The sequence below is a fragment of the Streptomyces iranensis genome, assembly GCF_017874715.1.
Lineage (GTDB): Bacteria > Actinomycetota > Actinomycetes > Streptomycetales > Streptomycetaceae > Streptomyces > Streptomyces iranensis.
Genome location: NZ_JAGGLR010000012.1, coordinates 1 through 57,671, shown reverse-complemented (window position 1 = coordinate 57,671; position 57,671 = coordinate 1). Strand labels below are relative to the sequence as shown.

At 69.5% G+C, this 57,671-nt stretch carries 46 protein-coding genes (1 of these 46 running past the window's edge); 28 read left to right on the top strand and 18 right to left on the bottom strand.

Features of this window, described 5'->3' with window-relative positions:
- A protein-coding gene (locus J2Z30_RS22475) for a zinc-dependent alcohol dehydrogenase (RefSeq protein ID WP_044580509.1) crosses the window boundary here: on the bottom strand, window positions 1-36 show its beginning. Its footprint begins 981 nt before the window's first position; 36 of the gene's 1,017 nt are visible here — the first part of the coding sequence; the start codon lies at window positions 34-36; its stop codon lies beyond the left edge, outside the window.
- Between the two features lie 89 nt (window positions 37-125).
- Window positions 126-842 carry an SDR family NAD(P)-dependent oxidoreductase gene (locus tag J2Z30_RS22470; protein ID WP_044580510.1) on the bottom strand — a complete coding sequence of 239 codons (717 nt, stop codon included), beginning with the start codon at window positions 840-842 and terminating at the stop codon, window positions 126-128.
- A 158-nt stretch (window positions 843-1,000) separates the two neighbouring features.
- On the opposite strand from J2Z30_RS22470, the gene J2Z30_RS22465 reads away from it, so the two are divergent.
- The 3 genes from J2Z30_RS22465 to xylB all read left to right on the top strand — a co-directional run bounded on the left by J2Z30_RS22465 (window position 1,001) and on the right by xylB (window position 4,135).
- A complete protein-coding gene (locus tag J2Z30_RS22465; protein WP_308280015.1) occupies window positions 1,001-1,792 on the top strand; it encodes a GntR family transcriptional regulator in 792 nt (263 codons plus the stop codon).
- A gap of 224 nt (window positions 1,793-2,016) precedes the next feature.
- Window positions 2,017-2,631 carry a glucose-6-phosphate isomerase family protein gene (locus J2Z30_RS22460; RefSeq protein ID WP_308280014.1) on the top strand — a complete coding sequence of 205 codons (615 nt, stop codon included), beginning with the start codon at window positions 2,017-2,019 and terminating at the stop codon, window positions 2,629-2,631.
- A 13-nt stretch (window positions 2,632-2,644) separates the two neighbouring features.
- On the top strand, window positions 2,645-4,135 hold the full coding sequence (gene xylB, locus J2Z30_RS22455) for a xylulokinase (RefSeq protein ID WP_044580513.1): 1,491 nt from the start codon (window positions 2,645-2,647) through the stop codon (window positions 4,133-4,135).
- Window positions 4,136-4,217: 82 nt separating this feature from the next.
- Here xylB and J2Z30_RS22450 read toward each other — a convergent pair whose 3' ends face one another.
- From J2Z30_RS22450 to J2Z30_RS22430, 5 genes are read right to left on the bottom strand one after another with little or no spacing between them, the layout of a single operon-like run.
- Window positions 4,218-6,440 (bottom strand): molybdopterin-containing oxidoreductase family protein, encoded by a 2,223-nt coding sequence (locus J2Z30_RS22450; RefSeq protein ID WP_044580514.1) that lies wholly within the window; start codon window positions 6,438-6,440, stop codon window positions 4,218-4,220.
- A 39-nt stretch (window positions 6,441-6,479) separates the two neighbouring features.
- Window positions 6,480-8,093 (bottom strand): FAD-dependent oxidoreductase, encoded by a 1,614-nt coding sequence (locus J2Z30_RS22445; protein WP_044580515.1) that lies wholly within the window; start codon window positions 8,091-8,093, stop codon window positions 6,480-6,482.
- The gene (locus tag J2Z30_RS22440) at window positions 8,090-9,433 is read right to left on the bottom strand and encodes an MFS transporter (protein WP_044580517.1); all 1,344 of its coding nucleotides are present in this window, start codon (window positions 9,431-9,433) and stop codon (window positions 8,090-8,092) included. The genes J2Z30_RS22445 and J2Z30_RS22440 overlap by 4 nt, the downstream gene beginning before the upstream one ends.
- A 60-nt stretch (window positions 9,434-9,493) precedes the next feature.
- Window positions 9,494-11,635, bottom strand: coding sequence for a hydantoinase B/oxoprolinase family protein (locus J2Z30_RS22435; RefSeq protein ID WP_044580519.1), 2,142 nt, complete (start codon window positions 11,633-11,635; stop codon window positions 9,494-9,496).
- Between the two features lie 22 nt (window positions 11,636-11,657).
- Window positions 11,658-13,721, bottom strand: coding sequence for a hydantoinase/oxoprolinase family protein (locus J2Z30_RS22430; RefSeq protein ID WP_052701950.1), 2,064 nt, complete (start codon window positions 13,719-13,721; stop codon window positions 11,658-11,660).
- Between the two features lie 670 nt (window positions 13,722-14,391).
- Between J2Z30_RS22430 and J2Z30_RS22425 the strand changes: the two genes are divergently transcribed.
- From J2Z30_RS22425 to J2Z30_RS22400, 6 genes are all read left to right on the top strand, one after another.
- Window positions 14,392-15,300 carry an LLM class F420-dependent oxidoreductase gene (locus tag J2Z30_RS22425; RefSeq protein ID WP_044580520.1) on the top strand — a complete coding sequence of 303 codons (909 nt, stop codon included), beginning with the start codon at window positions 14,392-14,394 and terminating at the stop codon, window positions 15,298-15,300.
- A gap of 103 nt (window positions 15,301-15,403) precedes the next feature.
- Window positions 15,404-16,459 (top strand): LLM class flavin-dependent oxidoreductase, encoded by a 1,056-nt coding sequence (locus J2Z30_RS22420; protein WP_044580522.1) that lies wholly within the window; start codon window positions 15,404-15,406, stop codon window positions 16,457-16,459.
- 154 nt (window positions 16,460-16,613) lie between these two features.
- A complete protein-coding gene (locus J2Z30_RS22415; RefSeq protein WP_209468789.1) occupies window positions 16,614-17,462 on the top strand; it encodes a TIGR03619 family F420-dependent LLM class oxidoreductase in 849 nt (282 codons plus the stop codon).
- Window positions 17,463-17,521: 59 nt separating this feature from the next.
- Complete coding sequence (locus J2Z30_RS22410) at window positions 17,522-18,658, top strand: zinc-binding dehydrogenase (RefSeq protein WP_044580525.1); 1,137 nt, start codon at window positions 17,522-17,524, stop codon at window positions 18,656-18,658.
- A gap of 113 nt (window positions 18,659-18,771) precedes the next feature.
- On the top strand, window positions 18,772-19,581 hold the full coding sequence (locus J2Z30_RS22405; RefSeq protein WP_044580527.1) for a FadR/GntR family transcriptional regulator: 810 nt from the start codon (window positions 18,772-18,774) through the stop codon (window positions 19,579-19,581).
- A 108-nt stretch (window positions 19,582-19,689) separates the two neighbouring features.
- On the top strand, window positions 19,690-20,493 hold the full coding sequence (locus J2Z30_RS22400; RefSeq protein ID WP_078957216.1) for an SDR family NAD(P)-dependent oxidoreductase: 804 nt from the start codon (window positions 19,690-19,692) through the stop codon (window positions 20,491-20,493).
- 21 nt (window positions 20,494-20,514) lie between these two features.
- Here the strand turns inward: J2Z30_RS22400 and J2Z30_RS22395 are convergent, their stop codons facing one another.
- Window positions 20,515-21,441 (bottom strand): acyl-CoA thioesterase, encoded by a 927-nt coding sequence (locus J2Z30_RS22395; protein ID WP_078957217.1) that lies wholly within the window; start codon window positions 21,439-21,441, stop codon window positions 20,515-20,517.
- 48 nt (window positions 21,442-21,489) lie between these two features.
- On the bottom strand, window positions 21,490-23,940 hold the full coding sequence (locus J2Z30_RS22390) for a CaiB/BaiF CoA transferase family protein (RefSeq protein WP_044582584.1): 2,451 nt from the start codon (window positions 23,938-23,940) through the stop codon (window positions 21,490-21,492).
- Between the two features lie 411 nt (window positions 23,941-24,351).
- Between J2Z30_RS22390 and J2Z30_RS22385 the strand changes: the two genes are divergently transcribed.
- The 5 genes from J2Z30_RS22385 to J2Z30_RS22365 all read left to right on the top strand — a co-directional run bounded on the left by J2Z30_RS22385 (window position 24,352) and on the right by J2Z30_RS22365 (window position 29,776).
- The gene (locus tag J2Z30_RS22385) at window positions 24,352-24,849 is read left to right on the top strand and encodes a DoxX family protein (RefSeq protein WP_209468788.1); all 498 of its coding nucleotides are present in this window, start codon (window positions 24,352-24,354) and stop codon (window positions 24,847-24,849) included.
- A gap of 706 nt (window positions 24,850-25,555) precedes the next feature.
- Complete coding sequence (locus tag J2Z30_RS22380) at window positions 25,556-26,179, top strand: PaaI family thioesterase (RefSeq protein WP_078957218.1); 624 nt, start codon at window positions 25,556-25,558, stop codon at window positions 26,177-26,179.
- A gap of 129 nt (window positions 26,180-26,308) precedes the next feature.
- The gene (locus tag J2Z30_RS22375) at window positions 26,309-27,142 is read left to right on the top strand and encodes an SDR family NAD(P)-dependent oxidoreductase (protein WP_044580528.1); all 834 of its coding nucleotides are present in this window, start codon (window positions 26,309-26,311) and stop codon (window positions 27,140-27,142) included.
- Between the two features lie 264 nt (window positions 27,143-27,406).
- The gene (locus J2Z30_RS22370) at window positions 27,407-28,405 is read left to right on the top strand and encodes an LLM class flavin-dependent oxidoreductase (protein WP_044580529.1); all 999 of its coding nucleotides are present in this window, start codon (window positions 27,407-27,409) and stop codon (window positions 28,403-28,405) included.
- 111 nt (window positions 28,406-28,516) lie between these two features.
- Window positions 28,517-29,776 (top strand): FAS1-like dehydratase domain-containing protein, encoded by a 1,260-nt coding sequence (locus J2Z30_RS22365; protein ID WP_044580530.1) that lies wholly within the window; start codon window positions 28,517-28,519, stop codon window positions 29,774-29,776.
- A gap of 114 nt (window positions 29,777-29,890) precedes the next feature.
- On the opposite strand, the gene J2Z30_RS22360 is transcribed toward J2Z30_RS22365, so the two are convergent.
- Window positions 29,891-32,293, bottom strand: a complete 2,403-nt coding sequence (locus tag J2Z30_RS22360; RefSeq protein WP_044580531.1) for an ATP-binding SpoIIE family protein phosphatase — start codon at window positions 32,291-32,293, stop codon at window positions 29,891-29,893.
- Window positions 32,294-32,682: 389 nt separating this feature from the next.
- On the opposite strand from J2Z30_RS22360, the gene J2Z30_RS22355 reads away from it, so the two are divergent.
- From J2Z30_RS22355 to J2Z30_RS22330, 6 genes are all read left to right on the top strand, one after another.
- Window positions 32,683-33,840 carry an acyl-CoA dehydrogenase family protein gene (locus J2Z30_RS22355; protein WP_044580533.1) on the top strand — a complete coding sequence of 386 codons (1,158 nt, stop codon included), beginning with the start codon at window positions 32,683-32,685 and terminating at the stop codon, window positions 33,838-33,840.
- Window positions 33,837-34,631 (top strand): enoyl-CoA hydratase/isomerase family protein, encoded by a 795-nt coding sequence (locus J2Z30_RS22350; RefSeq protein WP_044580534.1) that lies wholly within the window; start codon window positions 33,837-33,839, stop codon window positions 34,629-34,631. The genes J2Z30_RS22355 and J2Z30_RS22350 overlap by 4 nt, the downstream gene beginning before the upstream one ends.
- A gap of 232 nt (window positions 34,632-34,863) precedes the next feature.
- Window positions 34,864-36,102, top strand: a complete 1,239-nt coding sequence (locus J2Z30_RS22345) for an ABC transporter substrate-binding protein (protein ID WP_044580535.1) — start codon at window positions 34,864-34,866, stop codon at window positions 36,100-36,102.
- A gap of 46 nt (window positions 36,103-36,148) precedes the next feature.
- Entirely contained in the window at window positions 36,149-38,140 is a 1,992-nt protein-coding gene (locus tag J2Z30_RS22340; RefSeq protein WP_044580536.1) for an ABC transporter permease, read from the top strand.
- A complete protein-coding gene (locus J2Z30_RS22335) occupies window positions 38,118-38,864 on the top strand; it encodes an ABC transporter ATP-binding protein (RefSeq protein WP_044580538.1) in 747 nt (248 codons plus the stop codon). Before J2Z30_RS22340 ends, J2Z30_RS22335 begins: the two co-directional genes overlap by 23 nt.
- The gene (locus J2Z30_RS22330) at window positions 38,861-39,661 is read left to right on the top strand and encodes an ABC transporter ATP-binding protein (protein WP_078957219.1); all 801 of its coding nucleotides are present in this window, start codon (window positions 38,861-38,863) and stop codon (window positions 39,659-39,661) included. Before J2Z30_RS22335 ends, J2Z30_RS22330 begins: the two co-directional genes overlap by 4 nt.
- Window positions 39,662-39,899: 238 nt before the next feature.
- Here the strand turns inward: J2Z30_RS22330 and J2Z30_RS22325 are convergent, their stop codons facing one another.
- Together J2Z30_RS22325 and J2Z30_RS22320 are read right to left on the bottom strand one after the other, a co-directional pair.
- Window positions 39,900-40,337, bottom strand: coding sequence for a Zn-ribbon domain-containing OB-fold protein (locus J2Z30_RS22325; RefSeq protein WP_044580539.1), 438 nt, complete (start codon window positions 40,335-40,337; stop codon window positions 39,900-39,902).
- On the bottom strand, window positions 40,334-41,530 hold the full coding sequence (locus J2Z30_RS22320; RefSeq protein WP_044580541.1) for a thiolase C-terminal domain-containing protein: 1,197 nt from the start codon (window positions 41,528-41,530) through the stop codon (window positions 40,334-40,336). The genes J2Z30_RS22325 and J2Z30_RS22320 overlap by 4 nt, the downstream gene beginning before the upstream one ends.
- 340 nt (window positions 41,531-41,870) lie before the next feature.
- Here J2Z30_RS22320 and J2Z30_RS22315 point away from each other — a divergent pair, with 340 nt between their 5' ends.
- Window positions 41,871-42,611, top strand: a complete 741-nt coding sequence (locus tag J2Z30_RS22315) for a FadR/GntR family transcriptional regulator (RefSeq protein WP_308280012.1) — start codon at window positions 41,871-41,873, stop codon at window positions 42,609-42,611.
- Between the two features lie 178 nt (window positions 42,612-42,789).
- Here the strand turns inward: J2Z30_RS22315 and J2Z30_RS22310 are convergent, their stop codons facing one another.
- On the bottom strand, window positions 42,790-42,996 hold the full coding sequence (locus tag J2Z30_RS22310) for a hypothetical protein (protein WP_044580542.1): 207 nt from the start codon (window positions 42,994-42,996) through the stop codon (window positions 42,790-42,792).
- A 3-nt stretch (window positions 42,997-42,999) separates the two neighbouring features.
- The gene (locus tag J2Z30_RS22305) at window positions 43,000-44,133 is read right to left on the bottom strand and encodes an amidohydrolase family protein (RefSeq protein ID WP_044580544.1); all 1,134 of its coding nucleotides are present in this window, start codon (window positions 44,131-44,133) and stop codon (window positions 43,000-43,002) included.
- Window positions 44,134-44,443: 310 nt separating this feature from the next.
- Between J2Z30_RS22305 and J2Z30_RS22300 the strand changes: the two genes are divergently transcribed.
- Together J2Z30_RS22300 and J2Z30_RS22295 are read left to right on the top strand one after the other, a co-directional pair.
- Window positions 44,444-45,340, top strand: coding sequence for a TIGR03619 family F420-dependent LLM class oxidoreductase (locus J2Z30_RS22300; protein WP_209468787.1), 897 nt, complete (start codon window positions 44,444-44,446; stop codon window positions 45,338-45,340).
- The gene (locus J2Z30_RS22295; protein WP_044582591.1) at window positions 45,337-46,206 is read left to right on the top strand and encodes an SDR family NAD(P)-dependent oxidoreductase; all 870 of its coding nucleotides are present in this window, start codon (window positions 45,337-45,339) and stop codon (window positions 46,204-46,206) included. The genes J2Z30_RS22300 and J2Z30_RS22295 overlap by 4 nt, the downstream gene beginning before the upstream one ends.
- 50 nt (window positions 46,207-46,256) lie before the next feature.
- Here the strand turns inward: J2Z30_RS22295 and J2Z30_RS22290 are convergent, their stop codons facing one another.
- Window positions 46,257-47,654 carry an amidohydrolase family protein gene (locus J2Z30_RS22290; protein ID WP_044582592.1) on the bottom strand — a complete coding sequence of 466 codons (1,398 nt, stop codon included), beginning with the start codon at window positions 47,652-47,654 and terminating at the stop codon, window positions 46,257-46,259.
- Complete coding sequence (locus J2Z30_RS22285; protein WP_078957221.1) at window positions 47,651-49,102, bottom strand: CoA transferase; 1,452 nt, start codon at window positions 49,100-49,102, stop codon at window positions 47,651-47,653. The genes J2Z30_RS22290 and J2Z30_RS22285 overlap by 4 nt, the downstream gene beginning before the upstream one ends.
- 216 nt (window positions 49,103-49,318) lie before the next feature.
- Between J2Z30_RS22285 and J2Z30_RS22280 the strand changes: the two genes are divergently transcribed.
- A complete protein-coding gene (locus J2Z30_RS22280; protein ID WP_308280011.1) occupies window positions 49,319-50,380 on the top strand; it encodes an MBL fold metallo-hydrolase in 1,062 nt (353 codons plus the stop codon).
- Between the two features lie 20 nt (window positions 50,381-50,400).
- On the opposite strand, the gene J2Z30_RS22275 is transcribed toward J2Z30_RS22280, so the two are convergent.
- Window positions 50,401-51,543, bottom strand: a complete 1,143-nt coding sequence (locus tag J2Z30_RS22275; RefSeq protein ID WP_044580547.1) for a CaiB/BaiF CoA transferase family protein — start codon at window positions 51,541-51,543, stop codon at window positions 50,401-50,403.
- Window positions 51,540-52,592, bottom strand: a complete 1,053-nt coding sequence (locus J2Z30_RS22270) for an LLM class F420-dependent oxidoreductase (protein ID WP_044580549.1) — start codon at window positions 52,590-52,592, stop codon at window positions 51,540-51,542. Before J2Z30_RS22270 ends, J2Z30_RS22275 begins: the two co-directional genes overlap by 4 nt.
- A 137-nt stretch (window positions 52,593-52,729) precedes the next feature.
- Here J2Z30_RS22270 and J2Z30_RS22265 point away from each other — a divergent pair, with 137 nt between their 5' ends.
- The 4 genes from J2Z30_RS22265 (at window position 52,730) to J2Z30_RS22250 (ending at window position 57,576) form a co-directional block, all read left to right on the top strand.
- Window positions 52,730-53,896, top strand: coding sequence for a thiolase family protein (locus J2Z30_RS22265; protein WP_044580551.1), 1,167 nt, complete (start codon window positions 52,730-52,732; stop codon window positions 53,894-53,896).
- 117 nt (window positions 53,897-54,013) lie between these two features.
- The gene (locus tag J2Z30_RS22260; protein ID WP_044580553.1) at window positions 54,014-55,510 is read left to right on the top strand and encodes a class I adenylate-forming enzyme family protein; all 1,497 of its coding nucleotides are present in this window, start codon (window positions 54,014-54,016) and stop codon (window positions 55,508-55,510) included.
- A 232-nt stretch (window positions 55,511-55,742) separates the two neighbouring features.
- The gene (locus J2Z30_RS22255; protein ID WP_044580554.1) at window positions 55,743-56,051 is read left to right on the top strand and encodes a hypothetical protein; all 309 of its coding nucleotides are present in this window, start codon (window positions 55,743-55,745) and stop codon (window positions 56,049-56,051) included.
- A 22-nt stretch (window positions 56,052-56,073) separates the two neighbouring features.
- Window positions 56,074-57,576: a class I adenylate-forming enzyme family protein gene (locus J2Z30_RS22250; RefSeq protein ID WP_044580555.1), complete on the top strand. Its 1,503-nt coding sequence runs from the start codon at window positions 56,074-56,076 to the stop codon at window positions 57,574-57,576.
- Window positions 57,577-57,671: the final 95 nt, after the last annotated feature.

Genomic DNA, 57,671 nt, shown 5'->3' with positions numbered 1-57,671 from the left:
CTCGCCGTCGGCGGTGACGGTCACCCGACGGTCCATGGCGGCGGTTTCGCCGGTAGCGGTTTCCGCCGTGGCGGTTTCCCCCGTGGCGGTTTCCGCCGTGCCGGGTGAGGGTGTCGTCGGTGTGTTCATCGGAGTGCGAAGCCCCCGTCCATCAGCAGTTCGGTGCCCATGCAGTAGGCGGCGTCGTCGCCGAGCAGCCAGGCGATGGCGGCGGCGATCTCCCCCGGGTCCGCGAACCGGCCGGCGACCGTGCCCTCCTTCCACGCCGCGTGCATGTGCTGCTTGAGGTCGTTGAGGGGAGTGGCGACATAGCCGGGCGCGATGGCGTTGATCCGCACACCGCGAGGTCCCCACTCGACGGCCAGGGACCGGGTGAGGGCACTCACGGCGGCCTTGGAAGCGTTGTACACCGACTGCTTCTGCGGATAGTTGACGATATGCGTGCCGGACATCGAGGAGACCGTCACGATCCGGCCCCCGCCCGCGTCCAGCATCTGCCGGGCGGCCGCGGTGCAGCTGAGGAAGGTGCCCTTGAGATTGACGCCGAGCACCCGGTCGAACTCGGCGACGCTCATCCGCTCCGCCGGAACGTCGTCCTCGACGACCCCGGCCGCCGTGACGAGACCGTCGATGCGGCCCCCCGCGGTGACCACGGTGTCCATCGCGGTCGCCACACTGCGCTCGTCGGTCACATCACACAGAACGGGTCTGCCGACGGGAGACTCGGTGAGATCGAGGGCGTACACCTCGGCGCCGAGATCGGCCAGCCGCGTGCAGGTGGCGCGTCCGATGCCACCGGCGGCTCCGGTGACCGCGATCCGGGCACCCTGATACCAGGACATGGTGTCTCTCCTTGGAGTGGGGCCGCGGGCGGCTCTGTTCCGGCAGGCCCATGAGGTTGTGGCGAGCGTCTGGCTCCGGCAGCGATAAGACTTCCTGTACGTACAGGATGTCAAGAGGACGGGCTGTTGTATTTACTGTCGCGCGTTACGCTTGCGCCGTGGGAACCGGACGGATTGACCGCAGCTCCGCGCTGCCTTTCTATGCTCAGCTCAAGGAACTGCTGCTGCCGCAGCTCGGACGTGTGTGGGAGGTGGGTGAGCGCCTGCCCGGCGAGGTGGCGCTGTGCGAGCGGTACGGCGTCTCCCGGACCGTCGTCCGTCAGGCCCTCGACGAACTGGAGGGCGAGGGCCGCATCGTGCGGCGCAAGGGGCAGGGCACCTTCGTGGCCGCCCGGAAGGTGGACGAATCCCTTTTCCAGTCGATGACCGGCCTGTGCGAGGACGTGGCCGCTCGCGGATCCGAGCTGGTCAGCGCGGTGCGGCGGCTGGAGTTCGCCCCCGCCACGGCGGACGCCGCCCATGAGCTCGACGTCGCGGAGGGCTCGACCCTGCTCCACCTGGAACGGCTGCGTTACGTCAACGACGAGCCATGGGCACTGTCCAGCACCTGGTTGCCCCACTATGTGGCGCCCGGACTGCTCGACGAGGACCTGACCCGGCAGTCGCTCTACGCCCTCCTGGAGGACAAGTACGGCGTCAATCTGGACCACGGCAGGCGCCTGGTGGAAGCGGTGCCGGCGGCCCCTTCGGTGGCCGAGGCGCTCGGCGTCGACGTACACGACCCGGTGCTGCTCCTGCGGAGCACCGCCTGGGACCAGGAGGGCAGGCCGGTGGAGTACTTCACCGCGTACCACCGCGCCGACCGCAGCCGCTTCCAGGTGCATGTGCGGCGCAGCCGGGCCCGGTCGGGGGCGCCTCCGGCGATGCTGGTGAGCGACGACGGTGAGTGACTCCACCGGTGTCCGCCCGGCCCTTCGCGGCTGACGACCCGGCAGCGGCCGCCCTTGCCGGGCCCCTTTCGGCAGCGGACTGACGGCTCCTCAGGTCTCGTACCTCGTGTCCTCCCGGGTGGCGCCACCGTCGGGCGGGGACCGTGTGACGAAGACCTTGACATCCTGTACGTACAGGATGACAGTTGCCCGGAGCGGCGAGACATCGCTGTGGCGTCACCTCGATGGGAGATCCACGTTCCATGCCGTCCTTCGCGACTCCGCCCGTCCTGCCGCAGGTAATCGGTTTCGACACCGCCACCGGTGCTGTGACCCCGGTGGGCCGGATGATCGCTTGCAGGGTTACCGATCTTGTGGGGCTCTGCGCGGACGAGACGGCGCGCCGGTACATGGCTGAAGCGGGCGACCCCGTCGTGTACGAGGTGGTCTCCTCCCGGGTGCCCGAGACCTCCGGCGAGTTGCCGCAGTCGGTCACCACGATCCACCCGGGCACCATCGGTGGCGAGTTCCATTTCACCAGGGGCCATATGCATACGCGTGCGCGCGGGGAGGTCTACCTCGGGCTGACCGGCACCGGCGGGCTGCTCACCTTCGACGGTCGGCGGGCCGTCTGGGTGGCCATGGCCCCCGGCACCATCGGCTACATCCCGCCGGGCTGGGCCCATCGCAGCGTGAATACCGGGGACGAGCCATACCGTTTCCTCGCGGTGTATCCCGGTGACGCGGGCCATGACCACGCCTGGGTCGCCGAGAACGGTATGGGCCACCGGGTCATGCGCGGGGCGTCGGGGGAACCGGAGCTCGCCCCGTTCCCCCGGCCCGCGGCCGGATCCCGGTAAGGAGAAGACATCTGTGATCATCGCTCATGACCTCGGTACGACGGGGGACAAGGCGTCCCTGCACACCGACGACGGCCGGCTGGTGACATCGGTGACCGCCCGCTACGCCACCGATTTCCGGGCCGGCGGCATCGCGGAACAGGACCCGGAGGCCTGGTGGCGGGCGGTCTGTCAGGCGGGCCGCGAACTGCTGACCCGTACCGGCACGCCACCGGAGCGGATCAGCGCCATCGGATTCAGCGGCCAGATGATGGGAGCCGTGCTGCTCGACAGCGCACACCGGCCCGTGCGGCCCGCCATGATCTGGGCCGACCACCGCAGCGCCGAACAGGCGCGGAAGCTCGTCACCACGCTCGGTGAGGAGCACGCCTACCGGCTCCTCGGACACCGCGCCCACCCGACGTACTCCCTGGCCAAGGTGATGTGGGTGCGCGACCACGAGCCGGACACCTTCGGCCGGGTGGCGCATGTCTGCCTGGCCAAGGACCACATCGTCCAGCGCCTCACCGGCACGCTCGTCACCGACCCCTCCGACGCCTCCAGCACCAACGCCTTCGACCAGCGGGCGGGCACCTGGTCACGGGCCGTACTCGACGCGGCGGACATCGATCCGGGCCTGCTGCCCGAGGTCGTGCCGTCCACCACCGTTGTCGGCCCAGTCCGGCCGCAGGCCGCCGAGGAGACCGGGATGCCCGCTGGAGTCCCCGTCGTCATCGGTGGCGGAGACGGGCCCTTGGCCGCTCTCGGCGCCGGTGTGCTGACACCCGAGGACGGCGCGTACGCCTACCTCGGTTCCTCCTCGTGGATTTCGATGTCGGCCCGGCAGCCGCTCTATGACGCGGCCATGCGGACCATGACGTTCAACCACGTCCTGCCCGGACACTATGTGCCGACGGCCACCATGCAGGCGGGTGGCGCCTCGCTGGAGTGGATCGCGGAGGTGCTGCGCCCCGACGACGGATCGGAGCGCATCATCCGCACCCTGGCGGACATCGAGGACGCCGACACCACGGGCCTCTACTTCCTGCCCCATCTGCTCGGCGAGCGCTCACCGTACTGGAACGCCGACGCCCGCGGCGCCTTCGTCGGGCTCTCGCGGCACCACGGCCCCGCGCATCTGGCGAGGGCCGTGCTGGAGGGTGTCGCCTTCAACCTGGCGACCTGCGTCACCGCGTTCCGCGAGGCCGGGCATCCGGTCGACCGCGTCGACGCCATCGGCGGCGGCGCGGCCAGCGACACCTGGCTCCGGATCCTCGCCGACGTCTGGGGCGCCCGGATCCACCGCCGCAGCATCGTCGAGGAGGCCAACAGCCTCGGCGCCGCGGTCACCGCCGCCGTGGGCAGCGGCCTGGTCGACGGCTTCGAGGCCGCACGCGGGCTGTCCGACGTGCGGGCGCGGTTCGACCCGTGCGCCGACCGGCACCGCGACTACACCGCGCGCCATCAGGAGTTCCTGGACGCCTACCGCAGCCTGGAGCCCTGGTTCGGGCGGGGCGGCTCATAACCGGGCCGGACACTGCTCCCACGGCGCTCGGACGACGAGCCCACCCCCGCAGGCAGGGGGTGGGCTCGTCCCTGAACCGCTGTCAGTTCCCGCGGGTGCGCCCCGCGGCGGTGTGCCGTGGCGGTCCCACCGGATGCACCGTGATCCGGATGTTCGCCATCTGAGGCTGTCCCGTGTAGGGGTCGCGCGGGAAATCGGCGGCGTTGAGCCGGCTCACCGCGGTCCCGGACACCCGTACGTCGAGGTCGGTGTCCGGGGCGTCGCCGAAGCAATGCGCCATCGAGGCGGTACCTGTCATGACGGACGCGTCGCTCTTCACCAGCGCCCGGACCTCGCCCGCCCCGGAAGCCACGTCGACCTCGTCGTCGTCGGCGAGTCCGAGGATCGCCATGTCCTCGGGGTTCATGAACAGGGGATTGTTGGTGATTCCCCGGTTGATCCGGTCGAGGTTGTAGGAGGAGTTGACCTGGATCATACGGCGGTTCAGCAGGCGGAGCCCGTCCCGTGCCTGCCCGGCATCCCCGCCCCGGCAGTCCGCGAGCGCGTGCATCATCTCCGCGTTCCCGACGCAGAGCCGGCCCTGCCAGCCCTCTTCCTTGGGCAGCACGGCGACCGGTTCCCCGGGGTCGAAGATCCCACCGTGGGGATGGCCCTTTACGGTTTCCAGGGGAACGCGCGCCCGCTGGGTCCACAACTCGATGATCTCGTCATGGGTGGGCCGGCTGCTCATGTCCAGCTTGGGCAGCGGCTGCTTGCCCTGCGGAGGCGGGCCGATCCGGAAGGGGGAGCGTGGTACCCATGAGATCTGGAGACCGAGCCGCTTCGCGATCTCGAAGAAGACCTCCCACTCTTCCAGCAGGTCCGAGCCGGGAGGCCGCTCGACCACGGCCGGTGTGTACTGCGCCCAGGACGCCGAGTGCCCGGTGTAGCCGTTGGCATAGCCCACCGTTGCCGAACTCGCGGTCTGTATTCCGGGTATCTCCAGGCACATCGTCGACGCGAAGACGTAATGGGACCGTCTGGCGGTCTGCGACATCCTCACATCGAAGCTGACCAGCAGGTCCAGCGCGTCCATCGACCGTACGGTCCGCTCCTGGCCGGGGAAGGCGACGACCGGGTTCCCGCCGAGATTGAACAGGGCTCTCACCCGCCCCTCGCCTTCGAAAAGGATCTCGTCGGCGAGGTCCGCGGTCGGCAGACCGGCGAGTGAGTCCCTGCGTCCCGTCGCGCGCAGCGTCTCGCCGAAGCCGTACGCCGGGACGGGAGGCGATGCCTGTGCGCGGAACGTCGGCCGGGGAGCCAGCGGACCCGTCGCCGCGACCACTTCGCCTTCGCGCAGATAGTGCCCGCAGATCGTGTCCAGAGCCAGGATCAGGTACTCGAGCAGGGTTCCGCGTGCCGCGGACATGTTCCCGCCGGTGCCGGCCACGGCGTAACCGCGTCGCGCCGTGCCGAACCAGCGCGCGGCCGTGACGATGTCCTCCGCCGCGATCCCCGCCCGGTGCGCCACGTAGTCGGGGGTGAATGGCCGTACGGCAGCGGTGAGGGCCGCGAGGCCGTCGACGTTCTCGGCCACGAAACCGCGGTCGTAGAGCTCCTCCGCCAGGATCACGTGGAGCAGTCCCGCGACGACGGCGACGTCCTCGCCGGGCGCCGGCTGCAAGTGCAATGAGGACAACCGGGCCGTCTCGGTCCTCCTCGGGTCGACGGTGATCGTGTACCCGCCGCGCTCCTCGACCTCACGCAGCAGGTCGCGAGGCACCCCGGCCGGGATGCCCTTGTAGGACATGAGGGGGTTGATGCCGATCCAGAGGACGACCTCGGGCCGGTCGAAGGCCTGGGCCGGCGCCATCCAGTACCCGTGCAGGCCGGCGGCGACGTGCTTGCCGGGCTGGTCGATCGTGTTCGCGCTGAAGAGCATCGGCGAGCCCAGCTCCTCCAGCAGGGAGCGTCCCATCCCATAGGCGGGTGGGCTTTGGACTGACTGGGTGCCGCAGTAGAGGGCGATACTGCGCGGCCCGTGTTCGGCGACCAACCGCTCCACGGCCGCCGTCACCTCGTCGAGCGCCTGCTCTGACGAGATCGGCGCGAAGCTCCCGTCCGGGAGCCGTTTCATGGGCCGCAGCAGCCGCGAGGGATCGTTGAGCAACTGGGGGAGGAGGCGGCCTCGGCGGCAGCTGTAGCCACGGTAGAGGGGCGCATCGGGGTCTCCGCCGACCTGGACGGCGCGGCCTTCCTCCACATCGACCAGAATGGGGCAGCGGTTCGCGCACAGCCGGCAGGTGGAATGGCGCCGATCGCGCATGGGCCTGCGAGACGTTCCCAAGGCTTTCGCCCCCTTCGGTCACTGTGTCCTGGCGATGGCGATCATGTCGCCCACGGCGGTGAACTTCTTCCGGGGCGTTCCACCGCGGAGTCCCCGCTCTTCCTCGGTCCGGCGGATCCGCGACCATCCCGCGAAGTCGACGTAGTCAATCCGGCGTGCAGCGACGAGCTCCGTGAAGGATTCGGGCCCGGTATCCCGCGACTCGGGCGAGACGACATCGAGCAACGTCGAGACCGTCTCGAGGGAACATCGCTTGTTGCTTCCGATCACGCCCGTGGGACCCCGTTTGATCCAGCCCGCGCAGAAGAACCCCGGGTCCCCCTCGTGCATGATCTGCCCCCTGGCATGGGGGATGGTTCCCGAAGCCTCGTCGAAGGGGAGGCCGGGCACGGCGCGGCCCCGATAACCCACGGCCTTGAGGACGAGGTTCGTGGCGATGGTCTCGGTCTGTCCCGTGGGGCGGAGCCTGACACCGGACGCGTCCCGGTCGAGCTCGTTCCGCATGAACGTGACCGACTCGACGCCGGCGGAGCCGTTTATCGTCAACGGCGAGAGCAGATAACGCAGATGGATCGTCCGGGGAGCCGGCGCCATGTCATTCGATGACATGTCTTTGACGAGCCGAAGCGCGAGATCGTCGGGCGCGGCATCGCAGGCCTCGCTCACCTCGTGGTGCCTGGTGCGCACGCGCACTCCGTCGAGCTGCGTGAGCGCGAGAAGTTCCGGAAGCGTGTACGCGGCGTGTTCCGGTCCGCGCCGGCCGGCGACGGTCACCTCCTCGATGCCGCTCGCCCGCAGCGCGGCCAGCGCGTGAGCCGCCATATCGGTGTGGGCGAGCTCCCCGGTGTCGCGCACCACCATGCGGGCCACGTCCAGCCCCACGTTGCCGTTGCCGATCACGAGGGCTCGCGGTCCGGTGAGGTCGAAGGCGGTCGGCACGAAGTCGGGATGTGCGTTGTACCAGCCGACGAACTCGCGGGCGGAGTGACAGCCGGGCAAGTCCTCGCCGGGGATGCCCAGTTCCCGGTCGCCGGGTGCTCCCGCCGCCCAGATGACCGCGTCGTGATGCGCCCGGAGTTCGTCGAGGCCGATGTGCTCGCCGACGGTCACGTTGAAGTAGCACGAAACGGAGGGATGTGACAGGACCGAGTCGAAGTAGGTGGCGACGTTCTTGGTGGCCTGGTGGTCCGGCGCCACGCCGGCACGCAGCAGACCGTGTGGTGTCGGCAGGCGGTCGATCATCGAGATACGGGCCGTGCTGTGCTCCAGCAGAGCGGCTGCCGCGTAGCAGCCGGCGGGTCCCGCCCCGACGATGGCGACCCGCAGCGGTGTGTCCACGAACCGGGGTGCCGGCCGGGGCGGTACCCGAAGTGCGGGCCTGCCGGAGAAATGGCGTTCGTTGATCTCCACATAGGGCGACTCGGCGGCGGTGATCTCAAGATCCGTCCGAACCGCGTCCGCCGGGCATGCGTCCAGGCACGCCCCGCAGTCGATGCACGCCCGCGGGTCGATGTAGAGCTGTTCGGCCCGGTCGAATCCCGGCTCGTCCGGGGTGGGGTGGATGCAGTCGACCGGGCACACCGGTACGCAGCTCGCGTCGTTGCAGCAACCGTGGACGATGAGATGGGTCATGACGCCGGTGCCGGCGACGGACTTTCCGCCGGCTCCCCCGTGCTCGTCCTCTTTATGGTCGCGAGGGTGATCAGCGCGATGGCCGTGGCCACGAACATGAGGAAGGCCGGGGCTGAGTCCATACCGGTGGCGGTGACGAGAAGTCCCGCCACGACGGGCGATATCCCGGCCCCGAGAACGGCCCCCAGGTTCCAGCCGAGCGCCGACCCCGAATACCGGACCGCAGGCGGGAACAGACTGACGAATGACGGGTACACCGCCGCCTGGAGCGCGTAGTTGCAGGCAGCGGCCGCGAGGTAGAGGAGTCCGACGACGGCGATGTTGTGGACCAGGCCCATGAGCAGAATCGCCGGATAGATGATCAGCGAGCAGGCGATGAACATGGTGCCCACACTTCGTCTGCTGCCGAACCTGTCCACGGCCAGGCCGCCGAGCGAGAAGGCCGGGAGTGCCAGGAGCAGGACGACCGCGGACAGCCAGAACACGCTCTGCTGCGCGATATGCAGCACCTGGGTGAGGTAGACGTTCATGTAGACCACCACGAGGACCGCCGGCACACTCGCCGCCGTGTTCAGCGCGAACACCTGGAGCAGCGGCACCTTGTGCTCCTGGACGACGCGCCGCAGCGGGAACCTTTCGAGCCGGGACTCCGCCGCCAGCTGCCGGAACTCGGCGGAGTCCTCGAGCCGCAGCCGCAGCCGTAGCGACAAGAGCAGGAGCGGAATCGCCAGCAGGAAGGGGATCCGCCAGCCCCAGGCCGACATCGCTTCGGTACCGACGACGAGCGTCGTGGTTCCCACGGTGATGGGCGCGAGCACGGCCCCGACCCCTGAGCCCAGCGTGCCGATGGAGATCAAGTGGCCACGCTTGCGGCCTTCCGACACTTCCCAGAGATAGGTCGCAGCCCCGATCAGCTCCCCGCCGGCGGCGAAACCCTGCACGATGCGCGTGACGACGAGCAGCGCGGGAGCGAGCAGACCGGCCGCCGCGTACACCGGAACGAGGCCCATCAGAGCCGTCGCGAGACCCATGATGAGCACCGTGAGCAGGAGCGCGTCCCGGCGGCCGCGGCGATCGCCGAGCCAGCCGAAGAAGACCCCTCCGAGCGGCCGCGCGACGAATCCCGTTCCGTACACCGCCAGCGCCGCCAACGTGGACGTGGCGGGATTCTGCGTCGGGAAGAACTGCGGCGCCATCGTGACGGTGAGGAACGCGTAGACGAGGAAGTCGTAGTACTCGATCATGGACCCGGTAAACCCTGCGACGCCGGCGCGACGCCGCAGCTCACGACTCGGGGTCTGTGGACGCGTGTCGCCGGATGTCGACTCTGTCGTGGTCATGGGGCTCCCAATTCGCGCGGGGGAGGAGTGGGGTCTTTCGGTTCGGCGGAGCGGAAGGCTTCAGGAGGCGGTGGTCCCGGCCCAATGCCCAGGGAGGCTTGAGATGCTGCAGCCGCTTCCTCGCGGTACGGCTTCGGTGAACAATGCCCGGCCCGTTGCCGGGTCCAGGTACGACCGCACCGTCACCTCCGGGCCGGATCCCGCCAACGTCCCCTCAAGGATCGTGCAGCCCTCGAACCACATTCTCGGAGCGGAGGTGAGAACGGTCCCGCTCTCCAGCACGACTGCTTTCCCCTCATACCCCACCACTCCGGGGTACAGGGGCACCGTCGCCGCAACCGTCAGCTCGGCCGGGTCCACCTTCTCGATATCGGCCGGCCCGCCCGTCGCGTGTGCGAGGCGCTGAGCTCGCCTGCGATCGCGCTCGCCGGCGGTCGCCTCGTGATTGACCTCGCCCGCCTGGGTCACGACCACGCCGTATGTCGCGAGCGCCTCCCCGGCCTCGTACACGAAGTCGTTCACATCCCGCACCACATCGGCCGGATCCCGGTCCAGCGGGTCGCCGACTCCGCCGCCGGACGCACACCGGAGAGTGAATTCCTCGTCCTCGGCGATCGACACGTCCGCCTGGTCCATGCCGAGCCGGTGAACGGTCCCGTCCCTGCCCGTGTGCAGGAGTTCGGTCAGGTCGCCGATGGACCCGCCGGCGATGCCCGACATGGGGATATGGCCATGCATGCCCAGCATCTGTCCTGTGGCCGACGGCACGCCGCGGGGCCTGACGTGGAATTCGATGCCCCGCCCCGAACGCCAGCGGCCCGCACCACCCGTTCCCCGTCGCAGCGACCGGGACACGACCTGGATGGGATGCAGATCCTCGAGTATTTCGACGTCCGAGATCAAAGCGGGGATACCCGAACCGTCGAGCCCCACCGTGGGTACGTGGTACGGGCTGCAGTCGACGCCGTCATGTCCCCAGCCCGCCGATGCGCCGACGAGAGCCCCTTCCATGAACGCCCAGCCGTCGAAGCCCCCGTCCGGTGTGGGAGCGGCCCATGTGCTCAAGCCGATGGCGCCATACGCCCCCGGAGCATTGACCTCCGCGCCGAGTTGCGGCTCCTTGGCGCTCCATGCCGCGAGCTGAACGCAGTGCATCATCATGGTGCCGGCACTGAACGCGACATGCATGTGTCCGCAACCCAACGGCGCGGGAGCAGCTGCGTGCGTGATGCTCGACTCGGGGCATGTGACCGTGATGGGGGGTACGACGCCCTCGTTGTAGGGGAGGTCCGGCATGAACTGGGGGCAGAAGTAGCTGAGGAAGGCGCTGAGGATGATGTAGGGCTGCGAATTGATGAAGAACGGCACCTGAGGGTGGCTGCCGTCGAAGTCGAAGTGCAGTTCCCCCGCTGAGATCGTCAGAGTGCAAGGGACCGGCAGTAGTTCACCACGCCATTCGACCCAGCTCTTCGAGACGTACACGCCCTCCGGAAGCGATTTGATCTTGGATACGAGCTCGGCCTCGGAGAGCTGCCGAAGTGCCTGAACGCCGTTTCTCCACGAGTCGAGCCCCACACTCTCGATCAGGGTGACGGACTTCTCGTACGCCACGTGCGCTGCCGCGGTCAGGCTTCGCATGTCCATTTCGACCACGTCCGGCATACGCACGTTGGTGAGTACCAGACCCCACACGTCTTTGCACTCCTCGCCGGCAGCGAAAAGTCGCACCGGGGGAATGCGAAACGCCTCCTCGTAACACGAGGTCGCATTCGGAGCGAACGATCCGAACACGGCACCGCCCATGTCGATCATGTGGGCCGACATGCAAATCCAGGTGCACAGTTCGCCCTGTGCGTAGATCGGGCGGCAGATGAAGACGTCAGAGGGGTGAAGGCCGCCGCCCTGGTACGGGTCATTGACGAGGAAGATGTCGCCATCCGCCACCGAATCGCCGTACTTCGTCAGGATGGCCCGCACCGACCTCGTCGCGGCGAGCCAGTGCAGCGAGATGAACCCGCCGCCGACGATGAGTGCGCCATCCGCCGACAGCAGCGTTGCCGAGAAATCCTTGCCCTCAGTCGTGATCGGACTGATCGCGGTGCGGTACACCGCGTCCGCGGCGTCATTGGCAACCGCCTGCAAACGAGATCGGAGAATCTCCAGTTCGATCGGGTCGAAGTCAAAGTCCGTGGGTTGCGCCATGGTTCCTCGTTTCAACTGAAGATCAGTTGTTTCCAGACTCGACGTCAAGAAGCAAGGTACGCTGAGAGTCCATACGTGCCGTGGCGCCCGCAGGCACCCAAATAGTGGTGTCCGCGCCGTCCAGGCATGCGGGTCCGTCGATTCGAGCTCCCGGTTCGAGGTCTTCGACCATGAAAACGGGGACGTCGGTACGGGGCCCGAGCCGTTCAAGCTGTATTGACCGGCTCGACGAAGGGGTGGCGATTTCAGGCTCGCCGGTCCCCTCCGCCACGTTCGGCAGAGCCGCCGGCTGTCGGCCCGTCCCGACCACGCGCAGCGAAACCATGTCGATCGTGGCATCGAGGAGGAGTGCGCCCCGGCCGTACCGGCGGACATATTCCCGGGTGAACTCCTCGACGACGTGGTCGACGCTCTCCGGGGTGACGTCCGGACCGGGGAAAGCGATCGTCAGGTCGGAGACCTGTCGCCGGAAGCGGAGGTCGGCCTCGACGGAAATCGACCGGTCCTCCTCGTCGACACCGTCAGCCGTGAGTTCCTTCTTCACTGCGGCTATGATGCTGGAAGCTCTTTCGGCGAGCCCGGGAACATCGAATGGGATGCTCTTTCCCACGGCGATGGTTCGTTCCCGACGGACGGCGGAGGATGCTGCTCCGTATGCCGAGAACACCGACGCGACCTCGGGGACGATCACGCGCTTGATGCCGATGGCCTTGGCGATCTCGGCGGTGAAGAGACTTCCGCATCCGCCGTAGGAGATGATCGCGTGGGTCCTCGGATCCTGGCCCCGATTCGCGACGGTCGCTCGCGTCGCTTCGGCCATGTTGTTGAGAGCGATGGATCGAATGCCCCAGGCGACCTCCTCGGTGGTCAACCCCAGAGACTCGCCGATGCGCGAGCAGGCTTCCCTGGCCGCGCGTTCATCGAGCTTCATGGACCCACCGAGGAACGCCTGCGGGTCGATGTATCCCAGTACCAGGAGCGCGTCGGTGATCGTCGCGTCGCTGCCGCCGCGACCGTAGCAGGCAGGCCCAGGGCTCGCGCCCGCCGACTTCGGTCCCAGTCGCAGCACCCCGAGGCTGTCGATCCAAGCCACAGAGCCGCCTCCGGCTCCGATCGACTGGACGTCGACGTGCGCAAGCGACGTCAGCGTCCCGAAGACCTCGCCCCGAACGGTGCGTGTGACGGCTCCGTCACTGATGAGCGCGACATCGAAAGACGTCCCGCCCATATCGCATGCGATCGCGGCCGGGGCGCGGTGTTCGGTGGCGACCACCGCACCGGCGGCCACCCCCGCTGCCGGACCTGAGTGGACGAGCCGAAGGGGTGTGGCGCGCGCGGAGCTGAGCGTCATGGCACCACCCGCGCAATTGATGACGAGCAGCCGTCCGCGCAGTCCCAGGTCGCGCAACCGCCCTTCGAGGTGATCGAGGCCGGAGAACGCTCCACTGGTGTATGCGTTGAGGGCGGCGAAGGTGGTGCGTTCGTAACCACGCTGGATGGGGTTGAGCATCGACCCGCACATGACGGGAACGTCGGGGAACGCCTTGCGGAGGACCTGCTCCGTCAGCTCCTCGTGGACCGGGTTGATGTGAGACCACAAGTAGGACACGGTGAGGACCTCGACGCCGCGCTCGTGCACCAGCTCGGTCGCCGCGCTCAGTACCTGATCCACGTCAAGCTCGAGGAGCACATCGCCGTCGCGGTCGATTCGCTCGGCAATCCCCCGAATATCCCGGCGTGCGACCAGCTCCGGCGGGCGGACGACCCACCCGTCACGGTTCAGCCGACGTCCTTTGGAGATGCCGAGCTCGTCCTCGAATCCGGCAGTCGTCAGCATGCCGACGCGGCGACCCGTTTGGCTCGTCAGGATGTTCGTGACCGCGGTGGTTCCCAGCGTGAGACGTTCGGCCCGGCCGAAGAAGTCATGAATCGGAACATCGGCCTTCTCGGCCAGCAACCGGCAAACGGCGATCACGCCGTCGCCCAGGTCGGCGGGTGTCGTCAATGTCTTGGCACGGTGCACGGCGCCGTTGCCCTGGAGGACGCCATCCGTAAACGTGCCACCGATGTCGATGCCGATGATCATCACAATTCACCCTCGATCGATGGTGTCCAAATCAGATTGCGCATGTGGGTGAGTACTCCGAAGGGTGCCGATGGGGCCCGGTGTCGGTGTCGTGACCTTCGCAGGGCCGGGCGACCAAGCGTCCGGCAGCCCACGAGCAGGTGCTCCGTCTCGGACCCGGTCATCCGGCTCCGCTGTCCTGGCGCCTTGAGGGGCGCCGAATGATGCCCAACCCGATTGCTCCCGACTCGGCACCGAGTCGACTATCCAAGCCCGGGTGACCTGCGACAGGACGGTAGCGCCCAGCTTCGATACATACAACCATTCTGCATTAGTTAACTCATTCGTGTTCGGAGTCGATCTTCGGATCCGCGGGTCGCCCGGCCCGGACGGGTGCGGAGCGGAGGCGCTCGCGTGCCGTTTGGGAGCGGGGTGACGAGCGGCCTCGGGGGGCGGCTGGGCGCGGTTGGACAACGGGGAATGTCCTGCGGTCAAGGCCCCTTCATCGGGGCCCGCACAGCATTGACAGGTTAGATAAGTTCAATGAATATGGCCATCGAGAGTCAGAGGGTCCATCGGTCATTCCGAGCGCAGTGGAGCGCGGAACCACCGTCGCCGCCATGGACGCGAGGCCTGCAGCACACGCGGTGCGACCGTCCTGCCACTCCGGATCGACATGTGAAGGAGCAGCGTGAAGTTCACCATCGAGTATCCCGTCGCCGCACCCGGATACGACAAGGCCCTGGCCTCTGCCGAGGGGATGGCCCGGCTGTCGCGGGCCGCGGACGCGCTGGGGTTCGACGCGATCGCCTTCACCGAGCATCCCGCCCCGTCGTACAAGTGGCTGCAGACGGGCGGGCACGAGTCCCTCGACCTGGTGGCCGCGCTGTCGTTCTGCGCCGCGCACACCGAGCGGATCCGGCTCATGACCTATCTGCTCGTGGTCCCCTACCATCACCCGCTGATCGCAGCCAAGGCGCTGACCACGCTCGACCTGCTCTCCGACGGACGGTTGGTCGTGGTCGTCGGCACGGGTTATCTCCGATCCGAGTTCCTCGCCCTGGGGCTTGAGATGGAGGACCGCAACGAGATCTTCGACGAGGCCCTTGAGATGATGAAAGGGGCCTGGACGCAACTGCCCTACGCCTTCAAGGGCAAGCACTTCGAGGCGCGCGGGGTGGCATCGGTGCCGCAGCCGCGGCGGATGGGCGGCCCGCCCATCGTGATCGGCGGAAACAGCGCCTTGTCCCGTCGCCGGGCAGCACGGCACCAGGGGTGGAGCCCGCTGATGTCCACGCCGGAGGTCTCCAGGACCACGCGAACCCCGTCTCTCGCCACCGTGGCTCAGCTTGCCGCCCAGGTGAGGGAAGTCAGGGAACGGGCTGTGGAGGAGCAGGGAGAGGGGACCGAGCTCTTCATCCAGGTCCAGTCGCCGCAGTGCAAGTACATGCGCAATCCCGGTTCGGTCGAGGAGCACCGCGACCACCTCGGCCAGCTTGAGGCGGCCGGCATCGACTCGTTCGTGCTGCAGCCCAGTGGTGAGAGCGTCGAGGCGGTCGTGGCCGGCATGGAACAGTACGCCGATCACTTCCTCTCCTGATGGCGGCGGCAGCGCCGCCGGTGCGGGACTCGCGGTGGAGAGGTCTGCACGACGCCGCGGAAGGGCCTCAGACCTTCGCCAAGCCATGAGAGGGGCAGTTGGTATGAAGATCGGCATCGAGATCGACTGGCAGCGGACGAAATTCGACGTGAACCGGGAACGTCTGGAGCTGGTGGACGGACTCGGCTACGACATGGTGTTCACGGCCGAGAACATCGGCAACGACGGCCTGACGCCCCTGGGGTATGTCGTGGCGGCCACGAAGCGGATAGGGGTGGGCACGCGCATCATCCAGAACACCGCCCGTACCGCCCCCATGGCGGCGATGTCCTTCCAGACGCTCCGCCACATGGCCGGCCCCGATCGGGAGATCATCGCCGGGCTGGGCAATTCCAACCCCGCGAAGACGGAGGCGTGGCATGGCCTGCCGTGGACACCGGCGTACTGGCGGATGCGTGACTACGTCGCCGTCATGAAGAAGGCCTTCCGCGGGGAGGTCGTGGCCCACGAGGGCAAGACTCTCGCCATCCCGTTCCACCATCCGGGCGAGCCACCGAAGTACGAACCCATGCGGCCCCTGCTGGAGACGGACCCGGACATCAAGATCATGTTTGGCGGTGGCACCGAACTGATGATGGCCAACGCCGCCGAGATCGCCGATGGATTGATGCCCAACGGGGGCTGGGCGCCCGGGATGATGAAGGTGTACCGCCCGATCCTGGAGAAGGGGCTCGCCAAGCGGGCGACACCGATGCGGGTCGAGGACTTCCCGATCTGGGCACACGTCGACGTGCTGGTCACCGACGACATCGAGCGCGACATCGGCCAGTTCAAGGAGTACGTCGCCAAGTGGACCGGCGCTCACCCGGGCAAGGGCGGCGGCCACGAACTGCTGACCTCCCGCGGCTACGGCGATGTGGCCGACCGTGTCCTGGAGCTCTACCAGGCAGGTCGGGTCAAGGAGGCCCAGGACGCCGTGCCCGACGAATACATCGACGAGTATTGGTTGCTCGGCTCAGTGGACCGGATCATCCAGCGGTGGCGTGACAAGTGGATCAACGACGGGTGCAACCTGATCGTACGCACCGACAACTGGCCGAGCGCCAAACCCGCCGACAACCGGATATACGAGCCGCTGATCCGGGCCCTGCGCGGCTGAAGACGCACCCCGTTCGCCGAGCCACCGCCACATCGGTGAAGACCCCCATCAAGAATCTGGTCGACAGCTGGGCGAAGTAAAGAACCTGGATCACGGCCATTAGCCCGAGAAGAGGGATCAGATGAAGCTCTGGTGCCATGTGACGAACACGCCCATGAATCAGCTACTCGAGTTCACCCGCATCCTTGATGACCTGGGCTTCGACGGAGTGGCGCTGGCCCACCACCTGGTGGATCTCGAGGCGGCTGGTGCTGAGCACCCGTACCGCAAGGACGATGAAGACAAATGGTGGGACTCTTCGGGCGCCTCGGATCCCGCTACCCCCGATCCCTGGGTGACCGCGACGGCGATCGCGAACGTCACGAACAACATCGTCATCGCTTCTTCGATCTTGGTGCTGCCGCTGCAGGACCCGTTCAGCGTGGCCAAGGCGGTCTCGACGGCTGCGCACTTCAGCCGGGGCAGGCTGGTGATGGGGGCCGGTGTCGGATGGATGCGCGACGAGTACGAGTTGGTCGGCGCCGACTTCAAGACCCGGGGCGCCCGGATGAACGAGATGCTGGAGGTGATCCGGCTTCTGCTCACGGGAGATGTCGTCGACTACGACGGGGACTTCTTCAAGTTCAGCGGGGTTCGCCTGGCTCCCCCGTACGACACCGCCGTGCCGATCTACCTGGGAGGTGAGAGCCCCCGCGCGCTCAGGCGGGCGGCCAGGTACGACGGCTGGTTCGCCGCGGGCCCTTACGATGCTCCGACGGCGCTCGAACGGTGCAGGGCGATGCGTGCGGCTCGCGCGGAAGTGGACACTCTCGACAGGCCGTTCGAGTGCATCGTCCCCCTGGTGGACGTGCCCACCAAAGGCGAGTGGGAGGGGATGGCCGAAGCCGGTGCGACAGGTGCGATGTTCGTCCCCGCACGCCGATCGGATCTCCGGATTCGAACCATCGATGATCGCCGTGCCTACGCCGAGCGCATCGTCTCACTCGCGCAGGAATGCCGTTAGGGAATGCGAAGAAGACCGATGCGGGACAGCGGGCTGACGCGCCCCGGAGAGGGGACGGGATGAATCTGCCGGAGTACGGCCGGGGCCTGGTCATCGAGGAGTACGGCAAGCCCATGAAGCTCAGGGATTTCCCCGTCACCGCGCCGTCGGCGGGGGGAATCCTCGTGAAGATCGAGACTGCCACACTGTGCGGGTCGGATGTGCACCTATGGGAAGGCGCATATGAGCGGCACGGCCCCAGGCTTCCCCTCATGCCGGGCCACGAGGCAGTGGGAACCGTCGTGGCTCTTGGCGAGGCGGTGGAAGCCGACTCAGTGGGCCACGCCCTTTCGATCGGGGACCGGGTCGTCTGGGAGCACGAATCGTGCGGGCAGTGCTACGCATGCAATGTGCTCCGACGCCGGACGCTGTGCACTAACCGCCGGCTGGGCATGTTGACGAGCACGGACGATTCCCCCCACCTCAACGGGACGATCGCGGAGTACTCGTATGTGTGGCCCGGCTCGGGTCGTCTCCGCGTCCCCGATGCCGTGGAGAGCACGTGGGCGTCGGCGGCGAGCTGCGCGTTTCGGACCGTGCTGCACGCGATCGAGCGGCTCGGCCAGGTGGACTACCGGCATGATGTCGTGGTTCAGGGCTCCGGGGCGCTCGGGCTGTTCGCCACTGCGATGCTCTCCACGTTGAACCCGCGCAAGCTCATCGTCATCGGTGCGCCGGCGGGCAGGCTCGAGGTCGCGTCCGCGTTCGGAGCCGATGAGACGATTTCCATCGAGGACTGTCCCGACCCAGCCGAGGGCGTATCGGCGGTGCTGGCTGCTACGGACGGCCGTGGAGCGGATGTCGTCTGCGACTTCTCCGGTGGCCCCGGCGTGGTGGGTGAAGGCATAGAGTTCGCCGCGCCCGACGGCAGGCTCCTGATCGTGGGGTCGACCACGCAGACCTCCCAAGCGATCGACCCCACCCTCATCGTCGTACGAAACCTCACACTCTTCGGATCCACGAGCGCGGAGATCGGCTCCTACTACCGGGCCATGCGGTTCCTGGAACGGCATCGCGATCGTTTCGACTGGGACCTGCTGGTCGGCAACGCACGGTATTCGCTGGACGACGCGGCCATCGCGTTCGACAGGATGAAAGCCTTCGACGAGGTGAAGGCGGTCATAGAGCCGCATAGGAACCTGAGTGGCACGGTGTAGTGGCCAACTGCTCCCGGTCAGATGCGGCCGGCAGCCGGTCCGGCAGGCCTATCATTGAACTGATTTAGTAGAGTGAATTAGCTACTGCAGGTCATGGTCGAGGCGGGAGAAGCATGACAGCAACTAACGGTCGAGAGGGCTGGGTCCCGGTCGACGAGTTCGTCCGTGCGCCCAAGGCTGCCGAGATCATTGCGAAGAGTATCCGCCGGCGCATTGTGCTGGGCGAACTGCGGGAGGGCGACACACTGCCCTCGGAGGCCGACCTCATGGCGCAGTTCGGGGTGTCCCGGCCCACGCTGCGCGAGGCCTTCAGGATCATGGAGGCGGAGTCGCTCATCAGCATCCGCCGTGGGGCGCGCGGTGGCGCCCGGGTGCTGGCGCCGGATCTGTCGGTGGCGGCGAGGTACGTCGGTCTCCTGCTCCAGCTGAGCGGGACGACGATCGGTGAGGTCTACGACACGCGGGTCATCATCGAGCCGGCTGCCGTGCACCGCCTCGCGACGCGCCGCAAGGAGCGCGATCTCGAGGACCTGCGGGCATGCGTCGAGGAGCTGCGCAAGCTGGTCGAAGCCGCGAAGGCCGACCCCGGCATATCCCTGGACGCGGGGAGCCGGCTCGCCTGGCGGTTCCACGAGCTGCTGATCGAGCGCGCGGGAAACCGTGCCATGGCGATCCAGTGGGGTGTGCTGCGCGATGTCATGGAGACGCATCTGGCGTCCGCCGTGTCCCGCAGTAGTGACCGGTCCGACGCGGTGGAGTCTTTCCGGCGGTCCGTCCGCTCCTACTCGAAACTGGTCGCCTTCCTGGAGGCCAAGGACGCCGAAGGCGCTCAGCGTCACTGGCGTAAGCACATGGATGTCTCCAGCAAGATCCTGCTCGGGACGGAGGCGGACCCGAAGGCCGTCGTCGACCTCTTCGACTGACTCAAACAGTGCACTAATTAAGATATACTTCTGCCGGTGTGGTGAGGTCTTCGCGACGGCTGACCGTGATCGGGCTCGACAATTCAGACCGAACGGAGAGTCATTTCCATGCACACGAGGGTCGCGATCGTGACAGGAGCCAGTCGTGGCATCGGCAAGCGCACCGCATTGGAACTAGCGCACCGCGGCTACGGCATCGTCGCGTCGGCGCGGGCGCTGGAGCGGGACGGACGGCTGCCCGGCAGCCTGGCCGAGACCCGGGCGGAGATCGAGGCCGCGGGCGCGCGCGTCGTCGTGGCACGTGCCGACATGTCCCGGCGGGACGAGGCGAGCGCGCTGGTCTCCACCGCCGTGGAGACGTTCGGCCGGCTCGATGCCGTGGTGAACAACGCGGCGTTGACGCATGGGGGCAACGTCCCGGTCACCGAGCTCGAGTTCGAGGACTGGCACGCGCAGTTCGACACGAACCTGCACGGCCCTCTCGCGCTGATCCAGGCAGCCGTCCCCCATCTCTCCAGGGCCCGGGGAGTGATCGTGAACCTCTCCTCCGGCGCAGGTGACCTGAAGCCGGCGGTGGAGGGCCCGTTGCTGTACAGCGTGGGGTACGCGGCCAGCAAGGCGGCTCTGAACCGGCTGGCGAACGCCCTGGCCGGCGAGTTGATGGCGCTCGGGATCGCCATCGTCAACGTCGATCCGGGTTCGGTCAGCACCGAGCGCCTTGAGCGCCGGCTCGACACGCTGTCGCCCGAGCACAGGGCCCGGCTGGTGTCCATGGAGGTACCGGCCGTCGCGATCGGCCACCTGGTGAGCTGCGGCACTGCTCTGGAGTGGACCGGCCGGCTGCTGCGGGCCGCTGACTTCGTCCGGTCGCAGGGGCTCGGAACGGCAGTCCCCGACTCTGCCCGGATCTGAACGCAGCCGGTCGTCCTTTGATCAGCCGGGGACCCGGACCCCGGAGTCGCGTCTGCGGAGCAGTCCTTGTTGCTGGGTGCTCGCGACGAGGGCGCCGTCACGGTCGAAGAGAAACCCGCGGCACAGCGCCAGGCCCTGTCCCGCCCAAGGGCTCTCCTGCTCGTGCAGAAGCCATTCGTCAGCGCGGCGGAAGTGATGGAACCACACGCTGTGGTCGATCGTCGCGAACTGGATGCCGGGATCCTGAGGTATCACTCCGTGGTGCGTGGCGGCCACGGAGAGCAGCAGGTAGTCGGAGAGGTAGAGCAGGGCGGCGCGGTGCATCAGCGGGTCACCGGGCAGCGGTGCCCTCGCCCGTATCCAGATCCGCTGGCGCGGTGGGGTGGACGCGCCACGGCTCGCGACCACCCGGTTCGGGGGGATCGGGAACCGGAACTCCACTGAACCGCGCGCCATTACGGCCTGGGCCCAGGCGAGGTTTTCCGGGTCGTCGCGGAGCAACTCCTCGACCGTGGGCAACTGCTCGGGGGGCGGTGCGCTGGCGCGCGGAATCTGGTGGTCGAACCCGGCTCCCTCGCGCTGGAACGAGGCCGTGAGCTGGCAGATCAAGTGACCGTCTTGGAGGCCGTCGACATGGCGGGTGGAAATGGACGTCCCGTCACGGACCGGCCGGACCCGGTAGGTGACGGGTGCGTCGGAGTTCCCCTCGCGCAGGAAGTGGGTGTGCGCCGAGTGAAGAGTGCGCTCCCGGGCGACGGTGAGACCGGCGGCCATCGCCGCCTGGCCGGCGATTTCGCCGCCGAACTTGCGATGCATGCCGCCTCGTCGGGACAGGCCCCGGAAGCTGTGGCGCTCGACCTGCTCAAGTCCCAGGAGCTCCGCCAGGGAACCGGTCCGGCCGGGCAGGTCACGATGGCTCCCGGCGGGGGGCGTCTCGGCTTCTGTCATGACAGATAAGTCTAACTTAGTTAGCGAGCTTAGCAAGGGCTGAGCGTGTCAGCCGATCACACCCCGGGCATGGAGATCGGCGACCGTCGCCTCGTCGTAGCCGAGCTCCGCGAGGATCGCGTCGGTGTGCTCGCCGGTCAGGCACCCGCCGCGGGTTCGCACCCGCGAGCGCGAGAAATGGGTCGCCGCATCCAGCCGGCGGTGCTCGTCGAAGACCGGGCTCATCGCGTTGACGCAGTAGCCCGCTTCGAAGGAGGCGTCGTTCTGGAAGAGCTTCTCGGGAAGGTCTTCGGCGACGGCGACACAGCCGATGCCGGCGGCACGGAGGTCCGTCTCCCAGGTGTCGTTGGGCCGGGTCAGGAATATGGCGGCCAGCACGTCGGCCAGCTCGCTGTCGTGCTCGGCACGCGAGGAGACGGTGGCGAACCGCTCGTCGCCCGCGAGGTCGGTGTAAGGAGCCAGTGCGGTGGCCAGTCGTTCCCACTCCCGTTCCTGCGGAGCGGCGAGGCACAGCCAGTGCCCCTCGGCGGCCTCGTAGAGGCGGTACAGCGCCGAGTACCCGTAGAGCAGGCGGTCCGGTTGGATCGGAGCCGACCGCCCCTCGTAATCGATGTTGCGGTCGATGAGGCAGTGGGTCGCCGTCGCGAGCATCGTCGTCGTCAGGGCGCCCATCGGCCTGCCGCGGCGCCGGGCGAGAAGGCCGAGCAGCATCGCGCTCGCCGCGCCGGAGGCCGCCACGCCGTCCGCCTGACCGGTCTGGTTCGCGGCCGCGGTGTAGAGGCGGATGATGCTGGACTTGATCTCGGCCAGGTCGTCGGTAGCGCCCGCCGCGTCGGGGACGTCGGACAGCGCGAGCCCGGAGGCGGCGCCCATGGACGGTGCGTAGGCGGGACTGTGACCGTACGGCCCGTCCGTGCCGTAGCCCGGGGCGTTGAGGTAGACGAGGTCGGGGTTCACGGCCCGGAGGGTCTTCGCGTCGACCCGGGCCCGCTCGGCGGCGCCCGCCCGGTAGGTCTGCACCACGATGTCGGCGCGCTCGGCGATCCGGTGGACGATCTTCAGGCCCTCCTCGCTGTTCAGATCGAGCGCGACGCTCTCCTTGCCCTGGAGGACTTTGGCGCCACCGGCTTCCGGGAAGGCGGCGAGGCGCCGCATGGTGTCACCGGCCAGCGGTTCGACCTTGATCACCCGGGCCCCGAGGTCGGTGAGGAGCGTCGCACCGTACGGCCCGGCGAACATCGAGCCCAGTTCGAGCACGGTGACTCCCTCAAGAGGCAGACCGGAGGGGGCCGGATCGTCGGGCGCGGTGGCGCGGGGAGTGTCGGCGCCGGTCAGCAGCGCACTGCCGCCCTCGCCGAGGCGCGGCGCCGGACGGAGTTCCGTGATCGGCGCGCCGTCGCTGTGCACCATCGTCGACGGCTGGCGCACCGGACCCAGATCGGGGTCGTCGACCACGACGATACGGCCGTCGTGGACCAGTTGCGGATGGTCGAAGGCCTCGGTGGGCGTACGGAACCGCTCCGCCTGGATACTGGGGTTGGCCGCGAAGACCCTGTTCCACTCGTCGAGCGTGCGGCTCCTCGCCTCATCGATCATGATTTCCCACAGCTCCAAGCGGAGCGCGGGGTCGGCCAGGTCGGGGAAATCGGCCCACTTGGGCTCGGCGAGCAGCTCGCTCAGGCCGAGTTCCTCGGCGAAGGCGGCGAACAGCCGGGGCTCGGCCTGAGCGAACTGGAGCCAGTGGCCGTCGCTGGTGGGTGTGGAGAGCAGGTTGTAGATGAGCCTGCCCCGGGGGTTGCCGTCGTCGTCCCACGGCTTGCCGACGGCGGAGAACGCGTCGGGCCAGCGCAGGGCGACCAGCTGCATGAAGTAGGAGTACGTGTCCATTGTGGACAGCCCGCGAACGAGGTCGGCGTGCACGTGCTGGCCGCGGCCGCTGGACTCGCGTTCGTAGAGTGCGCAGAGGATCCCGTGCAGTGCCGTCTGCGCGGCACCCCAGGAGGCGTACGGCGTTGACACGAAGGCCGGTCCCGGGCGTGGAGCGGCCGGGGCCTTGCTGTGCATGACCCCCCACCTGGCCATGACCAGGGCCTCGTAGCCCTGAAGGTCGGCATCGGGCCCGGCGCCCCAGCCGGTGATGCCCGCGCTGACCAGTCGTGGATTCACCTCGCCCAGCTTGTTGGGGGTGAAGCCGAGCCGGGCGGCCGTGCGGGGCCGGAACGTGGTCACCAGTACGTCGGCCCTGCGGACCAGCTCCCAGACGCGCGCGTTGTCGGCGTCGTCATGGAGGTCGAGCACGCGGCTGCTCTTGCCACGGGCCAGCCCCGGCCATCCCGTGAGGGAACGCAGCGGGTGCCCGCCGGGCGGCTCGACCATCAGGACGTCCGCGCCGGCATCGCCCAGGAACTGTGACACCAGCGCGCCGGGAAGGGCGGTCGAGAGGTCGAGAACCGTCAGTCCGGCCAGGGGCTCCGCCGCCGCGCCTTCGTTGGGCGCCATCTCGTGCATCTCCGGCTCTCTCTCGTGTGATCGTCCTTGATCCGTGGTGATCTCTGACCCGTCGTCCACGGGTGGTCATAGGGCGTCGGCGCGGCCGGTACCCGCGGTGCGCTGCCGTCAGCGTCCGCCGTCGACCCGGGCCCGCGCCGAGGCGGTACGGCGCGATGCCGTGGCGTTGCCTTCGGAGGCGGGGAATGCCGTAGGGGGCAGGACTACTGTTACGTCAAAGATATTACTGATTTATACAAGACGGTAGTCGGCGGTGGCAACCATACGGAGTGGTCGAGGTGCGGGCGGCCGTGGGGCGATGCACCTGTGACGCCGACGCGACCGCGGGTCCCCCTCCTTCGTTCCCGGCCTTGCCAGGATGAGGTTATAGAGTAAGATGATTGCACCTTATAAGTGAGGGGCATGATGGAGACCGATCTCGCAATGGCGCTGGTGAGGCTGGCACTTGGGCCCATGTTGCTCGTGCACGGGTGGAACAAGCTGGCAGGTGCCGGGGGACTGGCGGGGACGACGGCCTGGTTCGGGGGGCTCGGCCTGCGTCCCGCGTGGCTTCACGCGCGCCTCGCCGCCGGCACCGAGATCCTGGCCGGCGCGCTGGTCACCGTCGGTCTCCTCAGTGGCCTCGCGGCGACCGCGTACGTCGGGCTCATGCTGGTGGCGGCCCTCACCGATCACAGGGGCAAGGGATACTTCGTGTTCAAGGGCGGTTGTGAATACACCGTCCTCGTCGGCATCGTCGCGGTGGCCCTGGCCTCCGCCGGGCCCGGTGCCTGGTCGGTCGACCGACTGCTCGGCCTCGATCTCGCCGGTGCGCTCTGGGCCGCCTTCGCGGCGGTTGCCGGGGTGGCCGCCGGGCTGGGCCTGCTGTTGACCTCCTACCGGCCCGCCAAGGCCGACTGAGTCACCGCGCACGGCCCGGCTCCCGACCGAAAGGAAGAGAGCGCGCCCATGACCGATGCGGTCATCGCGAGTGCCGTACGTACCCCGATCGCCACCGCTCACGGAGGCAAGCTGCGCGTGCCACGTTCGCCGGCGGCGTCGTCACCGGGTTCTGCCTTGACGAGCATCCGCGGCGCGGCACCACCGCCGAAAAGCTGGCCTCGCTCCGTCCGCCGCACTCGACAAGGGCCGGGTCAACGTCTACGGCAGCGGCCGCGGCCTCGGTCATCGAGGCCCTCTGACCGTCCCCTCAGGGCTTGAGGGCGGAAGGTTCGGGTCGCTGCGGGAGCCCGTTCTGCGCTGCCCGCCCGGCGGGCCGATCACGCTGTTGCGGCCCGTGCGGCCGCTCGGCGACCGTAGACCCATCGGGCACGGCCGTATACCGGCGCCCAATAGACCAAGGGGTGTTCTCCGCATGGATGACCACGACGAAGACAACGGCGGCCCGCACGGGAAGCCGCTGGAGTTCCCGACCGGGACAGCCGATTCCGGTGGTCACCGCGACGGCCGGGCGATCCCCCCGCAGAACGGCCACCCCTGCTGCCTCTGCTCGTGCGGTGAGTTGGGACGTCGGGGCGCCGCCCCAGGGCGAAGGCCTGTATCAGGCCCGCCTGCGCACGGGCGGCGTCCCCGCCTGCCGGAGGCGGCGTCGCCCGAGAACGGCAGGATGCCTCGTACCGGCCTCCCCTCGGGCAGTGGCACGTGGCTGGACACGGACGTCCCGGTGACGGGTGGCGGGCCCGGGTACGGCGCGCTGATCGAATCGCTGCGCGATCTCCTCGACGGGTTCGCCGCGGCCAGTCCGGACGAGGAGACCGTGCGGGCCCTCACCGATGCTTTCGCCGCCTGGTCCGAGAGGCTGGAGAGTCACCGTGTGGGGGAGCGGCAACAGGTCTTCGGCCGTCGCCGCGACCTGCACGGCCGCGGCCAGGTGATGTCTCCGAAATTCGCCGCCGAGGAGTTCGACGAGCGGAGCGTGAAGGGGACCGTGACTTTCGGGCGCTATTTCCTCGGTGGCAACGGCGCCGTCCACGGCGGTGCGATCCCGCTGCTCTTCGACGAGGTGATGGGCAGACTCTCCAACACCGCGGGCCGGTCCCAGTCGCGTACGGCCTTCCTGCACACGGACTTCCGGTCGGTCACTCCGGTCGGGGTGCCGTTGAGCGTGCGGGCGTGGTTCGAGAGCGAGGAGGGGCGCAAACGGTTCATCCGCGCGGAGATCAGGGACGGTGACACCCTGTGCGCCGAGTCCCATGGGCTCTTCCTCGCCCTGCTTCCCGGGCAGCCCTGACATCGCGGCTCATCTGCGGTGGCGTGGAGGTGTACGGCGGGGGCGATACCGCGCCCGAGGCCGATGCGGGACCGGTCGGCCATCGGGTGAACCATTCCCTGAGTAAGCTAACTAGGTTAGACTTGCGGAATGACATCATGGGCGGCGAAGACCTGGTTCATCACCGGTGGTTCGAGCGGGATCGGGCGTGCCCTTGCGGCGCGCGTGATCCGTGCGGGGGGCCGGGTGGCGGTCACCGCGCGTGATGCGAGCCGCATCGATCTCGATCTCGGGGACCAGGGCGTGGCGCTCGACCTCGACCTTGCCGACCCGGGGACCTTCGCGCCCGCTCTCGCGGCCGCCGAGAAGGCGCTCGGGCCGATCGATGTCCTGGTCAACAACGCTGGATACGGTCTCCTCGGCGCGATCGAGGAGACCGGCGAGGAGGAACGCCGGGCTCAGATGGAGGCCAACTTCTTCGGGCCGACGGCGCTGACCGGGCTCGTCCTGCCCGGCTGGCGTGCACGCGGGGCGGGAATGATCGTCAACGTCTCTTCGGTCAGCGGGGTGCTGGGAGCGGCGGGGTCCGGTTACTACGCCGCCAGTAAGCACGCACTCGAAGGCTGGTCCGACGCGCTGCGTGGCGAGCTCCGGCCGTTCAGCATCCACGTCCTCGTGGTCGAGCCGGGGGCCTTCAGGACGGGCTTCTTCGCCCGCTCCCGCCGCTATGCGCAGAAACAACTCGGCGTCTACCCGGCCGTGGACAAGCGACGTGAGGAGGAAGGCCGAGGCGACGGACGGCCGCCCGGAGACCCTGAGCGCGGCGCGCTCGCGATTGTCGCGGCACTCGATTCCGACGAGCCCCCGGCTCATCTCGTGCTCGGCCGCTTCGCCACGGCGATGATCGCCGACGCCCTGGAGCGACGGATCGCCGAGCTGGAGCTGTGGCGCGAGGTCTCCGAGGGAGCCGACTTCCGCGAATGACCCCGGCGGCCGTCGGCGCCCGGAGTGGCGCTCGGCCAAGACTCGGGTTCACCCAGTCCCTCGGGATCGAACGTCCCGTCGGACATGGGGTTCACCTCCGAGGTGGACGCTCATCTGCTCCAAAGGCGGCGGATGTCCCCGCGCCTCGCCTTCGGAACCAATCGGGAACATCTCGAAAACCCTGCGTGTGAGGAGCCCATGCCGTGAGCGCACCATCGTCGCCGAGAGTCTGCTCGGCCTGCCCAGAGGTCCGGTGACGCCGTCATGAAGCTGGGGATGCCGTGGAACGGCGCCGAGGTGGCCAAGGAAGCCGAGCGGGCGGGTTTCACCTCTTTCTGTACGGGTGACTTCGTCGATCACGACGCCTATCTCTCCTTGGGCGAGATGGCCAGGGGCGTCACCACGGCCGAAGTGGGTACGGCCATCGCCTACGCGTTCGCGCGGACTCCATACGCCCATGCGACAGCGGCCCGCCAGATCCATGCGACCGCGCCCGGGGGAATGTTCCTCGGGTTCGGTACCGGGGCCTTCAAGGTCAATCGCGACTGGTTCGGGGTCCCCGCGGACAAGCCGATGGCCCGGATCCGCGAACTGATCCCCGCGGTGCGCGCCTACCTGGAGGCGGAGAACGGCGAGGTCGTCTCCTTCGAGGGCGAGTACTACCGTATCGAGGCCGACATCCGGGCTCCCGTCCTGGGCAGGCTCGACATCCCGCTGCTGCTCGCGGGATTCAACGCCGGCATGGCCCAGACGGCCGGCGAGGTGGCCGACGGCATCATCGGGCACGGTCTGTTCACCGGGCGGTGGTGGCGCGACGTCGTGCGGCCGCGGTTCTCGGCGGGTGTCGAGCGCAGCGGACGGACTTCGTCCGACGTGCGCGAAGTCGGCTGGCTGATCACGGCGGTCGACGACACGGACCCGGACCGGGCGATCCGCGACGCCAGGCGGATGATCGCGTTCTACCTGACCGTGAAGACCTACGACCCCTTCGTGGAATTTCACGGGTGGGAGTCCGCGGTGGAAGCCCTGCGCGCCGCCTTTCGCGGAGGCGACACCGAGGCGATGGCCGAGGCTGTCACGGATGAGATGCTCGGCGCGATCGCCGTGTGCGGCACCACGGCACAGGCCCAGGCGATGCTCGACGCGCGCAGGGGCGGGCTGCCGCGGGGCACCGCCTATTTGGCGCCCCCGTCGTTCCTGGTCAGCAAGCGGCGTCAGGCGGCGTACTGCAGGGCCTCACTGAACCTGAGGTCGCCGGAGTGACGGTGCCGCGGCGGCATCGGCCAGTGCCGGAGATCCCTTGCCCGGCCCATGTATCTAGTTATATAGTTAAATCATTACGATGAAGTCGGTTGGGTGGTTGATGGAGGTTGTATGAGTGAAACGACGGAGCAAACCGAGCGCACTGCCGGAGTGATCGATCCATCCGATGTCGAACAGGCCAAGTCGATCCGCGGGCTGCTGTTCCCGAGCAAGGTCCCCGAGCTCCACACCACCGCGTCCTTCGATTCGATCCGCAACTTCGCACGCAGCTATGGTGACGACAACCCCCTCTACACCGACGAGTCCTACGGTGAAGACACCCGGTGGGCGGGGCAGGTGGCCCCGCCGCTGGTGGGCGTCGCGCTGAACAAGCCCCTGCTGGGAGACCAGCGGCCGAAGCACACCAAGCAGCCGGCGTTCCGCGGCGTCCACAACTTCGTGTCCGGCACCGCCTGGGAGCTCTACCGGCCGGTCCGGCCGGGCGACTCGCTCTACACCTTTCAGGGGTTGGAGTCGGTGGAGGAGAAGCAGTCGGAGTTCGCCGGCAAAACCCTCATCCTCACTCGGCGCCATGTGCGGATGAACCAGAACGCCGAGGTCGTCTCGGTGGCCCGGGTCATCCTGATCCACGCCGAGCGCAAGGCCGCCAGGAGCCGTGGCAAGTACGACCACGAGCCCACGTCCTATACGGAGGAGGACCTGGCGCGCATCGACGCGATCTACGCCTCCGAGCGGCGGCGCGGCGCCGACGCCAGGTGGTTCGAGGACGTGCGGGTCGGAGACGGGCTGGGCCCGATGGCCAAGGGGCCACTCACCACAACCGACATCATCGTCTTCCACTCGGGCGGCTACGGATTCAGCCCGTTCGCCCCGGCCTCGAACCGCCTCGGCTGGCAGAACAGGCAGCGGATCCCCGCGTTCTACACCCCCAACGAGCAGGGAATCCCGGATGTGTCGCAGCGGGTGCACTGGGACCCCGCGTGGGCCAGGCAGGTCGGTGCGCCGATGGCGTACGACTACGGCGTCATGCGCGACTGCTGGCTCTCCCACCTCGTCACCGACTGGGCGGGCGATGATGCGTGGCTCGTACGCCAGAGCAGTCAGATGCGGAAGTTCAACTACCTCGGCGACACGCACACCCTCACCGGTGGGGTGACGGCGAAGCGCGTGGAGAACGGACAAACGGTGGTCGACCTGACCCTGACCGGCGTCAACCAGCGCGGTGAGGAGACATGCCTTGCCACCGCCACGGTCGCCGTCCCCAGTCGGGAGCACGGTGAGGTCAGGCTCCCCGAGGCGCCCGCGGAACTCACCGAGGACGCCGCCCGTCTGATGCGGCGCCACCTCGAGCTCAAGGGTGCCCGCGGCTGAGCGCGGTGGTGACCGAGGGCCGGGGTCCGGGCCGTGTCATCACGATCAACCGCCCCGAGCGCCGCATGCCCGGCTTCCTCCGGAACATCCCCGCGCGGACGATGGGCTGAGAGCTCAGAGCCCGCGGAGCTCCCGTTCAACGCGCACGGGAGGCAGGGGGAGCTCGGCCCAGATGGTCTTACCGGACCGGCCGTAGCGGATACCCCAACGCTGGGTGAGCTGAGCGACGAGGAACAGACCGCGGCCGCCCTCGTCGGTGATGTGGGCGCGGCGCAGCCGTGGGTGGGTGTTGCTGGGGTCTGAGACCTCACAGATGAGCACCCTGTCGCGGATGAGACGCAGTTCCATGGGGCCGCCGGCGTAGCGGATGGCATTGGTGACGAGTTCGCTGACGATGAGTTCGGTGGTGAAAGCAGCCTCGTCGAGCCCCCAGGCGGTGAGCTGGTGGCTGGTCGCCTCGCGGGCGTCGGTGACGACAGCGGGGTCGGCGGGGAATTCCCAGGCGGAGGTGGCATCGGGCGCGAGGGCCCGGGTGCGGACGAGGAGCAGGGCGATGTCGTCGCGGGGCGGGGAGTCGATGGCATCGGCCATCAGGGCGTGGCCGAGGTCGTCCAGGGCCACGCCTGGACGGCAGAGCGCCGCGAGGCGATCGGTCAGCCGCTGGAGGCCGGCGTCCTGGTCGGAGCGGTCGAGGAGACCGTCGGTGTACAGCACCAGGACACTGCCGGGATCCAGCTCAAGGGTGGTGGTCTCGAACGGCAGGCCGCCCACGCCCAGCGGCGGACCGGGAGAGAGCGCCACGGGGTGGGCGGTGCCGTCGGGACGGACCAGGACGGGAGGCGGATGGCCTGAACTGGCCAGGGTGCAAAGACGGCTGATCGGGTCGTAAAGGGCGTACAGACAGGTGGCGCCGATCGTGTCGTCGTGTGCGGGGGCGGCCTCCGAAGCGAGCCGGGTGACGAGGTCGTCCAGACGGGTGAGGAGCTCGTCGGGGGGGAGTTCCAGATCGGCCAGTGTCTGGACGGCGGTGCTCAGCCGGCCCATGGTGGCCGTGGCGTGCAGCCCGTGGCCGATGACGTCACCGACGAGAAAGGCGGCGCGCAGGGAGGGCAGTGGTATGACGTCGAACCAGTCGCCGCTGATCTCGGAGCCGCCGCCGGCGGGCTTGTAGAGGCCGACCGTATGGGCGGCTGCGGTGTCGGTGGTGGCGTGCGGGAGCAGTCTCTGCTGCAGGGCCACGGCCGCACGGTGTTCGCGCGTGTAGCGGCGGGCGTTGTCCACGCTCAGCGCCGCGCGGGTCGCTATCTCCGTCAGCAGCTCCGCGTCCTCCTGGTGGAAGGGCTCTGGCTGCTCGGTGCGCCAGATGGCGACCGTGCCGAGCAGGAGGCCGCGCGCGAACAGCGGGACCCACATGGCTGAATGACCGTGCTCGGGGACGAACAGCCGCGCCAGCTTCTGGCCGGTGGCCGACTCGGTTTCCGCCCGGTCGGTGATGATGGCCTTGCCGCGCTGGACGCTGCGCAGGCTGAGGGCGTCCCGGAGCCGCGGGACCGCGGCTCCCGGTGGGAGGGTGGGGCAGGTGCCGACGGGGGCCACGGCGGCCCGTCGCATGTGCGGATCTCCCCCACCGAGGACCTTGGGTGGCTCGTCCCCCTCGAACACCGCCTCGGCCAGCTCCACCCAGGCCAGGTCGCCGAGAGCCGGGACCAGGATGTCCGCCATGTCCTGAGCGGTACGGGTGACGTCGAGTGAGGTGCCGATGTGGGCCGAGGCCCGATGGCGCAGCTCCAGGTCGCGATGGGCCCGCGGCCGACCGGCGGCGTCATTGAGGAAGACGGCGAGGCCCGCCGGGAGCCCCCGCTCGTCGTCCAGCCTGAAGGCGGACAGCGAGAAGATCTCCTGCGGCTCGGGTGCCTGTGTCGAGCGCCGCGTCCGGTGCTCGCGTCCCACCAGCGGCACGCCCGTGGACAGCACCTGGCGCAGCGCCGCCTCGGCGGCCTCGGCGTCCTCCGCGGACATGACGTCCGCCAGCCGGCCGCCGAGGGGTGGGCCCGGCCCGCCGGGCATCTCGGATGTGGTGTTGGTCCGCACGACCCGCAGCTCAGGGTCGTGGATGCCGATTCCGACGCGATCCTGGCCGAGTAGCGCACGCAGCAGGGACGCGCCCTGTCTCCAGTCGGTCACGCTGCGGATGGGCGCCGCCAGAACGGCGAACTCGGAGCGGGGCTGGAGCGGCAGCACGCGAAACGCGACCTCGACCGTGTCACCGGAGTGGTGCCGCAGCGCTGCCCGCCCTGCCTCCGGGATCCCGGTTCCGCCGCCCTCGGCCAGGCGGGGTCGCTCCGAGGCGTTGGCGAGGAGGTGTGCCACCGGGCGGCCGCAGACCTCCGAGGCCGTACGGCCCAGCAACTCCTCGGCCCCGCGCGTCCAGCTCAGTACGATGCCCTCGCGGTTGATTACGGCCGTCGCGATGCCGTCCAGCGAGAACGGTTCGGCTCCATCGCACTGGCCCGTCATCGTTGTGGCTCTCCCTCGCCTGATGGGTTCTATGCCCAGTATGGGTCATTACGTACGGTCGGCGGGATTATGGGGTGGATGCCGGATCGCGCACACGCCGGCCGGCGGCGCGCATCTTCCAGGCCGCGCCCCACGGCATGCGCGCACGCGCTGTACGGTCCGGGCCCTTCTCGTGCGCTGGGGCTGGCCGGCCGTGCGCCTGCTCGGCCCGTAAGGGCGGCGCGGCATGGCCTTCGCGGACTTGCCGCCTCAGCCGGGCCTCGTTCCGGCCGTGACGCCGCTGACCCCATCCGGCCGCACGACAGTCTGGCGGCACTGGTCTATCTTAGTTCACTAAGTGATGCCCATGTCTTGGGCGGCGGTGTGCCGCGCTGGAGAGGCGGAGGAACATGCAACGCAAGCTCTACGAGCAGGACCACGAGGACTTCCGGGCGACGGTGCGGGAATATGTGGAGCGCGAGGTGCTGCCTCACCGAGAACGCTGGGACGCCGACAGGATGGTCGGGGGGAGCGCCTGGCTGGCTGCCGGCCGCCAGGGGATTCTCGGACTTGCCGTGCCGGAGGAGTACGGCGGCGGCGGTGTGGCCGATGTCCGCTACCGCAGTGTGGTCATCGAGGAACTGGCTCGCGTGGGCGCCGCCGCGGTGAACCTGGGGTTCGGGCTGCAGGACGACATCTTCCTGCCGTATCTGCTGAGCCTGGCCACCTCGGAGCAGAAGGCCCGTTGGCTGCCGGGTGTGGCCAGAGGGGAGCTCATCGGCGCGATCGCCATGACCGAACCAGGCGCCGGCAGCGATCTGCAGGGCATCCGCACCACTGCCGTGCGCGACGGGCAGGAGTGGATCCTCAACGGCACCAAGACCTTCATCACCAACGGCATCGCCGCCGGCCTGGTGATCGTCGTCGCTCGGACCGACCCGAGTGCGAGTTCGCACGGCCTCAGCCTGCTCATGGTCGAGCATGGGATGCCCGGCTTCGAGCGCGGCCGGAAGCTGGACAAGATAGGTCTGGTGGCCCAGGACACCGCCGAGCTGGCCTTCGAAGACGTCCGAGTGCCTGCCGGCAACCTGCTCGGCGAAGAGGGAGGCGGCTTCGCGCACCTGATGGCGAACCTTCCCGGTGAGCGGCTTTCCATCGCGCTGCAGGCGCTCTACCCGGCACGGGCCGTGCTGGACTGGACGCTGGAGTACACCAAGGAGCGCATGGCGTTCGGCAAGCCGTTGGCCGCATTCCAGAACACCCAGTTCCGACTCGCCGACATGGCCACCGAACTCGACGTCGTCCAGGCGTACGTCGACAACTGCCTGCGTGGCCTCAACGCAGGCGAACTCACCGCGGTGGACGCCGCCAAGGCGAAGCTCGCCACCACCGAGCTCCAGCAACGTGTGGTCGACCGCTGTCTGCAACTCTTCGGAGGTTACGGCTACATGAGCGAGTACCCGGTCTCCCGGGCCTTCCTCGACGCACGCGTGCAGACCATCTACGGGGGTACTTCCGAGATCATGCGCACCATCATCGGCCGCGACGTCACGGGGATGCGCTCATGACGGGGGCGGGGGCGAGGGCGGACGCTGCGGACCACCTGGTGCGAGAGCGGCGGGGTGCCGCCGAGTGGCTGGTGCTCAACCGGCCCGCCCGGCGGAACGCGCTGACTGTCGAGCTCGTCCGCGACCTGGCGGACGCGGTGGCGCAGGCGGGCGCGGACCCCGAGGTGCGGGCCTTGGTCGTCACCGGAGCGCCGCCCGTCTTCTGCGCGGGAGGTGACCTCACCGCCTTGTCGGCCGTGGCCGAGAGGGGTGCGCGCGCGGTCACCGACGCCGTGTACGGGCAATTCCAGCGCCTTGTGCGGCTGCTGCGCGATGTCCCGGTTCCCGTACTCGCCGCCGTCAACGGGCCCGCTCTGGGCGCCGGCCTGGACCTGGCCCTGGCCTGCGATCTGCGCTATGCGAGCCGAACGGCGAGCTTCGCCAGCTCGTGGATCAACGCCGGACTCGTTCCGGGCATGGGAGGCGCTCATCTGCTGACCCGGACTGTCGGCAGTACGCGGGCGAACGAGATGGTCCTCACCGGGCGGGCGGTCCCCCCGGACGAAGCGTACGCATGGGGCCTCGTCAACGAGGTCCTCGCGCCCGAACAGCTGGAGGAACGGGTCACCGAGGTCACCGGTGAACTGGCGAAGTTGTCCCTCGCCGCACTCAGCAGCAGCAAGGCGTCCCTGCGCCGGGCCCTGAGCTCGGAGTTCGATCACGAACTTGCCGTGTTGGGCGCCGTGCAGGGGGGACTGCTCACCGGTCAGGAGTTCCGCGACGCGATGGCGCGCTTCAGAAAGAAGTCTTGAGGATCTTTCTCGCCCACGGCGCCCCGTCCCGTCCCCGGGTTCGGGGTGCCGTGGCGTGGGCGGCTCCCGCGGTCAGGAAGCGAAAGATGAGCCAAGGCGCATCTAGATAACTAGGTTATCGATGCTTTATCGCATCGTTATCTATGAAAAATGCTGTTCAAGCCCTTGTCGCACTTCCGCCCTCCCTCCATACTCTCCTCATCAACAAAGTGAACTAAGTTGATGAGGTGCTATGTCAGGCAAGAGAATCGCCCGCAGCTCGTTCCGAGCGGCCGCCAGTGCTTGTACGGTCCTGGCTCTCACGCTCGTCTCGGCCTGTGCCGGCAGCGACGCCGCCACGACCGGGGAGGCAGAGAAGGCCGAACTGCCCGTGAAGAAGGCACAGGGCAAGCCGATCGTCATCGGCATGATCAACAATGACAGCAACGCGGCGGGCAACTTCGCCAACGTCGGTCAGGCGACCCGCGCGGCGGTGAAGTACATCAACAACAACCTGGGCGGGGCCGGCGGGCGGCCGATCCGCCTCGAGTACTGCGCGTCGAACGGGACGTCCGCGGCGTCGGCGAACTGCGCGGCGCAGTTGCTGCAGGAGAAGCCCGCTACGGTGATCGGCGGCCTCGATCTCGGCTCGGACGGCTCCATTCCCGTTCTTGCCAAGGCCGGTGTGCCCTACCTGAGCCCGACGCCGACCAGCTCCGCCGATCTCACGTCCCCCACGTCGTTCTCGTTCGTCGCGGGATCGGCGCCGTCACAGGGCGCCGCGGCCACCTATGCGGCGAAGGAGCTGAAGACCAAGAAGGCCGCCGTCCTGTTCAACGAGAACCCCCAGGCGCGACTGACCGCCGAGAAGTTCGTCCGGAACGTGCTCAAGGCGCATGGCGTGAGCCACGTGACCATGGCGCCCTTCAGCGCGAACGAGACCGATATGGCCGGTCCGCTCAGCCACGCCCTCAAGGGCGGGACCGACACGGTGTTCGGGATCATGCCGGAGGCCGGATGCGTCAATGTCCTGAAGGCCAAGCAGTCGTTGGCCAGCACGGCGAACTACTTCTTCAGCGGCAACTGCGCCGCGCCGAGTGTCCTCAAGGCCGGGGGAAGCGCGGCCGAAGGGACGTACTTCCCCGTGTCCGTGCAGCCCGCGAACGCGGACACCCCCGACACCAAGGCGTTCCGGTCCGCCATGGCGCGGTACGCCCCCTCTGTCGATCTCGGGGTCTACCCGGAATCCGCCTTCGGTACGGCCGTGACCCTGTCCCGGGTGCTGGCCAAGATCGACAAGCCGGACGACCCGTCAGCCGTGATGAGCGCCCTCCGCGGGCTGAAGAACCAGCCGACGTTCGTCGGTCCCAAGGTCACCTGTGACGGCAAGCAGGTCAAGAGCCTGCCGTCCGTCTGCAGCGACAAGGTCCGCATTGTGAAGAGCGAGAACGGTGAGCTGAAGGACGACGCCGGGCGCTGGTACCCCGAGTGATCATCTCCATGCTCCCGGTGGATCACCGGCGGACCGAAGGAACGACATGATCGAGCTCCTGCAATTCGCCCTCCTGGGCCTCGGCGCGGGAACCATCTACGCCGCGCTGGGCACGGGAGTGGTGCTCACCTACCAGGCCGCGGGTGTCATCAACATCTCCCTGGGCGCGATGGGGATGTACATCGGCTACACCTACGCCTTCCTGCGCAACGAGAACCTGCTCGTCCTCCCGATCGGCACGTTCTCCATGCCGGTCCTGCCGGTCTGGGCCGCCATACTGCTCTGCCTCGCCATTGCGATGCTCCTGGGCCTGCTCGCCTACGCACTGGTCTTCCGTCCGCTGCGTGCGGCGTCGGGCCTGCTGAAACTCGTGGCCGCCGTCGGCATCGTCATGGTCCTGCAGTCCCTGGCGGTCCTGCGATTTCCGAGCACGAGCGCCAGTGTGCCGCCGATCCTGGCGAACGACCCGCTGCACATCGGCGGTCTGACGGTGCCCTGGGACAGGTTCCTGCTCGCGGCCGCCGTCATCGCCGTCGCCGTCCTGCTGTGGGCCATGACGCGGTTCACCCGCACCGGACTGGCGATGCGGGCGGTCGCCGAGGACGAACGGGCGGCCATGCTCCTGGGGCACTCTCCCGGCCGGCTCTCCGCACTGGCCTGGTTGGGGTCATCGGCGCTGGCGGGGCTGCTGGGCATCCTCGCCAGCCCGATCACGGGGCTCGACCCGGTGACCAACAGCCTGTTCGTCGTGCCGGCGCTCGCCGTGGCGATCGTCGGACGGCTGCGCTCCTTCGGCGTGACGGTCGCCGCCGGCATCGCCCTGGGCATGATCCAGAGCGTCGTACTGAAGCTCCAGGGTGACTACTCCTGGCTGCCGCAGACCGGACTGCGCGACGTACTGCCCTTCCTGGTGATCGTCGTGACGCTCGCCGTCGGCGGCGGGCGGTTGCCCTCGCGCGGTACGGAAGAGGACCCGCGGCTGCCGGCGGTGCCGCGCGGTGGCACGAAACCGATCACCGTCGCCGCGACGCTCCTGGCCGGCGTGGCGCTGATCCTCACTCTGGACGGGCCGTACCGCACCGCGCTGACCACGTCCGTCGTCGCCGTCCTGGTCTGCTTGGGCATCGTCGTCGTCACCGGCATGCTCGGACAGATCTCGCTGGCCCAGATGACCTTCGCCGGCGCCGCCGGATTCGTGCTCAGCAATCTCACCACGCACACCCATCTCCCGTTCCCGCTCCCTCCGCTCATCGCGGTGACGCTCGCCGTGCTCCTGGGCGTGGGGGTCGCCGTGCCCGCGCTGCGCATACGGGGAGTGACCCTCGGCGTCGTCACGCTGGGCCTCGCCGTGGCCGTGTCGGAGTTCGTCTTCAAGAACCCCGACTGGACGGGCGGGTTCGGCGGCAGCCGGGTACCGGAACTGCGCCTGTTCGGGGTCGGTCTCGGCGGCGGCGGAGACGTCGGGTTCGCCCTGTTCGCCCTGTTCACCGTCACGGCCTGCGCGGTCGGCGTGGTCTGGTTGCGCCGGACCCGCCTCGGTGGCCAGATGCTTACGATCCGCGCCAACGAGCGAGCGGCTGCGGCGGCGGGCATCAACATCGCCGGGGTCAAGCTGACGGGCTTCGGCATCGCCGCCGGCCTCGCGGGAACGGCCGGTGTACTCCTCGGATACCAGCAGGAGAGTCTGGCCTTCCAGAACTTCGACGTGTTCGTGTCGCTCACCTACGTCGCGGTGGTGTACCTCGCGGGCATCAGCCGGGTCTCCGGTGCCGTGATCGCTGGTCTCATGGCCCCCGGCGGGCTGGTGTACTACGCGCTCGACCGCTGGCTGGAACTCGGCAAGTACAACGCGATCGTCAGCGCGATCGGACTGCTCGTCGCCCTGGTGACCACCCCTGGTGGTGTGGCAGGGGAGCTCGACCGGCAGATGCGGTGGCTCGCCGGCAGGCGGCGCCGCCCGACCGTGCCGGAACCGTCCGGCGAGCAGGCCGCTGTACTGGGAGAGGAGACCGAGCGTGTCGTCACTCGCACTACGTGATCTGAGCGTCACCTTCGGTGGCGTACGCGCCCTCGAAGGCGTGAGCCTGGAGGTCGCGGAAGGAACCCTCACCGGTCTCATCGGCCCCAACGGCGCCGGCAAGACCACCCTGCTGGACGCGTGCACCGGCTATGTCGCCGCACGCGGCGAGGTGTACCTCGGCGATCGCCGGCTCGACAACCTGGCGCCCTACCGGCGCGCCCGCGCCGGACTGGTGCGCACCTTCCAGTCGCTCGACCTGTTCGACGATCTGACCGTGGCGGAGAACGTGGCCACCGGAATGCCCGGAGAAACCAACCGGCGCTGGTGGCACCAGCTGAGGCGGATGCCCTCCGCCGACATCCCGGTCCTGCACGACCTCCTGGGGTCGCTCGGGCTCGACGGCGTCGCGGACCTCCTGCCCGGTGCCGTCAGCCAGGGGCAGCGGGCGCTGGTGGCCCTGGCCCGCGCCCTGATCGCCCGCCCCGACGTGCTGCTCCTCGACGAACCCGCGGCGGGCCTCGACACCCATGAGAGCGAAGAACTGGGCCGGCGCCTGAGAGGCGTGTGCGAGCGGGGCACCACCGTGCTCCTGGTGGAACACGACATGGGCCTGGTCCTCGGCAACTGCGACCACGTCCACGTCCTGGACGGCGGCAAGCAGCTCGCCTCGGGGACCCCGGCGGAGGTCAGGAGCGACCCCGCCGTCCTCGCGGCCTACCTGGGCGAAGGGAGTCCGTCATGACCGGCGCGGACAGCGCAACCGACACGGCCGGTGTCGCCGCCGCCGAGCCCGCGCCCGCCGTCCTGCGAGTGCGGGGCCTGCACGCCGGCCACGGCGCGGGCACCGTCGTCCGCGATGTCGACCTGCACGTCGCACCGGGGGAGGTGGTGGCCCTCTTCGGGCCGAACGGCGCGGGCAAGACCACCACGCTGCTGACCCTGTCCGGCTGCCTGCCGGCCCACGCCGGGCAGATCGAGTTGCTCGGCGCCCCGATCACCGCGCGCACCGGGGCCCGTGCTCTGGCCCGGCGCGGTCTGCGCCTGGTTCCGGAGGACCGGGGGCTGTTCCGGCAGCTGACCGTCAGGGAGAACCTCGCGCTCTGCCTGGAACAGCGGCGCGGCGGCCGGGCCCTGATCGAGGAGGCACTGACCGTGCTGCCTCAGCTGCGTCCGCTGCTGTCCCGGCGCGCCGGGCTGTTGTCCGGGGGTGAACAGCAGCAACTCGCTCTTGTGCGTGCTCTGTTGGGGCGCCCCCGACTGCTCTTCGTGGACGAGATGTCGCTCGGCCTCGCGCCGAGGATCGCCGGAGAGCTGCTGCGGACGCTCCGTACCCTGGCCGTGGAGCGCGGACTCGGCGTGCTGCTGGTCGAGCAGCATGTGCCCGCCGCCCTGGAGGTGGTGGACCGGGTGTACGCGCTGGCCCGCGGCCGTCTGGTGCACAGCGGGCCCGCGGATGAACTGCGCCGCGACCCGGGCCTGCTCCAGGCCGCCTACCTCGGCGGTACGGACCAGCGTGACCGGACTGCTCAAGACACCTGATGATCTCAAACTTGTACGCCCCGGGAATCCGCTGAGAGCTCCCGGGGCGTACAGGTGTGCATGGGCACTCATATGGCTCAGGGGAAGACCGAGAGCGTCTCCACGAAGTCGTCGATCCCCCCGGGGCCCGGTTCCGCGCCGATGAACGGGCTACGCTCGGTCACCGGGCGCGCCGGGGGGCGGTGGTCGTTCGACCCTGCCTTCCGTGCCTTCCGTGCCTTCCGTGCCTTCCGTGCCTTCAGGGACGGGGACGATGAGGGCGGAAGACCGGAAGCAGCCAGCCGTCCGAGATTGGGGAGAAGTCCACGATGAGTTCCATACCGATCCGGACCTCGTCCGGATCGGCGTCGATCACATTGCTGATGAGGCGGGCACCCGGCGCGTCCGGCAGGTCGACGACGGCCGCCACCACCACGGCGTCGTCCAGCCCGGGGATGTTGCGGACGACGGAGAAGCTGAAGACGCTTCCCCGGCCGGACAGCCGGACCCAGTCGACGTTCTGTGACTGGCACTCGGGGCAGAACGGGGTCGGCGGCAGCCGGAAGTGGCCGCAGTCGGCACAGCGCGGTGCGGTCAGCCGACGTTCCCGGGCCGCTTGCCAGAACGGCTCGGTGACGTGATCGGTGGCGATCCGTACCCGCTGGGCGGGCAGCGCCCGGGACAGGGCGGCGCTCATGCGTCACGCCCCAGGACCAGGCCGCTGACCGGGATGGTCGCCGGGCCGCCGCTGACCAGGGCCAGCTCCGCTCCCGGCACTTGGTTGACGGCGGTGCCGCGCAGCTGCTCCACCGCTTCCCGCACATGGGTCATGCCGATCACGTAGCCCTCCGAGAGATGTCCGCCGTGTGTGTTGACGGGGATCGAGCCACCCTTGTAGCGGATGGCCCCGCTCTCCACGAAGGCACCGCCCTCTCCCTTGGCGCAGAAGCCGTAGTCCTCCAGCTGCATCACGACCATGGGTGCGAAGTGGTCGTACAACAGGGCCACGTCGATGTCGTCCGGACCGACGCCGGCCTTGGCGTAGAGACGCTGGGCCACCGCCGCGTGGCCGGAGGAGGCGAACGTCTCCTCCGGCATGCCCATCCAGCTGAAGCCCCGGCCCCACTCCCGCCGTCCACCGTGCGCGGCCGCGACGACCGGCACGGGCTTCTGGCGGAGGTCACGGGCGCGTTCGAGACTGGTGGTGAGGACGGCGACCGCACCGTCCGTCTCCATGCAGAAGTCGTACAGACACAGTGGCTCGGCGATCATCCGTGCGTTGAAGTAGTCGTCGAGAGTGAGCGGCGTGCGCCGCAGCGCGGTGGGGCGCGTGATCGCGTTCTCCCGGGTGGAGATCGCGACCTCGGCGAAGGCCTCGCGGCGGGTGCCGTAGGCGTGCATGTGACGGCGGGCCAGTACCGACATCAGGTGTCCTGGGCCGGTCAGGCCCGCGGGCTGGATGAACGACTTCTCGGGCGTGGGCTCGGCCTTGCCGAAGACACCGCCCAGCCGGTACTCGGGGAGCTGCTGCAATGCCATGACACTGACCACGCAGGTCGCGTCGCCCGCGACGATGGCGGCGCGGGCCAGGCCGATGGAGCCGGCCGAGCCGCCCCCGCCGGCGGTCAGCGAGGCTGTGAAGGTCACTTCGGGGATGCCGAGGGTTTCCATGAGGGAGGCGGTCTCCATGGACCGGCCATAGCCACCGCCCGCCATGGAGTAATAGGCGAAGCCGTCGATGTCCTTGACCGACAGCCCGGCGTCCTCACAGGCCGCCAGGATCGCCTTGCCCGCCAGCTCCGTGATGGTCTGCGGGTGTGATTCACCGCGGGGGTAGTACGGCGTTGCGCCGACCCCGACGATCGCGGTGTCGGGGGTTTGCGGAGCCATGGGCGTCTCTCTTTCGCGGTCTCCGTCGGATACAGTCAACCTAGGATTCTTAGTTCACCATGTCGGAGTCAGAATAGTTCCGTCCGTGGTCTGTCAGCAAGGGAGCGGGTGATGAGGAGCTCTGCACCGTTCCCGGCCGCGGGCGATCACCGGACGGGCCGACGTGGGGCCGAGCGAGATAGCTATCCTCGTAAGTGACGTAACCCAGGTCTCTCCGTGGCCACGGCGGGCCCGGATCGCAGTGAAACAGTGAAGGCGGAAACCTATGGCGGGGTCGGACGAGCGGCGTCCTGATGGTGTGAACTGGAACAATGGGGGGGCGGTTGCAGCGGTCAACGGCGTGCGCGCGCCGAAGACCGGTGAGCTTGTCGCTCGGCGTCTGCGCCGCATGATCGTCGATGGCGAGCTCAAGAGCGGTGACTTCCTGCCGCATGAGCCGGAACTGCTGGAGCACTTCAATGTCTCCCGTCCGACTCTGCGGGAAGCCGTCAGGGTCCTGGAGTCCGAAGGGCTCGTGGAACTCAGGCGAGGTTCGCGCACCGGGGCCAGGGTGACAGTGCCTGGTCCCGAGGCCGTCGCCCGGCCGGCGGCCCTCCTTCTCCAACTGGAGGGTGCCACGCTGGCCGACGTCTACGTGGCGCGCAGTGCGATCGAGCCGCCGGCCGCGCGGCTGCTCGCGCTCGACGGCGACGAGGAGAAGTACGCGGCCCTGGAGCAGGCGCTGGAGGAGGAGCGGGCCAACCTGGACGACGTGGATCGATTCGCCATCGGTGCCGCCCAGTTCCACCTGCGTCTCGTGCAGCTCTCCGGCAACAAGACCCTGGCCGTCATGGTGGGGATGGTCTACGAGATCATCCTGCGCCAGTCGCAGATCGTGGTCCGCGCTCGCCGTGAGAACACGCCCAGCCTGAGCCGTCAGCACAACAACCGGGCCGTGCGTGCGTACGAGAAGCTGGTCAAGCTGGTGCGCTCGGGTGACGGTGACGCGGCGGAGGCGTTCTGGCGCAAGCACCTCGCGGTGGCCGACGAACTGGTCCTCGCCGGCAGTGAGGCGACAAGGGTCATCGACATCCTCGACTGACCACCCCGGCGTACCCGGCCCTGAACCGGGCGCACCTGTTGCGCCGGCCAACTCGCTCACATGGGGTCCGGTCATGGCGGAGCCGGGATGTTCCACGTCAAGCGGAACACCGTGGCCACCGCCTCCCTGGCCCCCCGGGGGTGGCCAGGTCGCGGCCTGCCCACCCCGGGGACGCTGCTCAGCCCGTGGACGACCCTGTGTGCGCTCGGGCCAGACGCAGGCCCTCGTCCCTGCTCGTGGCGATGACCTCCCATCGCTCGCAGGAGCAGGCGCACACGTAGCCGCCCTTGTCGTGGGGGATGACGGACTGGGCGACACAGGCGCCGACGCTGGCCACATCGTGCAGGAACTCGGTGGGCGAGTCGTACATCACGTTGTCGGACATGGCTCAGGCTCCCGCGACGGCCGTCGGCAGCGGGGGCACGTGGGGGAACAGCTCGGCGAAGACACCGGTGGTGATCCGTTCCCTGACCTTCAGGTCGACGCCGTCGAACAGGCCGTGCAGCGTCTCCTGGGTGTGCCCGAAGGTGCCCTCCATGTGCGGGTAGTCGCTGCCCCACATGACGTTGTCGTAGCCCATGGACGCCGCGGCGGCGACGGCGGTCTGGTCGTGCTGGAAGGAGGCGTACACCTGGGAGTAGATGATCTCCCGCGGGGATCGCTCGAGCTTGGGGCGGACCATGGCCGCGTGCTGGCGGTAACCCTCCTCGATGCGGTCGGCGATGAACGGTACCCAGGTGGCGCCACCTTCCGCGACCAGCACCTTCAGGTTGGGGTGACGGTCGAGAGCGCCGGAGGCGACCATCTTGACCACCGCACGCTGACCGCCGAACGTCGTCTCGGTGTAGTTCAGTACCGCCCCGCCCGGACCCCGGTACACGACGCCGGCCATCGCGCCCGTGGAGAGGTCGACCGGGTCGGTGCCGATGTGGAAGGCCAGCACCATGTTCGCCGCCTCTGCGGCGGCCCAGAGGGGCTCCCACGCGTCGTGGTTGTAGTCCTTCTGCAGCGGATGCGGCCTGACCGGCAGGAACACTGCCCGGAATCCCATCTCTGCGGTCCGCTCCAGCTCCCGGACGGCGTCCCCGATGTCCAGCGTGGACACCTGGGCGGTGGCCACCAGCCGCTCGGATGCCTGGTCGATGGTCTCCCAGGACCAGTCGTTGCTCACCCGCAGAGCCTCCCGTAGCGCTTCGGGGGTGCGGAACGACGAGCTCCACAGACCCAGCGACGGGAAGACCAGCTCACCCCAGATGCCCTCGTTGTCGAGGTCCTTCATCCGCAAAGTGACGTCCCGGGCACCGGGCGCCCGGTTCGCCGCCTCGCGGAACTCCTGAGTCGCCGACGGCGGAGTGGCGCGGCGGAAGGACATGCCATCGATGTGGACGGTCTCCCACATGCCGTCGGGGTCCTTGACGCTCCGCGGCATGAGGTCGGCCAGGTGCGCGGGGACGTTGCTGCGCCACAGGTCCTCGGGCTCCATGAAGTGCGAGTCACCCGAGTTCGCCCAGATTTTCTCCATGACTCTCTCCTTGAGTGGGTGGTGATCAGTTCGATCCGGTGAAAATGCTGTTTTCAACGGTGCATGTCGACTCGCCGACTGTCAACGGCCTGCGGGACGTCTTCGAGATGGCAGTGCAGAGCGAGGTGGGCGGGGTGTCGGGCTCCCGGCAGCTGGACCCAAGGTTGGGGTTGGCGAAAATGACATTTTCGATTGACTCGCGGTCCGGTTGCGTACTGACATAAATAACTTCGTTAGCTACGATGGAGTGATCGAGTAAGGGAGCGCCGTGAGGTTCACTGTCGAACATCCGATCGGAAAGCCTGGCTGCGTGCCGGAGCTGTACGGGCCCGAGGGGCTGCGCGCATTCGCCCGCGCGGCGGAGGAGGCGGGCTTTGACGCGATCGCGTTCACGGAGCACCCCGCGCCGTCGGGGAAGTGGCTCACCTCGGGGGGACACGCGACCCTCGATCCGCTCGACGCCCTCGCCTATTGCGCCGCGGTCACGGATCGGCTGCGCCTGATGACCTACCTGATGGTGCTGCCGTATCACAGCCCCCTGATGGCGGCCAAGCGGATCGCCACCGTGGACCGGCTTTCCGGCGGTCGGCTGACGATCTGTGCCGGCGGGGGCTATCTGCGGTCGGAGTTCAACGCGCTCGGCGTGGACTTCGAGCGGCGCGGTGAACTGTTCGACCAGGCACTCGATGTGCTGCGGGACCTGTGGACCGACGAGTCCTACACCGGCGAAGGGCTTCGGTACACCGCGCATGGCACGGTGAGCACCCCCGGCCCTGTGCAGGTGCCTCATCCACCCGTGTGGATCGGCGGCAACGGACGGAACGCACGGCGCCGGGCCGCCCGTGCGGCCCAGGGCTGGTCTCCGCTGCTCAACAGCGCCGGCATGGCGGCCACCACCCGGACCACGGCGCTGTCGACGCCGGCCGACCTGGCGGCGGCTGTCGCGGAGTTGCGCCACTTCGCCGCCGAGGCCGGACGCGACCCGTCGTCCCTCGAGGTACAGGTGCAGACGCCGCACAGTGACGTCCGCCCCGGAGAGGGCGCTCATCTGCCCCGGCGCGATCACCTCGAGGAACTCGCCGACGCCGGAGCCACCTGGTTCGTCGTTCGTGTGCCTGGAAGCAGCCTGGACGAAGCCCTCAGGGCCTTGGAGTACTACGGACGTGAGGTGATCGCGAAGTGGCGGTCGGAGAGGAGCGGGCGATGACCTTCGAGCTGGGTCTCGACGGCAAGGCCGCAGTGGTGACCGGGGCGGGTGCGGGCATCGGCCAGGCCATCGCGGTCGCGCTGGCCGGGGCCGGCGTGCGGGTCGGGTTGATCGACATCGACTTCCAGCGAGCCGAGGCAACGAGGGCGCTGGCCGAGACGGCCGGGGGTACGGCGATCTCGCTGGTGGCGGATGTGATGGACACCGCCGCGCTGACCGAAGCCGTCGCGGCCACGCACCGGACGTTCGGTCGACTGGACATCCTGGTCAACAACGCCGGTGGTGTGCGGGCCAGGCGTTTCCTGGACCAGAGCGAACGCAGCTGGCGCCGTCACATCGACATCAACCTGGTCAGCATGCTGGCGGCGACCTCGGCCGCCGCGCCGATGATCGCTTCCTCCGGAGGCGGTTCGATACTCAACATCACCAGCATCGAGGGTGAGCGTGCCGCTCCCATGTACGCGGTGTACGCCGCCTGCAAGGCCGGGGTGATCAGCTTCACCCGGACCATGGCGGTCGAACTGGCCGAGCACCGGATCCGGGTGAACGCCCTGGCGCCCGACCACACCGCTACGGCCGGCAACCGGGGGATCCTGACAGGCCTGGTGGACCCGGGCGCCCTGCCGCCTCGCCCACCGGACCGCGAGGCAGCTGTCAGGCGCTACGTCCCGTTGGGCCGCGAGGGCGCCGCCGAGGAGTGCGCCGACGCGGCGGTGTATCTCTGTTCCGATCGCGCAGGCTATGTCACCGGCATCACTCTCCACGTGGACGGCGGTACCGCCGCGGCAGGAGGCTGGGTGCGCTCGGGCGGCGGCTGGACCCTTTACCCGGACGCGGCACCTCTGGCGGGGTGGGACGCGGGATGACGGCCGGGTCGCCCTGGTGACCGGCGGTGCACAGGGCATCGGGTGTGCGCTCACCGTTGGAAGACGGGCTTCCCCGCTCGCAGAACCAGCGCCACCTGGTCGGCGGACGGCCTGGCCAAGGCCGCTTCGACGGGTTCGCCGAGCAGACACAGGTCGGCCGGGCAGCCCGGTGCCACGCGCCGAGGAGGGCCGCCGGGGGAGTGCGGCGGGGACAGGAACCCGGCCAGAACCACCCCGGGGGCGACACGTTCGTGAGAGCCGAGCACCCTCCCCGACGGAGTGCGGCGGGACGCCGCGGCGGCCATGGTGCGCCAAGGGTCCGGATCGCCGAACGGGGCATCGCTCGACGGCGCGGTCGGCACGCCGTGTGCCAGCAAGGTGGCGTAGGGATAGAGGTGTTCGGCATCCCGGGGATCCACCGACGCCAGGTAGGTGTCGCCCCGTGTGGCGATGAAGGAGGGCTGGGTCACGACCGTCAGCCTCTTGGCGGCCAAGTGCTCGCACATCTCGGGCGGCACCACGGCCGCATGCTCCACACGATCGCCCTCGCAGGTTCCCACGATCTCCAGCGCGGCCAAGGTGAGCAGCAGGGATTCCCTCGTCACACAGTGGACCGCCACGGGACGCGCAGCCCGGTGCGACCGGTCGATCAGGCCCGCCAACTCCTCGAGACCGGGGAGGTCGTGGTCGCGCAGCAAAATCTTGTACGGCCCACTGGACAGGCCGGGAGCCAGTGGTGTCCCGGTCGCGGCGCCCAGCAGCTGCACCCCCTGACGCAGGCGGCCCCCAAGTACGGCGGTGCCGATCAGCTCCAGACCTGCCGCGTCCAGGTCCGGCGTGGCATCCGTGACGCCGGTGATCCCGTACGAGGCCAACCGCTCGCCCACGGACGCCAGATCGGGTGGCTCGGCACCGATCGCCGCCCGCAGCCGGACGTCGTAGCGCCAGAGGCGTCCGGTCGGATGTCCGGCCGCGTCCCGTTCGACGTCCAAGGAGTCGTCCAGCGCCGAAGCGACGGCCGCCAGCCCCGCGCTGTTGAGGATCCACAGTGCCCCGCCCCGGTGCTGGAGGCGCACCGGGCGGTCGGCGACCATGCCGTCCAGGGCGGTTCGGTCCAGCAGACCGGCCACCGACTCGCTGTACCCGGTGCCGCGCACCCAGCCGCCCGCCGGAACCGCGTCTGCCGCCCCGCGCAGGACGGCACGTAGTGCGGCGGCGTCGTTCACGGCCGGAGGACCGCAGACGACGGACCGCTCCGCGGCGCCCATGGCGAGCAGATGCGCATGATGGTCGTGGAGCCCTGGCAGCAACGCGCCGCCGCGCGCGTCCACGAGATCCTCGTCCCGCGCCGGGCGCAGCCGCTCCGCCACCTCGGTGACCCGTCCGTCGCGTATCCGGACGTCGGTGAGGTGTCCGTCGGTGCGGCATCGCGCGATGAGCAGGTTCACGGACGGCACCACCGGGTGAGCACGCGTGCGGTGTCGGCTCCAAATTCCGTGGCCCGCTGCCCCGGCCGTGGCGCGCGTGGCGCGCGGACCGGGAAGACCTCGTGCTCCGTCTCCACCCACCAGTCGCCGTCCGGGGCCTGCCGTACGACATGCGGTTCGGCGGGCCCCCGAGCGGCGAAGGCGGCGACATCCCGCATGGAGACGTCGATCAGGCAGCCCTGTTCCCCGGCGAGGGCCGCTGCCGTGGAGACCGCCGCGTGGACACCGGTCAATGGGTCCGCCAGGGCGTCCCCGCAGGGCAGCGGCCCGTGCTCGGTCCGGACGACCAGACCCGCTCCGGCGGCGACATCGTCCCCGAAGCCCACACGGTTCGCCCATGGCCCCGTCCGCCCGTACGCCGTGATGCTGGTCCACACCGTGCCCGAGGCAACAGCCTCCTCGGCGTCGATGCCGAGGTGCCGCAACGCCCTGGGGCGCGAGGCCTCGAGAACGACGTCCGCCGATTCGAGGAGCCGCCGCAGGGTGGCGACGCCGGCCGGTGAGGTGAGATCGAGGGAAACGGACGCATGCCCGGCGTGCAGGAGGTCGTAGAAGGCCGGTGGGCCGAACCGGGCGCCGTCGAGGCGGTGCGGGCTCTCGACCTTGACGACGTCCGCGCCGGTCAGGCCGACCAGCCGCGCGCACAGCGGGCCCGCCCACAGGGAGGTGAGGTCGACCACGAGCGGGCGCCGGCGCCGGTGCTTACGGGGGCCGCCGCCGTGGATCAGCACTGGCCTGGGGCCGGATCCGGCGGTCCCGCGGCGGTGCGCGGCCTGTTCGTCCGGCAGGCCGCGGGGGGTCACCGGTACCGTGGCCGCCGGGATGCCCAGCAGTTGGGCACGTTCGGCCACATCGACCGCCCTCCGGTCCGCCGACCAGCGTTCGAGCACCTCCCAGACGTCGGTTTCCACGGGGTTCTCGACGAGGGCGGCAACGAGGTCGCGATCGTCCTCCCGGGACAGTGAGACGCCTACCCAGCCGTCCACGGCGGACAGGATCCTGAAGGCGCCGCCCGCCGACCACGGGCCGCGCCGGGACAACCCCGCGATGGCCGCGCGCTCGCCCAGCAGGTCGGTCCCGGGCAGCCGGACGGCCTTTCCCGTCCGTGCCCGGCTCAAGGCGGCGACGGCGTCGAGCGCGATGCGCAGCACGCCGGCCGGGGCTCCGGGGGCCGCGAGCGGTGCCCCGTCGGGCAGTCCGGTCAGAGCCATCGCTCCCGAGTCGGCCCAGTCACGGAGCCCTCCTGCCGGGGGTCCTTGCACGCAGTCGCCGAGCAGAGCCGCCGCCGGAGCGCCGAACGCGGCGGCGAGCCACGAGGTTTGGTGGCGGGAGTCCCCGGGTGACACCGGGGGCAGGGACTCCTCGCCTGCTGGATCGCCGTGGCGCGAGTCGGATGTGGATGCGGGCATTGATGTCAGTCCCCACTGCGACGCTGTCTGCATCTCGCCGGGCCGCCCACGGCCGAAGACGGCTCGCGGTCCGGCAGCCGCCAGAAGGGCCACGCCGGACCACCAGTCTACTGGCGCGTGCGATGCGGTGAGCGCCGGCCGGGTATGAGTGCTCCCCGCTGGATCACCAGGAGCGCCGTGATGGTTTACTAGGTTGTCTATGTTGAAAGGGGGGCCATGTCCATGGACGGTAACCGGGTTTCCGGAACAGGGCGGCCGCTGAAGGGCGGCCGACCTCGCCTCACTCGTGTGCGGCCGGGGCTGTGGAGCCTTCCGATCCCGCTGCCGGGGCCTCTTGGGCATGTCCTGGTGTACGTACTGGAGACCGACGCGGGCCCCTATCTGGTCGACGCGGGCTGGGACACCGAGGAGGGCTGGAGCGCGCTGACCGCAGGGCTGCGGGCGCTCGGCACGCGGGTCGAGGACGTCCGCGGCGTTCTGGTGACCCATTCCCACCTCGATCACTACGGCCTCGCCCCGCGCATCCGGGAGGTGTCCGGCGCCTGGGTGTCCCTGCACGCGCTGGACGCCGCCGGCCTCGCGCAGTTCCGCGCCGATCCGGCCTCGCTGTCGGCAGCGCTGCTGCGCCGGGCCGGGGCGCCGGAGGCGGAGGTGAGGAAGGCGCTCGACGACATCGGAACGCGCTCCGGGCAGGACGCCGCGCCCCCGGACCGTCACCTGACCGACCGCGAGCGGCCCGACGTTCCCGGCTGGGATCTCACCACGCTGTGGACACCCGGCCACACCCCGGGCCACCTCTGCTTCTGGGAGCCGCGTCACCGCTTGCTGCTGACCGGGGATCACCTGCTGCCGCGGACCACGGTGGGGATGCATCAGCCGAGGGACGAGACCGACGACCCCTTGGGGGACTATCTGGAAACCCTGGAGCCGCTGGTGCGGATGGAGCCGGATCTCGTACTGCCCGCCCACGAGTACCGCTATACCGACATCGCGGCCCGCGTCGGCGAAGTGCGCGACCACCACGCGGCGCGCACGGCTCTGGCGGTTTCGGTGCTGCGTGAGGGGCCCGTCACCGCATGGCAGCTGGCCGGGCGTCTGCGGCGCTCCGGCAGCCTGGAGGGGCTGCGGGGCTTTCCGCTGCGTGCGACGGTCTCCCGGGCGCTGGTGACCCTGGCTCACCTGCGCCGCCTCGGCGCGGCGCGGGAGGTGCCGGGCCCGCCGCCGTACTGGACGGCCACCGCGCGTCTCCAGCGGTGTCCGGGCGTCTTCCCGGGCTGAGGAGCCGTCGGTCCGCTCTGTCACTCGTCGGGCCGCTGCATGACCGATCCGCCCGAGAGCAGCTCCCGCGCGCCCGGCACGTCCCAGTCCTCCAGCACCTCGAGGCTGTGCGCGCCGGGCGCCGCCCGCGGTCCGGCGGCACGGGTCGCCGTGGCGGAGAAGCGGGGCGCCGGGGCGGGGACGGCTTCCCCCTCGGCGGTGACATGGACGTTCCGGGCCGTCATATGGGGCTCGCGCAGGGCCTCCGACCAGTTGAGAACCGGCGTCACGCACGCGTCCGCCCCGTCGAAGACCTTCTCCCACTCGGCGCGCGGATGCGAGGCGAAACGGGCGGCGAACGCCTCGCGCATCCGCGGCCACGCCGTACGGTCGTGTTGTGAGGGAGCCCATTCGGGCATGCCGAGCAACTCGACGAATCGTGCGTAGAACTGGGGCTCCAGCGCGCCCACGCTCATCCAGCCGCCGTCGGAGGTGGCGTATACGTCGTAGTAGGGAGCGCCGGTGTCGAGCAGGTTGCGGCCGCGCTCGTCGGCCCACCCGTTGTGGCGGCGCTCGGCCCAGATCATCGCCGCGAGATGTGTGACACCGTCGACGATGGCCGCGTCCACGATCTGTCCCTCGCCGGTGGCACGGGCGTGGTGCAGCGCGGCGAGTACTCCCACCACCAGGTAGAGCGCGCCGCCGCCGAAGTCGCCGAGCAGGTTGAGCGGCACCTGGGGCGGGCCGCCGGCCCGGCCGATCGCCGCCAGGGCACCGGTGAGGGAGATGTAGTTGATGTCGTGGCCCGCCGTGTCCGCCCGCGGACCGTGCTGCCCCCAGCCGGTCATACGGCCGTAGACCAGACGGGGGTTGCGGGCGTGGGCGGCGGCCGGGCCGATGCCCAGACGTTCGGCGACGCCCGGCCGGAACCCCTCGATGAGGACGTCCGCGCGCTCGGCGAGCCGCAGCACCGTGTCCGCGCCGCCGGGGTGCTTGAGGTCGATGATGATCGACCGGCGGCCCCGCTCCAGGAAGTCGGAGATGGGGGACGGTTTGGGGCGGTCCACCCGGACGACGTCGGCGCCGAGTTCGGAGAGCAGCAGCGAGGCCATGGGAGCCGGGCCGAGGCCGGCGATTTCGAGTACGCGGACTCCGGCGAGCGGGCCCTGCGCCGAGCCGGTCACGCGCTCAGCTCCCTCAGGGTGTTGACGTCCCGGACGCGTCGCCGGTGTGTCGCGGCCAGCGGCTTGGCGTTGAGGGTCGTGGCACCGCTCTCGGCGAAGGCCGTGACACGCTCCTTGACCCAGCCGGGCGGACCGATCAGGGAGACGCCCCGTACCAGTTCCTCGGGGACCGCCGCGGCCGCGTCTTTCCTGCGGCCGTCGAGGAAAAGGTCCTGGATCGTCGCGGCCGCCTCCTCGAAGCCGTACCGGCGGGTCAGATCGTTGTAGAAGTTCCTGCCCTTGCCTCCCATGCCGCCGACGTACAGGGCCAGATGCTCGCGCACCTGCTGTTCGGCGGCCGCGCGCTCCTCGGCGTTCTCGGTGATCGCGACATGCGTGTCGACGATGGTGTCGAGCGCGGGCAGTTCGGGGGCGCGGCGGGCCGCGCCCGAGTCCAGGGACTCGCCGAACGCGGCACGCGCGCCCTCGGGGAAGTAGAAGATCGGTTCCCAGCCCTCGAACAGTTCGGCGGCCAGGGCGACGTTCTTCGGACCGAGCGCCGCCAGGACCATGGGAACGCGTGCGCGTACCGGGTGGTTGATCAGCTTGAGCGCCTTGCCCAGGCCCGACCCGCCGTGCGCCCGGCTCAGGGGCAGCTGGTAGCGCGGTCCGTCGTGCACGACCGGCTCGCGGTTCCACACCTTGCGGCAGATCTCCGTCACCTCCCGGGTACGGGCGAGAGGGGCGTCGTACGGCAGGCCGTGGAAGCCCTCGACGACCTGCGGGCCGGAGGCGCCGATCCCCAGGGTGAAGCGGCCGCCCGAGACGTAGTCGAGGCCGGCCGCCGTCATGGCGAGCAGCGACGGTGTGCGGGAGTAGATGTTGAGGATGCCCGAGGCGATGCCGAGGCTGCTCGTCCGCGCGGCCAGGTAGCCGAGCTGGCTCACCGAGTCGAAGCTGTACGCCTCCGGGACGAAGACGATGTCGAGTCCCGCCTTCTCGTAGTCGACCAGTTCGTCGACCGTCTCGGCGAACCCTCCGCTGTAGGCCATCGGCATTCCGATCCGCATGTCACCGGTCCTCTCACACGTCATTCGGACATCTGGCCGCCGGGCCGCGGCTGCGGTGTGAAGCAGACCGGCCCTGGAGTCATCATAGGTGACCTAGTAAACTAACCTACAGTTGTTGTGGTGAAGGAGGCTGTCATATGTCCACACGCGATGCCGTCATCGTCGATGCGGTCCGCACTCCGGTCGGCAAGCGGCGCGGAACTCTCGCGGACCATCACGCCGCCGACCTGTCGGCTCATGTGCTCCGGGCGCTGGTCGAGCGCACCGGGTTCGACCCGGCGCTGGTCGACGACGTCATCTGGGGCTGCGTGCAGCAGGTGGGTCAGCAGGCCAACAATGTGGCGCGCATGGGCGTGCTCGCGGCCGGCTGGCCCGAGTCGGTTCCGGCCACCACCGTCGACCGCCAGTGCGGCTCGTCCCAGCAGTCCGTGCACTTCGCCGCCGCGGGCCTGATCTCCGGGCAGTACGACGTGGCCGTCGCGGGTGGTGTCGAGATGATGAGCGCCGTACCCATCGGATCCTCGGTGAAGGACCCTGAGCTGGGCAGGGCCGGCGGCCCGCTGGTGCAGGAGCGTTACGGTGCGACCTTCAGCCAGGGTGTCGGCGCCGAAATGATGGTCGACAAGTGGGGCTTCGGCCGCGCGGAGATGGACGAGTTCGCCTCGGCCTCCCATGCCAAGCTCGCGGAGGCGACCGACGGGGGACGCTTCGAGGGCCAGCTCGCACCGGTCGCCCTCGCCGACGGCACGGTCTTCGCCGCGGACGAGGGTCTCCGGCGGGGGACGACCGCCGAGAAGCTGGCCGGGCTGCGGCCCGCCTTCAAGGAGCACGGCACCATCCACGCCGGCAACTCCTCGCAGATCAGCGATGGTGCGGCGGCGCTGCTCATGATGACCTCGGAGAAGGCCGCCCAGCTGGGCCTCACCCCCATCGCCCGCGTGCACACGGCCGTGCTCGCCGGTGACGACCCGGTGCTCATGCTGGGCGCCCCGATTCCCGCCACGGCCAAGGTGCTCGCCCGCTCCGGTCTGGCCATCGGCGACATCGGCGCCTTCGAGGTCAACGAAGCCTTCGCGCCCGTACCGATGGCGTGGCTCGCGGAGACCGGAGCCGATCCCGGGCGCCTCAACCCCAATGGCGGTGCCATCGCCATCGGCCACCCGCTGGGCGCCTCGGGGGCCCGTCTGATGACCACCCTCGTCCACCACATGCGGGACAACGGCATCCGTTACGGCCTGCAGACCATGTGCGAGGGGGGCGGCATGGCCAACGCCACGATCGTCGAGCTGCTGGCCACGGTCTGACGGTGACGACGACGGCCCTCCGGGTGTGAACGGAGGGTGATCCCACAGTGTCATGCTCATGGGACTGTTCCAGACATAGTTATCTCAGTATGCTTTCTTTGGAAGTGGAGGTGGCCTATGGGCGCTCGCAGTCGCCTGGCCGAACTGCTGAGCAAAGCTCCGGTGGACGCTCGGGCCGTGGAGTTCGAGGATTCGTGGTGGCATTGGGGCGCTCTGCGTTCGACCGCCCGGGGTCTCGACGCGTTGCTGACGGAAGCGGGCCTGGGAGAAGGAACCAGGGTCGGGGTCGTTCTGGAGAACCGGCCCGAGCACCTCGCCGTCGTCTGCTCCGTGCTCGCCACCGGCCGGTGCGTCGTCACCCTGAACCCCCTCCAGCCTCCCGAGCGGCTGGCCGCGGACATCGCGCGCAGCGGACTGCCCGTGGTCGTCGCGTCACCCGGCACGCTGGACGACGAGAGCGTGCTGGGCGCCGTCACCGGGACCGGGCTGGGACTCCGGCTCGGGCCCGACGGCGGCCTGGAGCCGGCCGGAGGCACGCCGCTCCTGGACGCCGAGACCGCCATGGGCGTCTCCATCGAGATGCTCACCTCCGGTACGACCGGCCCGCCCAAGAGGATCCGCCTCCTCGACCGACAGTTCGACACGGCCCTGGAATCCAGTGGACAGAGCCCGAAGAAAGGGGCGCTGCTGCGCTCCGGGGTGGGCCTTGTGACCACCCCGCTCGTACACATCGGTGGTCTGTGGAGCGCACTCTCCGGCCTCTACGCAGGTCGCCGCCTCGTCCTCCTGCGCCGCTTCGCGCTGGAGCCCTGGGTGCGCGCGGTCGAGCGGCACCGGCCGCCCGCCGCCGGACTCGTCCCGGCCGCGCTGCGTACCGTCCTCGACGCCGCGGTGCCGCGGGAGAGGCTCTCCAGTCTGCGCGTCGTCACCTGTGGCACCACCTACTGCCCGCCCGAACTCGCGGACGCCTTCTTCCGCGCGTACGGCGCCCGCGTCCTGATGACGTACGGGGCCACGGAGTTCGCCGGCGCCGTCGCCGCCTGGACTCTTCCGCTGCACAAGAGATGGTGGGACACCAAGGCGGGCAGCGCCGGACGCCCTCTCCCGGGTGTCGAGATGCGCGTGGTCGCGGACGACGGGACCGAGGCCGCGCCCGGCGAGGTGGGACGCCTGGAGATCCGCACCGCGCAGTCGCCCGACGGGGGCGACGCCTGGGTGCGCACCAGTGACCTCGCCCGGCTCGACGAGGACGGATTCGTATGGATCCACGGCCGGGCGGACGACGCGATCATTCGCGGCGGTTTCAAGGTCCAGCCCGACCAGGTGCGCCGGGCCCTCGAGCGGCACCCCGCCGTGCACGAGGCGGCTGTCGCCGCTCTGCCGGACGCCCGCCTGGGCCATGTGCCGGTGGCCGCCGTCGAGCCGAGGCCCGGCTGCACACCGCCCACCGCGCAGGAGCTGACCATGTCCTGCCGTGAGGTGCTCGCCCCGTACGAGATCCCGGCCCATATCCTGGTCGTCGACGCGCTGCCGCGGACACCGTCGTCGAAGGTCAGCCGCGTCGAGTTGCTCGACCTCGTACGGGCCTCGCTGGCCGCCGACGGAGCGGTATGACCGCCGGGGCGGCCCCCGTCCGGGAGACCCCCGGGACCTCGCGGGAGCCCATGTCGGTGACGATCGCCCCCTGGCCGGTGGCGCAAGGGTTCCGCCGGTCCTTCCAGCCTATTTCCCTCATCCCGGCGGGCAGGGCCGGGAAGCGCGGACTGCGCCGGCTTCCGCACGGGCCGCGGCCGACGCGGCCGGAGGCACCTTCGCCGAGAATGAAACGCACACCTTGGGAGTCACAGTGAAGCCACGAATCGGGCAGACGCTCGCCAGCACCGTTGACGAGACGACCGTCATCGTCGTCCGTGCCCCCGGCACCGACGTGAGGATCACCTGCGGAGGCGCGCCGATGTGCGACGCACGCGAGAAGCCCGGCACCGCAGGGGGTCCCGACCCCGCTCAGGCCGGCGGCACTCTGCTGGGCAAGCGCTACGCGGACGACGAACTCGGCCTGGAGCTGCTGTGCACCAAGGCCGGGCAGGGCACGCTCGCCGTGGACGGGCGCCCGCTGCCGGTCAAGGCCGCCAAGGCGCTTCCGGCTTCCGACTGACCCGGCGAGAGGTGAGCCTGCAGTGAACGTGACGATGCTGCTCGACATGGCGGCCGAGGGCTTCGGGGACCGTGTGGTCACCGGCCGACGGGAGGGCGGCCTGACCGCTACGGAGCTCCGCGCGGCCTCTCTCGCGGCCGCCGCCGACATCCGTGAGGCGGGTGCCGACGCGGTCGTCTTCCTCGATGTGAACGGTCCCGCCTTCCCCGTCGCCCTGTGCGCGGCGGCCCGAGCCGGTGTACCGCTCGTTCCCGTGAACTACCGCCTCGGCGAGGAGCAGCTCTCCACGGTCCTCGCCAACCATCCCAAGGCCTTCGGGATCGCGGGCCAGGAACAACTGGAGACGCTGAAGCGGGCGGGCCTGCGGGCCCGCACCTGCCAGGAGTGGCTGCGCGCCACCCGGGAAAGCGCGGTGGCGGACCTCGAAGAGACGTTCACCGACCCGGAGGCCCCGGCCGTCATCATCTACACCAGCGGCACCACCTCGGATCCCAAGGGAGTGCTGCTCCGCCACACCAATCTGGTGTCCTACGTCCTGGGCACGGTCGAGTTCGCCTCCGCCGAGCCGGACGAGGCGGCGCTGATGAGCGTCCCGCCGTACCACATCGCGGCCGTGGCCAACGTCCTCACGAACCTCTACGCCGGACGCAGGACGGTCGTGCTGGAGCGGTTCACCCCCGAGGAGTGGCTGCGGCTGATGCGGGACGAAGGCATCACCAACGCCATGGTGGTGCCCACGATGCTCGCGCGGATCGTGGACAGCTGCGCCGACAAGACGCTGCCGGCGCTGCGCGGACTCGCCTACGGCGGGGCACCGATGCCCTCGGTGGTGATCGAGCGGGCGCTCGGGATCTGGCCGCAGGTCGGCTTCGTCAACGCGTACGGCCTGACCGAGACCAGTTCGACCATCGCCGTCCTCGGCCCCGAGGACCACAGGACCGCGTTCGCGAGTGACGCCCCGGCTGTCCGCGCACGCCTGGCCTCGGTCGGCCGCCCGGTGCCCATGGTCGAGCTGGAGATCCGGGACTACGAGGACAGGCTGCTCCCGCCGGGAGAGAAGGGACGGGTCTGCGTACGGGGCGAGCAGGTCTCCGCCGAGTACGTGGGGCAGGGCAGGGCCGTCGACGCCCGGGGGTTCTTCGACACCCGTGACCACGGGTACCTGGACGAGGACGGCTATCTGTTCATCGCGGGCCGTGCCGACGACACCATCATCCGCGGCGCGGAGAACATCGCCCCAGCGGAGATCGAGGATGTGCTGATGCGGCACCCCGCCGTCCTGGACGTCGCCGTGGTGGGCGTACCCGACGACGAGTGGGGACAGCGTATCGAGGCCGTGGTCGTGGCGCGGCCGGGCGCAACCGCCGAGCCCGAAGAACTGTGTCGGTTCGTCCGCGATGCGCTGCGGGGGAGCAAGACCCCGGACCGCATCGAGATCTGGGACGAGCTTCCGAGGACGCCCACGGGCAAGCTGGTGCGGCGCAGCGTCGTCACCCGGCTGCACTCCGGCGCGGCAGGGCTTTGAACCAGTGGGGTGGGGCCCGCCCCGCCCCGGCCGGGCCGCCCCCCCCCCCCCGGGGGGTAAGCCGGGGGGGAACGCGGCGTCCCCCCGCCCCACCA

Bases quoted from the DNA above. Each gene is read 5' to 3' on its own strand.
- J2Z30_RS22470 (WP_044580510.1), bottom strand. From the start codon at position 842: ATGTCCTGGTATCAGGGTGCCCGGATCGCGGTCACCGGAGCCGCCGGT.
- J2Z30_RS22460 (WP_308280014.1), top strand. From the start codon at position 2,017: ATGGGAGATCCACGTTCCATGCCGTCCTTCGCGACTCCGCCCGTCCTG.
- J2Z30_RS22450 (WP_044580514.1), bottom strand. From the start codon at position 6,440: ATGCGCGATCGGCGCCATTCCACCTGCCGGCTGTGCGCGAACCGCTGC.
- J2Z30_RS22445 (WP_044580515.1), bottom strand. From the start codon at position 8,093: ATGACCCATCTCATCGTCCACGGTTGCTGCAACGACGCGAGCTGCGTA.
- J2Z30_RS22440 (WP_044580517.1), bottom strand. From the start codon at position 9,433: ATGACCACGACAGAGTCGACATCCGGCGACACGCGTCCACAGACCCCG.
- J2Z30_RS22435 (WP_044580519.1), bottom strand. From the start codon at position 11,635: ATGGCGCAACCCACGGACTTTGACTTCGACCCGATCGAACTGGAGATT.
- J2Z30_RS22430 (WP_052701950.1), bottom strand. From the start codon at position 13,721: ATGATCATCGGCATCGACATCGGTGGCACGTTTACGGATGGCGTCCTC.
- J2Z30_RS22420 (WP_044580522.1), top strand. From the start codon at position 15,404: ATGAAGATCGGCATCGAGATCGACTGGCAGCGGACGAAATTCGACGTG.
- J2Z30_RS22415 (WP_209468789.1), top strand. From the start codon at position 16,614: ATGAATCAGCTACTCGAGTTCACCCGCATCCTTGATGACCTGGGCTTC.
- J2Z30_RS22410 (WP_044580525.1), top strand. From the start codon at position 17,522: ATGAATCTGCCGGAGTACGGCCGGGGCCTGGTCATCGAGGAGTACGGC.
- J2Z30_RS22405 (WP_044580527.1), top strand. From the start codon at position 18,772: ATGACAGCAACTAACGGTCGAGAGGGCTGGGTCCCGGTCGACGAGTTC.
- J2Z30_RS22400 (WP_078957216.1), top strand. From the start codon at position 19,690: ATGCACACGAGGGTCGCGATCGTGACAGGAGCCAGTCGTGGCATCGGC.
- J2Z30_RS22395 (WP_078957217.1), bottom strand. From the start codon at position 21,441: ATGACAGAAGCCGAGACGCCCCCCGCCGGGAGCCATCGTGACCTGCCC.
- J2Z30_RS22390 (WP_044582584.1), bottom strand. From the start codon at position 23,940: ATGGCGCCCAACGAAGGCGCGGCGGCGGAGCCCCTGGCCGGACTGACG.
- J2Z30_RS22385 (WP_209468788.1), top strand. From the start codon at position 24,352: ATGATGGAGACCGATCTCGCAATGGCGCTGGTGAGGCTGGCACTTGGG.
- J2Z30_RS22380 (WP_078957218.1), top strand. From the start codon at position 25,556: ATGCCTCGTACCGGCCTCCCCTCGGGCAGTGGCACGTGGCTGGACACG.
- J2Z30_RS22375 (WP_044580528.1), top strand. From the start codon at position 26,309: ATGACATCATGGGCGGCGAAGACCTGGTTCATCACCGGTGGTTCGAGC.
- J2Z30_RS22370 (WP_044580529.1), top strand. From the start codon at position 27,407: ATGAAGCTGGGGATGCCGTGGAACGGCGCCGAGGTGGCCAAGGAAGCC.
- J2Z30_RS22365 (WP_044580530.1), top strand. From the start codon at position 28,517: ATGAGTGAAACGACGGAGCAAACCGAGCGCACTGCCGGAGTGATCGAT.
- J2Z30_RS22360 (WP_044580531.1), bottom strand. From the start codon at position 32,293: ATGACGGGCCAGTGCGATGGAGCCGAACCGTTCTCGCTGGACGGCATC.
- J2Z30_RS22355 (WP_044580533.1), top strand. From the start codon at position 32,683: ATGCAACGCAAGCTCTACGAGCAGGACCACGAGGACTTCCGGGCGACG.
- J2Z30_RS22350 (WP_044580534.1), top strand. From the start codon at position 33,837: ATGACGGGGGCGGGGGCGAGGGCGGACGCTGCGGACCACCTGGTGCGA.
- J2Z30_RS22345 (WP_044580535.1), top strand. From the start codon at position 34,864: ATGTCAGGCAAGAGAATCGCCCGCAGCTCGTTCCGAGCGGCCGCCAGT.
- J2Z30_RS22340 (WP_044580536.1), top strand. From the start codon at position 36,149: ATGATCGAGCTCCTGCAATTCGCCCTCCTGGGCCTCGGCGCGGGAACC.
- J2Z30_RS22330 (WP_078957219.1), top strand. From the start codon at position 38,861: ATGACCGGCGCGGACAGCGCAACCGACACGGCCGGTGTCGCCGCCGCC.
- J2Z30_RS22325 (WP_044580539.1), bottom strand. From the start codon at position 40,337: ATGAGCGCCGCCCTGTCCCGGGCGCTGCCCGCCCAGCGGGTACGGATC.
- J2Z30_RS22320 (WP_044580541.1), bottom strand. From the start codon at position 41,530: ATGGCTCCGCAAACCCCCGACACCGCGATCGTCGGGGTCGGCGCAACG.
- J2Z30_RS22310 (WP_044580542.1), bottom strand. From the start codon at position 42,996: ATGTCCGACAACGTGATGTACGACTCGCCCACCGAGTTCCTGCACGAT.
- J2Z30_RS22305 (WP_044580544.1), bottom strand. From the start codon at position 44,133: ATGGAGAAAATCTGGGCGAACTCGGGTGACTCGCACTTCATGGAGCCC.
- J2Z30_RS22295 (WP_044582591.1), top strand. From the start codon at position 45,337: ATGACCTTCGAGCTGGGTCTCGACGGCAAGGCCGCAGTGGTGACCGGG.
- J2Z30_RS22285 (WP_078957221.1), bottom strand. From the start codon at position 49,102: ATGCCCGCATCCACATCCGACTCGCGCCACGGCGATCCAGCAGGCGAG.
- J2Z30_RS22280 (WP_308280011.1), top strand. From the start codon at position 49,319: ATGTCCATGGACGGTAACCGGGTTTCCGGAACAGGGCGGCCGCTGAAG.
- J2Z30_RS22270 (WP_044580549.1), bottom strand. From the start codon at position 52,592: ATGCGGATCGGAATGCCGATGGCCTACAGCGGAGGGTTCGCCGAGACG.
- J2Z30_RS22265 (WP_044580551.1), top strand. From the start codon at position 52,730: ATGTCCACACGCGATGCCGTCATCGTCGATGCGGTCCGCACTCCGGTC.
- J2Z30_RS22260 (WP_044580553.1), top strand. From the start codon at position 54,014: ATGGGCGCTCGCAGTCGCCTGGCCGAACTGCTGAGCAAAGCTCCGGTG.